Below are 40,828 nucleotides of genomic sequence, written 5' to 3'. Positions count from 1 at the left end.
AAGTAGAATGTGGGACTACTTGGTATTACAAGTGCCTCGTTATCATTCAATACTACCGAATGAAATTCGCCAACTGGGTGAAAAACGCCAACCGGGTTGCTGGGTGTAGGTGCTTCTACAAGCTCTCCACGTGCAATCATAAGACCTGTCCCGAACGGACGCAGGAGCGTGAGCAGATGTCCATCTTCGTGAGCGTCCATAATAGTGTCTCTAGTGTGTTTGGCCGGACGAGAGAAGTTTATCTGTAAATACGAGAAGTCTCTAATAGGAACCGGAACTTGATTACTTGATTGATAAATTGGGTCGAGGCGACACCTGATAGCAACGAGCAAGTCTTCGATGAAGGTGGCACAAGGGTTTAAAAGCTTGGTCATTGATCGATGAAGTGGACAACGAACAGCCCAATCTATGACTTCAGGTTTTCTTGCGTTACGAAACCAAACCGTAAATGCTTCTGAGAGGTCAGACCGCCCAGTATTTGGAGCCAATTCTGATCCAATCTCACGCCAACCTTCCAGTGTGTTAGGGCTAGAGAACTTCTCTTTTATCGTCTCAGGATTGGAGAAAAAGTTATAAGCTTCAACCAAAACTTCATTGCTAGCCCTAATGATGTCATCAGGAAGTTTTACACATGCGACACCCATATCAAAGAGATCGTTTACAGCTTCATTAGGAGTAAGAGCAGCTTTTAAATTGATCTGTTGCATTATCTAGACACCATCTCTAAAAAGCAAATAAACTCTTAATAGTCTGTCAATTTTAGAATAACGAGTTTAGACAAAAACGTTGGTCAAAACATCCAAAGAAAGATTCATTATTCGATGAAATCTTGATAGAAATTAATATCAGCAGCGCATTCAACATTGTTCTTGCCTTAATCAATCCAAGGATCTAAAGACCTAATCTGAACAAGTTTAGCTGGTGGAAATCCGTTGAAGTGGGTTGTCGAGGCGATGGTGTATGCCCCCATCATGCCCCATTCAATGAAGTCTCCTGTTTGAATTACATTAGGAAGGTAAACAGAGTTCGAGAGTCCGTCCAGACTATCGCATGTTGCTCCCCAAATCTGAAAAGGTTGCAGAGATGTCGTCAGTTTTGATATCGGTGTACCATCTGCCTTATAGGCACGAGCTGGAGGCATAAGAGCTACATATGAAGGCTCTCTGAAAGAACCATAAATACCATCGTTAATGTATAAACGGTTATCTCCATATCGTCTCAACGTCACACGGGTTAAAAGGCTAGCTGCTTCAGCAACGAAAAAACGACCAGGCTCACACATAAGCTCACAAAGATGTTCGATCCCGCCTAGTCTTATCTCTTTAAGATACTCAGAGATCGGAGGAGCATTGCTATCTGGATACGGACATGGGAAGCCTCCGCCAATGTTAAGCCGATGTATCTCTTGATGTTCTCCTTGAAAGGCAGACATCGAAATGTGGCGAGCGGTGTGCATCATTATCCGGTATGTTTCCGGTCGAAGATTTTGGGAACCACAATGAAAGGTAAGTCCTACATTAAATCCGAATTTTTTGCATTGGGCTAGTAGATCGACGGCTTCTTCTGGGGAAGCACCGAACTTAACGTTGAAATTGTAGTGGTCAGAACCTCTCACATTCTGGTCGTAGAAACGAATGAGCAAGGTAGCTGCCGAATATTTTGAGATATCGTTTGCTTTGATGACTTTAGAAATCTTGTTCACCTCATCAAAGCAGTCCACAACAAAGCTGCGAATGCCTATTTTCCAAGCATATTCAATATCTTCTGGTGACTTTACGGGATGGTTAAAGTGCAGAATTGCTTCGGGACAAACTGCCTGCACAGCATCAATTTCCTCTCTTGAGGCAACGTCAAAGTGCCTAATTCCCGCATTGACAACAGCTTTTAAAACTTGGTGGTGAGGGTTCGACTTCATGGCCCATGCTGTAATGCCAGGGAACTTCTCTTTAAAAATTTGGACGCGATCTTGAACAACATGGGGGCTGAAACAAAAAATAGGTGTTTCCGGCTTTTCTCGGACGATTAGATCCTGTACCGAATCAAAAATGGGTACAGCGTTAGTCATTGCTTCACGATAATGGAAATGGCAGATATCTTTCAAACAAACTCCTTGGAAGTTGTGAATATACGTATATCCTTCTCTTGAGTGCAAACCTGACACAGACGTTCAATACCGAACCCAAACCCGGCACTTTGTACTGGTACTTTTCCTTCGGAAAGTAGCTGGATCATGATCTGTTCTTCGGGACCAAACTGACCTTGCTTCTTGGCGCGCTCCCCTAAAAGGCCAAGGTCAGTTTCATCGGCGTAACCGTGGAAGACTTCAATACCGTTAATTTGAAACTCGAATCGATCTGCTACTCCTGCTGTCTCTTTACGTCGCATCGAGCGAAACTCTGCTACTAACGGAAAATCTACGACAATAAGACAACAGTCTTTAGACATCGGCTCTACATGGTCTATAATAAATTGGTCAAGACGCTTGAGAAAAGATGGATGATTATAACCGTAATTCTCCTGTAGATATGTGCTAAATTCAACTTCGGCATTTGGATCATCAAAAAAGTCGATGCCATATTGATCTCTGACAAATTCAGCAAAAGAAAGATACCCAATAGGTCCCTCATAAAACAACTGTAGAATATCTTGAGCGAGTTTTATAACATCCGCCATACAGTGATTGCGAGCGTAAAGGTCTAGCATTAAGAACTCACAAAGATGGGTGTTGTCAGGAGTATCTGAGCGAAAACAAGGCGCAATTTCAAAAATCTTGTCTGCGATACCAAGGTTGTAGCGTAACCCATATGCTGCTGAGTCTCGGAGATATCTATTATCCTTAAGTTGAAGTCGGCGAAAGAACTGATCACAGTCATTCTGTCGAATAATAGGTGTTGCCATTTCGATAAACTCTTTTTGGTGAAGAAACTCACGCACCTTCCAGATAAGTTCGGACTTGTATAGGAAAGGATGTTTCATAAGGTAAATGCACTTTAAATTGGTATAATAAACATCGATTACTCAATAAACGTTCCTAAATCTAGGAGTAGATAATAAATTAATCAAAAACTTCATTGCAAATGGAAATTTTTCTTCTGTAAGTAGTAAGACAAAATTAATAATCAAATAAAGACAAGGCTAATCCTCTCGAACCTCGTTCCCGTAACTAAGGATAGAAACGAAATGAGATAAGAGTTTAATTTTATTTTAGTGCCATTCCATCATAAACAATTTGTAGTCCAGAACCCTCATCAGCGATGTAAGCTAGATTACCTATTACTTCTACCCCCCAAGCCCTGCCAAAAGTGCTATATTTTTTCTTAAGAACGGGTAAAGAGGGATTAGAGATATCTATAATTTGTAGCCCTGAATAACTATCAGCAACGTAAGCTAAATCACCTGTTACTTTTACGGAGAATGCCAAACCAGGAGTATCATAACTTCCTTTTAAGACAGGGGAGGAGGAATTAGAGATATCTATAATTTGTAGTCCCGAAAGTTGATCAGCAACATAAGCTAAATTGCCTACTATTTTTACATCCCTAACTTCCGCAGGAGTTCTATAACTTCCTTTTAAGATAGGGGAGGAGGGATTAGAGATATTTATAATTTGTAGTCCCGAAATTTCATCAGCAACGTAAGCGAGATTTCCTACCACCTCTACATCTAATGCAAAGCCAGGAGTATCATAACTTCCTTTTAAGACAGGGGAGGAAGGATTGGAGATATCTATAATTTGTAGTCCAGAATAACCATCAGCAACATAAGCTAAGTTGTCTACTATTTTTACACCCCAAGCATAGTTAGGCGTATCATAATTTCCTTTTAAGACAGGGGAGGAAGGATTGGAGATATCTATAATTTGTAGCCCTAGATTCCAATCAGCAACGTAAGCGAGATTTCCTACCACTTCTACATCTAATACAAAGCCAGAAGTATCATAATTTCCTTTTAAGACAGGGGAGGAAGGATTGGAGATATCTATAATTTGTAGTCCTGAAATTTCATCAGCAACATAAGCAAAATTTCCCAGTATCTTTACGTTTATTGAAACACCAGGAGTATCATAACTCCCCACTAACATAGGAGTTTCTAAAATTGAAGGAGATTGTGCTAATTTTTGGGTAATAGAAGCAATATATTTGGGAATATCTTCCTCTAATATCATCTCTGACTTATATTTTTCCATTGACTTGATATTTCTGGTTTTTTTAACCGAATCGTTAATATTTACCTCCGTCATTTTATATGGTTTCGGAAGTAATTTTTCTGCTAAATCACCAGCAGCAACATTACACCCATACGAAAGTAAACACAGGCTAATTAAAAAAAACATTGCTCTAAATAATTGTTATAATTGTCTATGATACCTAAACTTATATCAATTAAGTATTATGAAAACATAGGAATCTATTTGAGTTTTGAAGAAGTTCAGTACATCTGAATGGTAGTAAAATCAAAGTTATAGGACTCATATTTTATTTTTGAAAAAACTCTGTAAACTCAAAAATCCGTATTTCCTACTCCCGACTTCCTACTCATACCTTACGCAATTTACTTCAAAAATCGAAACGGACTCCTATGAAGTATACTGTTGATGCTAACCACCTTGACGGGTGCAATCAAACCAAGAAGGTGCAGATTCTGGAAAACTTTGTGACTGGGGAACAATCAAATTTGGATTATCCAAAGTTCCTATTGTAATGGATATTTCCTCTGAACCATCATCTAACGCGCAGATGCCACTACCACAGATAGGGCAAAATCCTCTCTGAGTCGTTTTAGATGTGCGATTTAGGGTAGGATAACCCCCAGGTCCATCAAAAATTAATGATGCACGCGAAAAGTCAACCCAACCTACAATCGGAGCACCAGACCACCTTTGGCACATATGACAACTACAAGAGTGTGGAAAAATGGGTTCTCCTGTAAGTTTGTAACGAATATTTCCACATAAACAACCACCCGTATATTCATTCATACGCAATTAATCCCATGAGTTTTGAATTCAACTTCTCTCACTTATTTATATTCTAAATAGAATTTGAGAAATACTATCAAATCATGTCTATTATTTAGCTAAGAGTCAATGGTGAAGCTATCCCTGATTGGTTGTAATAGGAATTTTAAATTCTGATGCTTGAAGCTTATCAATTTTGTTTTCAACACTCTGTAAACTAGTCCACCACATTGTCATGGCCTGCATTCCCTGTAAAAAACCATCACAGATTTGAGGTAGTTTAAGTCCATATCTTTCATACTTGCAAATGAATCGAGCTATTCCACTTATGTGTCCTTGTTCAACACCATGATCAAGGTGCAAATCATAGTAAAACTTTAGGTTTGGTAAGTTTGCTTCTGTTTTCCCTCTAATGGCTGCGTATGCGTTTGTAATATCGCGCAGCAGTTTTGTCTCTCTGATAGCTACGCCTTCTGTGGCGTAGAAAGCTCCGCATATGATACTTGGAGAGTGAGAACGAGATAATAAATCAACAATCTGCACAAGCTCACTGGTGCAAGCAATTGGGTAATGCCCAATAATGTTGATATCTAAGTCTTTTAATAAAGCGGATGAGTAAAGCTCATAGTGGGCTGGAATTTCAACATTTCCACCTTCTTCTAGAAAATTACGGATGAACTCTGCTGCCATCTCAGGTACGGCATCCATTGAATGTGCAGCGGCAAACTTCAAAAACTGAGAATTATGTCGCGCAAATACACCAAGTTCATTTATGTAGTGAAGCAGAGCAGGAGCAGATAAACTTGAGGGGGAAACTTCTGTCTCAATTATGTCGAACGTATATTCTATCATTCGATCCATATAACGGACTAGTTCTTCACCATTTAAATTTTGAGGATTTCCACACATAATTCCTTTGAATACTTCCCATGAATCACTATTTTCATTAAAGAACTTTTCTATTTTGCTGACAAACATTTGTTTTAGTTCTCCCGTCAATTTTTAAAATTAGCTAGACAATTTCAAAACCTTTCGTCTGAGATATTTTTTTAACATGCTCAATAATACCTTCAAAATCATTTAAGGTCTTTTCATCCCCATCGTTTAAATGTTTAAACAGTCTAATCATCTCTTCAGAATAAGGTACACTAACACTGTGACCTCTTAAGAACACTTGAAAATTTACATTATCACAATTACGGCTTGACCAGCAAATTTTATAGGGTTTTTTTAAGCGTATTGTACTGTTAGCTTCTAAGGACATTGGTGAGACTATACCGATCTCTTGTCCGGCTTCATCAATAGAAATTTCCGAGAGATCGAATCCGCCATTACTAATTAGCCTAAACCAATAGTCATCTAGTATGATTGGTATTTGTGTTTGTGTCCACTCATTAAGAATATTTTCGACAACACTATTCGCAAATTCCTGTAAAGGATTAGTGCTAAATGTGAAATTTTGATGAGGTGAAGACCCTGTTTCATCAAATGGTATTTGTTCAATTAAATTAAAAAATATTTGCTTAATCAATCTTTTGATTGGATATGTATATAAAGGACACGCAATGCTAATGGAGAAATCTTCTTGTCTTCCCACATGAAATACTAAAGCAGGGAGATACAATATATCCCCTGGCTCCAGTATAAATTTTTCAGAATGAGAAAGTAAATATTCGTAGTTACCAAAAGTTGGTTCTAAAGATCCAGTGAGCTTTTTATACAATTGTTCTGACCAACAGTGAAACTCCTTTTTTCCTGGACCTAAGTGAATTAAAAAGGCATGCTCAAAACCACGATGTACACCGAAGGCTGTCCCAGCATAATTGCCAGCAAAAACAACCATCTCAGAACCACCAAGAGGTACACCCCTTTGAATAAACATAGATTGGAGAAACGTACCTACGCTTGCTGTGAGAGATTCACTCCAATCCTGAAGCCTATTTAATATAAGAGAAAATCTTTTTTCTCCAGTTATTCGTAATATATAGTCTGGTAATGATTCTTCTATAAAAAACTGTGATTCAACTACTTTATTTACAAGGTCATCCCGCCTTTCTTCTCCAATATAAATACGAACATGAGCTTTGTTAACATCGCGCATTTTTTGGATTAAACGGAATGTGTTGGTTATTTCTTCTGGTCCTGGAAATCCACTGGGAAGGATATTTTTAAAGAGATAGGGTTCAACCCCACCCCGTGTCGCTTCTGAGAACTCTCCTAGCCACCATTCAGGAAATAAAGTCCATTCTGGTGCTGTATCTTGCTGAAAAATTTGTTTCACTTGATTGTTTATCATGACAACTTATATGTAATTCATTACATCAAGTAGTCAAGGGCAGTTACCTGCCCCTGAGTTATCTTTATGCTGGGCTTTTTATGCGTCAGGACGAACTCCAACTTTTAAAGCATCAGGACGAACTCCAACTTTTAGAGCGTCAGGACGAACTCCAACTTTTAGAGCGTCAGGACGAACTCCAGCCTTCAACGCGTTAAGAGATTCTTGATTCATAGTTTTATCCTCGTATGTTTGGGAACAGAAATTTTAAATTCTGTTCTGTTGTATTTATTCAAGATTTATTCTTACGCAAATTAGTTAAAAATGTAAGGCATCAATGATAAAGTTAAACAATGATTTCCCTAGAATAAAAACTATATGATAAACAAGTCATTAATCGTTATTTATTCCTCTTGCGAAAGAATAAATTGGAACCTTTGATGGATGTAACCAGACCCAAAATTTGTCAGGGTCTGGAAGCATAAGCGAGGATTTTCGGGTCTGAAACCTTATTGTTGCGTTAATTAATTGTCAGCAAGTCCAAACTAACGGAAGCATAACTTGTCCTATTACGCAAAATGGAAGCATAAACCGTTCCGTAAGTGCAGATATTTTTTCTTAGTTCAGTAATGCTTATGTAGCTTTTTATGCTTAATAATAGTTGGGCAGAAAAACAAGATATATCAATACTTTCAGCAATTAGAGTCGAACAATTTTACGTAGTGCCTACTTCATCGACAATCGTCAAGCAAGTAATGCTTTAAGTGTAAAGGTTAAGAATAGATTATCAACAAAATAATGGGGCAACTTTAACAAAAATTAATTGTCTAATTTATAACTGAGGCTTACTAGTTATAACTGAAGAATTATTGGGAAATTCACCACTATTTTTGGCCAATTTAATCGACATTTCAATCAAAAAAGCAGCAAGGTTAGCTGTAGGACGACCTTGAGACGCAGCCCATACTTCTAAATCCTCTAAGACACTATCCGGCAACGTAACGTTAATTCTTTTGCTCACTCTAAATGCTACCAGTATGTATAAACTAAATGCTCTATGAGTTTAAGAGTAAGGTTAAATTTAGATAATTTACATCATATTTACATCACTATAGATATATAAAAGATACTAGAGTCTGTCAAGCCAAAGAATGTTTGTGTTGTGTAATGATGGGGTGCAACCATGATGACACACTATTAAAACCTTATTTAGATGAGCAATCAATCACAACTGGTAGACCAAAAGAACGGACATTAAGACGTTGGCTTCATAATTATTACCAAGCACAAGAGAAGTACGGTTATGGCTATCTTGGGCTAATATCCTTAAATCACCGTAAAGGCAATCATAATCGAAAGCTACCTCAACATATTATAGAAATTTTATCAAAATTTATTACTGAAGAATATGAGAACAAAAAGCAAAAAACTAAACAAGCTGTTTACGCTTCATTTGTTCACAGTTGTTCAAAAGCTGGGATTGGCGATGACCAAATTCCTAGCTATAAAACCTTCATAAACGAGATCAAAAAATACCCTAAACTTGAAGTCTTTCAAGTAATCAATGGTGGTTTACCAAACGTTAACCCTTACAGCAACTTGCAAGACATTGACTTAGCTGATACAGCCATTAAACAAAATAATCATCCCACAATACAGGAAAAAGAATCTATTAACCAAGAGAAACTAAAAGTATTTAAGAAATATTAAGCATTTATATATGGGAAATAACCAACAATTTTCATCTGAATATCATACAGCTTCAGCATCAGAAAGACTGGCTTATTATGACTCATATACAATGGCACATCCCTATTTGGATATTGCTTTTGAAACTCTCAAGCCAATTATAAATGATTGCGGAGATTCACGAATTATTTTTATTGTTGGCCCAACAGGAGTAGGTAAAACAAAATTACGTCTCCTCATTGAAAAATGGATCATTGAATCATCTTTATCTTTATTGGAAGTTAACAAAGGTTGTATTCCTGTTGCTAGTATTGAGGCACGTTTATTCTCAGGAGGGTTATTCAATTTCAAAGACCATCTTAAACGTTGTTTATATGCACTGGCAGAAGCACCAGAGCTAATTCAAAATAAGATAAATTATGGAACTTCGGGTGTGTATCATAATCCTAATGGTCAATTAATAATTAAACCAGCAATTTTAGAGACTGAATTAGGATGGGCACTAGAGCAAGCTTTGAAACAGAGAAGACCGAAAATATTTTTTATTGATGAAGCACATCATTTGTTAGCTGTAGCTAGTGGAAAAAAACTAACAGACGTACCTGAAGCAATTAAATCATTAGCTTCTCTCACTCAAGTTTTGCATGGATTAATTGGAACTTACGATTTACTGACCCTTCATGATATAGGCGACCAATTAAGTAGACGTAGTATTTATGTTCATCTGCCTCGTTACAATGCCGAATTTATAGAAGATAGAGAAATTTGGCACTCAGTAATTTGGAATTTTCAGTGTCAAATACCAACAAAAGAGCCACCAGATTTTCTATCGCATTGGGAATATTTGTATTCACGCAGCTTAGGATGTGTTGGTATCCTCAAAAATTGGTCAAGAAATGCCCTTGGAGAAGCATTAAATGAAGATGCTCCTACTGTTACGCTCAAACATTTAGAGAAAAGGGCTTTATCAGTTGGTCAATGTCGAAATATTCTCAAACATATTAAACAAGGAGAAGCTAGATATGCAGAAATTGAAGGAAAGATAGAAGAGTTATATCAAGACTTAGGTTTACGCTGTCCACCTATATCCAAACATCAAACAACCTCACAATCTGAAATCAAATCTCAAGATATTGAGCCGAAAAAACGAAAAAAATTAGTGGGAATTCGTAAGCCCAGACGAGATTCAATAGGGAGCGAAAATGCAGTTTGACAAATTAACCTTATATCGAAGTTATGATTTGCATACTCCAGATATCCCAGAACGTAGTGTTTTATATTTTTTAGAGCCAATTAATGTTGGAGCTATTGAATGTGAAAGTTTAATTAGTTATCTCATTCGTTTAGCTGAGGTTCATTGCGTTACCCCAGATAAATTAATCAAGCATAAAATCTACCCATTTTTTTGGGGGCATGATGACTTATCGGGATCTTGTAAGGGGATTGTTGGTAGGACTTTTACAAATCGTTCTCATATCAAGTTACTAAACTTTAGTGGTTGGTATACATCTAAATTAGTTGAATCTCTAGAAATTCTCACTTTACGTAGTGATTTAACCTGTCTAACTATGATGCATTGGCATGAATTAATAACTTATGTTTATTTACTTCGTGATTGCAAAGCTTGGTGCCCTTTATGCTACAGCTATTGGCATCAAAATAAATTACCTATATACGAACCATTACTTTGGTCTTTTGAGCCAGTTGCAGTATGCCCCCAACATCATTATCCTCTAATTACACAATGTCCTCATTGCAATCATAAATTACCTATCATAGCTCCTAACTCGCGGACTGGATATTGTAATCATTGTGGAGAATGGTTAGGAAATTTAGATAAATATCATATCAAATCAGATGAATTATATCACTCAGAAATCGCATTACAATCAGAGCTAATTAAGATTCTTGGTTCATTAATCGCTTTTAACACTAAAGTATTTGAGTCGGAAAATGGGTCAAACCATCCAATTTCAGTAGACCGAAAAGTTTTGCGATCGCAACCGCCTCTTCCACCCTCAAGTTTCCATGAAAAACTTTACACTCTGTAGCGAATGGCACTAAGATAAGGACAAATCCATTAGCTATAAGGCTTTTGGGTGTAGGGTATCGGGTGTAGGGTGTAGGGAATGAAGAATAAGTAACCTCTGTTTCACCTGGTGAGCTTGAATGTTTATTAACACTACACTCTACCCCCTACCCCCAACACCCTGCCCAGACGAAGTTTCACGTTTTCTTAGTGCCATTCCACTCTGTAGCAAATTTCAGGTGCATAATCATAATTAGTATTGATGATTTTGGTAGCCTTAAATTTTTAGGAATCTTGGTTTGAAAGAGACATCACAGAGAAAATACTAAACGAATATGCCGCTAACATTTTTAATAAGTAATTATGACTCGCCTTATATTCCTTTAGCTATGCAGTTACGTTATGAAGTTTTTATATTAGAGCAATCTGTTCCGCTCGAATTAGAACTCGATGGATTAGATAAAGAAGCAATACACATTTTTGCTATAGATAATAATAAGGTCTTTGGGACATTGAGAATGACTAAGTATTTAGATTCTTTAAAAATAGCCCGTGTCTGCGTAAGTAAGCAATGTAGAAATCAAGGTATAGGCATGAAAATGCTTGAAAAAGCTATAGAGTATGCCAAGGGAAAAGAGTATCATTATATAATTATTGAGTCCCAAATCTCTGTTATTAATTTTTATAAAAAGTTCGGCTTTCAAACTGAGGGAGAAATGTTTATGGATGCAGGGATTCCACATATTCAAATGATCAAAAGGATTCTGTAATACAGTTTACATTATGTTTATAAGTACAATATTAACAGTCTATATATCAGTCTTTAAATGCCTCTTTATATTTAAAGTTAGAGTATTCTAACTGGTATAAATAAGAACTAAAATTGTAAATTTTTATAAAAAAAATAGTTAATAAAATAGGTTCAAGTTTTTTAAAACTTATTTTTCTAGTGTTATGAACATCTTAAAAATCCCTTACAGGAGGCTTTATGTCCGATAATCATAATGTCAGGATTGCTAGAACAAAAAATATTTAGAAAATGATGGCATAAGTTAGCCATAAAAAAGGAAAGATTATCTGCGGAATGTCACTGCTATTTGATTTGTGTTCAGGCAATATTCGGTGATACCACGACTGTTTTGCACCACGAAAGTTGAACTGAATTTAAAAGCGCAGTTGTAATAATCGATTAATTGCTCATTCGCCAACTCCATTTTACTAGAAAATATAATTACAAAACTTATATGAATTTAATGTGGTTTGCTAGAGAAATAAATAAATATATTGTCCCATATAAATGGTTAGTAAGTCTTCTCATTGCTCGTGAAATTTTTGAGGCTGCTTTTGATTCTTCAATTAGAATGAGCTTAAAATTTATTATTGATGCAGCCATTATTCCTCAAAATTACAGTCTCTTAGTTTTAATTCTTCTACTGCTACTTGGAGGGGCAATTTTATTTATATTTATTGGATTATTAGGGGATTACTGGGCTATAGTATTTCAGATTTCAGTTATCAATAATATCCGCTATAGTATGTTCGCTCACTTACAAAACCTATCTTTAGAATTTTTTGAGCGACGTTCAACTGGAGATATTGCCAACTGTTTTTCAGGTGATACTGAAAAAGTAGAAAATAGCTTAATCTATGGACTAATTTTAGTTTTAGAACTAGGTAGCATCTTCTTTTCTGCTATTTTAATGTTTTTTCTCAATTGGCAGCTAGGGCTGATTAGTTGTATTGGTTTAACTTTTTGCACTATTGCTCCTGCTAAAATTGCTCAAAAGGCTATAGACAAAAGCTATCAGATAAGAGACAAACAAGGACAAATTGCTAATGTTGTTCAAGAAAATATTGTCTCCCAAGCAATGGTTAAACTATTTGGTTTACAATTCCAAACGATTAACAATTTTTTTCAGGATTTGCAGGCTCTAAAAAAAGTTTATGTTAAAGCCAAGTTTTACTCTTATTTAGTTCAGAGGATTCCCACTTTAGTATTTGTGTTTGTCCAGCTTGCTGTAATCAGTATTGGCGCAGTAATGGCATACAAAAACATAATTACAGTCGGAACTATCGTTTCTTTTCAAGTTTTATTAGTCGGGTTAAATCTAAATATCCTCAGTTTTACTTTTTCTCTCCCTTACTTAATTGACGGGATAGCTGCTATGCAGCGCATTTGTGTTCTATTAGCTGAAGTGCCACAAGTACAAGACGCATCAGATGCTATTGAGTTAGCCCATTTTTCCAGTGAAATTAGCTTTAATAACGTTACCTTTAACTATTCCTCGGAAAGAAAAGGAGTTAATAATTTATCTCTAAGAATTCATAAAGGTGATTTTCTAGTCTTTGTAGGACATTCTGGTGCGGGTAAAAGTACCATTGTTAATTTATTAACCCGACTTTATGACCCCGAACAAGGTCAAATTCTCTTTGATGGTGTTGATTTGCGTTCTTGTTCTCAAAAATCCTTACGGGAACAAATTGGATTGGTTTCTCAAGAGGTGATTTTGTTTAACACCTCAATACAAGAAAATATTCGTATGGGATATTTAGGAGCTACTGATGAGCAAATAGAGACTGCCGCAAAAGATGCAGAACTTCATGAGTTTATTCTCTCTTTACCCCAAGGTTACGATACCCCTGTCGGCAATAGAGGCGGACAATTATCGGGGGGGCAGCGACAAAGAATCGCCCTAGCAAGGGCGTTGCTAAGAAAACCGGCTATTCTAATTCTTGATGAAGCGACATCGGCATTAGACCCTATTACCGAAGCAGAAATTCTTGCTACAGTTGATAAAATTGCTAAAAATCGCACAGTGATTGTAATTACTCACCGCATTACTCAAGCGATACGTGCCAATGTAATTTTTGTGATGGAAAAAGGTTGTATTGTGGCAAGAGGTCACCATGCAGATTTAATAAAACAAGGAGGATTATATGCTACTCTCTGGCAGCAAGTTACAGCAGATTAGAACTCTTGCAAAAGTGTTTTGTGGTATAGTCAAAACTTTGGCAATTTGCGATTAGGACTTTGAGGAGCAGTGAAAATAGAGAAAGCTTGGCCTCGTCCTGATGCAGTAACCCTCCAAGAAAGAACAATTGAACAGGGGCACTTCCAGCCAAGCTGTGTCAACACAAATTGTTGCAAGTCGTGCAGTGGGTAAGGCTTAACTTGATGACACGAATTTGTCTTAACGCCATTTAATTTGTTACTGTACACTAACAAATAAAGGCATCTCTAATAAAACTTCACGTTTTTTTTGAAGTCAGCCTTGCATTTCGACTGCTTCTGTAGATATACTTGTTACAGAATCAATTAAAACAAAAAAAGCCAGAATTAAATAGCAACCCAAGCCGGGGACATGAGTCCCCGGTTTGTTTTTTAAGTAAAGAAAAATCCTCAATTTCATCAAATTGATTGAGGGTTGAAGCGCCATAAATACTTGTGACAAATATTTATGACACTTGTCAAATTAAAAATGCTTGCTTAGTTGTAAATACAAGGGATTCAGATGTTTTAATTCGCAATTAACTTTAGGTAAAAAAGGTAAATCACGTGGTGAGGGGGGCAGCATGAGTGCTCGACAACGTTCAAAACGTTAGTGGCCATTTCGCTGCTTAGATATTGATGAGTTGAAGTTTCATCCAGCCACTTTCGTTGGCGTAGATCGAAGGTTCGTGCCACCAAGTGGGCATCACCGTGCCAAAACGGGAAAATTGTACGCTAAGGCTAAAAGCGTTGCCCAGCAACCATCTTAGCCGCTTGCTTTTCTAAGCATCCGTGAGTGGCTGTTTACCCTCAGTTAATTGGTGCAGAGTATTAGTACTACTCTGCACCATCTTCCAAGACTAATTCGAGTCAAAAGTGATAAATACAGGTATGCCATTTCGCTCAAAACAACTTGTTTTCATAGCGTTGAGGTTAGCATCAATTCCTTAGCGTACAATTTTCCCGTTTCGGCACGGTGATGTCATGTCTGGGCGAAACTCTCCAACATTAATTAAGGCATACCCCAAGCCAAACTCGCGTTTCATCTGATGTATCTGCTTAAACGCCTTCGCCACAAAACTTGTATCAAGAAGCACTTGTGAGCAGAAGTCATTTTTGGGTAGCTCAACGAGTGGATTTGTGGCAGTAGCAGACACCGATCTTGATTGAGCTTGATCGGTTTTGAGGTGCGTCATCAGCTAGAGAGAAAATTCTTTATTTTGTCTGAGTTCTTGTTGCTGTTCTTCTGATATTATTTGTTGCAATACACGCTCTGCTTTTTGCCAAAGCTGAATATCTTCTCTTTCTACTGACCCAATATAAATCGGTGAATACTCAAGCTCACCCGACTGGTTTCGGCTGACTGCCACTCGAAAAATCTCACCTCGTTCATCATGGGTAAATACCAGTTCTCTACCCTGCTTCTCTAGAGTTGCACGTTTGAATCTCAGGCAATTTGAGCCACTTTCTCTTAATTGCCAGTTGATTAATTCAACAGCAATAGGCACAGCCATAGCTAAGAATTCCGACTCTTGACGCTGCTTTTCTGTGAGTGACTGTTCTGGTTCTGACTTTTGAGTTGCCAGTTGATTGCTAGCGATAAGTACCAATTCTCTAGCTTCATCTTGTGTCCATCCGGCTGGACTGGCTTGGAGAATTTCTTCAACATCTTGGGTTAGTTTATTATCTAATAGCGCCCGTATAGCAATTTCTTTATCTCGGTCAGTCACTAATAAGTTTTGCAAGTCGGCGCTGTAATACTCATATAAATCAGCTGAAAGATTATCTTTTAAATTTGGTTCATCTGTGGTTATAGTTGGAGTTTGATTAAGAGCAACTACATCCACTGGTTTTTGCGATCTATGGAGTTGATCCAAATAAACAATCGCTGCTTCCAGGTCGTCGAATATGGTTCTTCCGGCTGATAGCTGCTGCTGATTTTGAGAAAGCTGTTGCGTTAATTCTAATACTGTTTCAGTTAATGCTGATTCAACAGCCGATTGCTCAATATAATCAGAAATTGATGAAATGGCTCTTTTCTCTAGATATGATTGTAACTCAGCCGCAAGCTCTGCATCCAGGTCATTAAATGTAGCTTTAGCTGTAATGAGTTCCTCTTTGTATTGAGAAAGTTGTTGCGTTAATTCTAATACTGTTTGGGTTAATGCTGAAGAGATAGTCGATTGCTCAATATAATTAGAAATTGATGAAATTGCTTTTTCCTCTACATGGGATTGTAACTCTTGAGTAATCGCCGATGATAGCTCGTCGAATGTGGTTTTATTATTAGCTAACTGCTGGTGATATTGAGAGAGTTGTTCTGTTAATTGTGGTAACGTTTCACTTAAGGCATCATCAACTACTGACTGTTCAATAAAGTCAGAGATTGCATCCACAGTTCTTTGTGATAAGAGTTGTTCCTTAAGAGCAATCGCCGCTAATAGCTCGTCGTATGTGGTTCTTACGGCTGATAAATTCTGATGATACTCAGACAGTTGTTCTGTTAACTGTGGCAATGTTTCAATCAAGGTTGACTCAACTGCTGACTGTTCAAGAAAGTCAGCGATTGTATTTATGAGTTCTGAACTGGCTTGTTGTTCTACATCTGATTTAGCTGGGTTTGTCTGGTGTTTAGTTTCGGCTAAATTGTGAGCTGTTTTAGGTGATATGGTTGATTTTAGCTGTTGATTAACTAGGTTATTATCTACAACTTCTAAGAAATTATTTAAACGTTTAATTTCGCTATCGTCCCGTTTGGGGTCGTAGTTTATCCCCAATTCTGTCTGAAGCTTTGTAAATGAACACTTATATTTATTTAAATTACCTCCCTGTTTCCAAAGCAGTCGAGGGGAACCATCTTCATTAACTGAGCCGACATCAATACCGAACTTAATACCTCTTACCCCACCGTGACCGTAATAACTGACGATGGCTTTAACTTGATGTTCTCTCCATAACTGCTCAATAAATTGAGGCATTTTTGGTTTATTTTCCGCCACTTTTTCAATCGCTCGGCGCATTATTTCTTCACCTGGAAGCCCATCGCGCTCGACTCGTTCCAGTTGATTCCGAGTCATAGCTTTGTGTTTACTTTCCCAACTACTTTGGACTTGGGTTAGCTGAAATTCTCGCTCTAGTAGTCGGGCGGAGTATTCCGAGTAGGCGTAATTATTCCAGGTACGAATGGATTTACCATCTAGATTATTGACTCTAGATGCAACAATGTGAGTGTGGTCGTGTTCTTTGTCTGAGTGTCGCGCTATAAAGAAGTCATAGGCTGGCAGTTCTGTTTCTATAAATTCATCAACTAGCTGGTTTAGTTTGCTGTCTGATATCCTTTTCTCAGGTTGTTTAACTTGGGATTCATCACCTTTAAGCCGCGATAGTACAATGACCGATGCCAAGTGACGTTGAGACAGATTAGCTAATTCGTCATCATTTAGCGTTCTATCACTTTTCGGTACACTAAGCATTAAGTGGTAGCAGGGGTCTTTAAGTTGAGGGTTAAGGTGGGCTGATAGGGTAAACTGCTCGACCAGTTCATTGGTACTTTTACTATACATATTCCCACCAATAATCTTAGCTTTATCTTTCTCTAAGACGTATTTGGTAGTTCCCCGAAATGATTTATTAGCCTTGATTTTGGTAATCATCTCTCTGCCCCAACACCGAGATATTATTTGAGATAAATGTGAAAATATCCTGTGTATAATCAACGAAAGCTTTACTATTAACCTCTAATAGAGAGACACGGATATGCTCTTATAGTGTTGATTCTATCTGTGATATTTATTGGGAAGTAAGTCATTAATAGTAATAAGCATAGAACCAGCTTCGCCTGGAACTATTACTTTGGCATCTGGTGCATAATCCGCTATTAACTCTCGACACATACCGCAGGGCGATACAACCTGACCATCTCTGTTAACTGCTACAATCATTTCAATTTCTGTGTCTCCAGCAGTAGCAGCCATCCCAATAGCAATTGCTTCGGCACACACAGCAATTCTTCCCACAGTTGCCTCTATATGTACAGCAGAAAATACTTGACCAGAGCGGGTGAGTATAGCTGCTCCAATTTCGTGGTAATTAGGCTTGAATCGAGTTGCAATGAGCTGGCTGGCTACGTTGATTAGCTCAGTTTTTTTGTCATCGTTTTCTGGCATAAGTCAGCTACTCCCCAGCTACCTGCTTATCGAGCTTACCATTGTCATCACTCGATATAGGTTGGGTAATTTCTTGGCGAGTTTGTTCTAAGAGTTCCACCAGTTCTTTAATAGTTCTCAGATATTCTTTCACCTCCGTCGTCAACGGTTGACTACCAATTTTTACAGCTTCGTTAATAGCCCTAGTCTGTTGATTCAGGTTGTTACCAATCTTCTTTAGCTCGTAGATAGCCTGTCGGTTAATTTCGGGAATGACTAACTTAGGATGCGGTAGAGGGTAATCAAATAATCTCGCTCTTATATAGTCACTTTGCACCACTCCACTGCATCGCTGCTCTAGCCTCGCTTTCTCGGCATAGCTAGCCCTAAACGTGATGGTTACTTCTCGCTTTTCATCTGGTGCTACTGACCGATTACTTAATGTGTCAGCTAGTTGATTACTGAGATTGGTACGGGGGTCTGGCTGCATAACTAGTTAGGCGTTCAGCTATTTTTTTCTTTATTTTTAACCGGGTTATTCGCTGTAGCTGCGTTAGGCGCGGAGCGCCGAGCAGGTAGGCGGATAACCCGGAACTTCTTGTTGGCTTATCTTCCTCTTTAATAGACCAGTTAAAAGGGGGTTTGGGGGACACCCCCAACAAGCAAACACGACGCTTTACCGTAGGGAAAGGAGCGCCCTTGGCGCGTTACGGCGTATTGCTTGCCGTTTGGCCCCACGACAAGACTGGGGTAACAAGAGCCAGGGGGCACAACGAAAGGCTGGGGGAGTACTAGACTTTGGTGAACCACGAGTGGCTGTTTGCAATTACCTCGGTTACACCGAGGGCATGGTCTATTGGGCAATGCTGGCCATACTAGTGATACGAAGGATGTTGATTCATGGGTAACTGCTTTTTTAGACTAGTCTACCTCACGAGGATACAAACCTTTTTCTGTTGATATTCGTCACATCACGACAAGAAACTTAAACTTTTTCTGGACACGTTTTTTTTACAATGGAATAATTTATTACTAATCAAAATTAGGGTGTAGGGGGTAGGGTGTGGGGTGTAGTGAAAATCAAGAAAATTATCTTTTTATAAACTCTGCCTTATCACCTTCATGATTCAAGCTACAAGGGCTAATTCATGAAAATTCCCTACACCCTACACCCCACACCCCACACCCTTACTAAGATATGTCGCGCAAACCGAAAGCTGTTCCTTTATCAAAAATAGAAGATATTCAAACCAGTCTTAAACACTTTGCGGCGACTCCTAAAACTATCAGCCTGTCAGATTTAGTCCTCAGTTTGGCTAAACCTATTCAGGATATGTTAGACGCTGGCTACTCTTATGAAGATGTTTCTGATGTGTTTAAAGGTCATGGGGTAGAACTGGCGGCCAGTGGTCTGAAGAGTTTTCATAAAAAAGCTTCAACATCAACTGACTCCTATTCGCGCTGAACCCCTAACTAAATATGGAATGATGGGGTTAATTACGACAATATTTGCTTTGTCAATGTTCTTTTCAATCAATCAATTAATTCCGGTAAAAATCTCGGATGATTTCAATACCTATCTACGAGCTATCTGGCAGCGCACTGGTTATAGTAATGTCAAGCTACAACGGGTAGAAAAGCGTTTGGGGACTGACCGAAATCAAAGATGAAGGGCAATATATAGTGATTGGGGCAAACATGGTTAACGTAATGTTTGCCCCAATCATACAAAGAATTAGAGATAAGAATGCACAAGCTTACCTTGAGTTGACCACTTCTCATCTAGAAGACGACAAGCGACATAAACAACTTTTTGAGGGTTGCGCTTATGTCTGACAATCATATTCCAAGAACGGACAGTATAATCACCTTGATAACCTAAGACAAGGGCAAGCTCGTCGTAAGTTAACTGCCATTTTTTCTTAAACTCAATTGGGTGCATAAATTTAAATCCATTGCTAAGATTTTCGGCTTTTGATGTCTTGATGTCTTGGAACTAAGTGCTTTCTTAACGGCTTTTTGAGATTGCAGTAATATTAAAAAGCGGTAAAGCCTAACTTCTCGCTACCCTTCAATTGCTTGGATTCTATAAGTTGTGCAATCGCACCCCTTAAATACCGAACACTAGGTTTCTCTTCGCCCCACTTTCGGCTATTTCTAATCGCGGCAAAGCTGACTGGTGTTGCAACGGCTGAAGTAACGATGTTTAAAATTTGCGACAAGTCAGCCTCAGAAATGCTGACGAATTCTAGCTCTGCAATTTCAACGTCTTGGGTAGGCTTTGAAAAAATGGATTCTAGCTGATTAACTGCGTCATCTGGTGCAATTTTCTCGCCTCTGGGCATAACTGCTGGCTGGTGATGCTGCACCAGTTCCGGGAAGAATTTGAGTAATGTTCTAGCTGGATCTGGTTGACCATTTCCTGGGTGTAACTCTATCTTTAGCCAGTCTGGAATCATGCCGAGATTGCCACCGTTAACAGGTTCAGCAAAGTTATTAGGGTTGGCTTTGAAATATTCGCCACTGGCAACATTAATCTTTCGCAATCCACCAGCGCTTACAGACTGAGCTACACACCCAATAAAGTTAACCGATTGCTTAAAGGTGTCTGCTAGTCCTGCCGTAGCTTTACCTACCACGCTTGTCAGGTTAGAGCCATGCAATACGATAATTAATGTACCGCCACACTTGGCGAAGCGAGAAAGTAAATATTGAATAGCCCAAGTGCGATCGCTCTCATCAAGTAGGGACAGCAACCGCATCGCCTCATCAATGACTAACAGTAAGTTTTTATGGGAGTAAGGTTCACTTGCATCTAAGCCTTTAAGAAATTTAAGCAAGTCACGGGCGACTAGTTTATCTGCACCGTCCGCATCTTTTTCGGGGTATTTAAGAGCAGAAATCAGATTGCAACTAAAGGGGTAAACGTCCACCCCGGCTGTAAAGTATTGGGTGTTTAATCCCGAATCTAAAGCTAGAGATAATGTTGCCAAGATTGCTGCTAAGGTTCCCTTACCACCTCGCTGAGTGCCAGCGATCGCAATGACTTGGGAACTCATCATATCTTCTACTTGAAAACCATTTTTCGTTAAAGCCGCGATGAGTGCGTTTGCTCTGTTCGCTAGAGGGAGATTAATTATAGTCTGTGGTGCAAGCCCATTAGCTGATGGCTGTAACTCTGTAGGTCTAGAAAGAGAAGCAGCTTGATGGTTGTGCTGAATATCTACCTGTGGCGATTGAAACTGTTTGATATCTACGGTCGGTGGTAACTGGGTTTGAGCTTGTGCAATAGCACTTATCTCTGACAGATTCACCCGACTGTCAATCGTCACATCCTGTAAATGGAGAGCCATACTTTGATAAGTGGGTAGCTGACGACCCTTGAGCTTGCCAAACCAGCCAAACATCCAGCGATAAGCATAAAAACGTTTTCCTGGCTCAACTTGCGTTAAATACTGCCCAATATTTTCAAATTCAGCATGAAGAAAGGCGTACTCTTCTGCTGATTGTCGCTCTAGAAATTTAACAGTATTAGCAAGATGATCTGCTTGATAATTGCTCCGATTATCATAGTCACCAGCACGGGCAACCGCGTCTATAAAGTTGCCACGTACAAAGGGAAAAGGTGCAATTTCTTTAGTGCGGTTGGAGTGTTCGACAACAAACCATAGCCATGCAGCACCGCCAATTAAACCACCAACCAGTGCCATTGGATTGACAGCATAACAAACCGCTCCTATCCCAGAAGCCAGTAAGCCAAGTACACGGGTCATGTCTGCTTCGTTCTCAGATGCCCGTGCCATTTCAAATAATTGATCCTTGCGCTCTTGCAACCATTCAGAAACATTTCCTGCCTCCAAATGGGATAAGGCGGGATAAGAATCGCGTAAGTGTTCCGTTTCCTTAGTTGTAATTTTTGGGATATTATTGCAATGCATAAAACAAATGCCCTGTTGAATTAAGAAGCCGCTCAATGTAAAGAGTTTTTGAGCGGCACGAGCTTTAATCTTTGGTCAACCGCCAGATAGCGAACCCAATTTCACCCGCCATCATTGTCCCAATGTTGAATAAGGTGCAGCCCAATATCATCAACGGGGCTGTGTAGTCGAATGGGTTACGAGCTGCAAAGGTGGTGACAATATCGAACACCCAAACCGCAATCACAACCAGCCCTGCACTAGAGCGATCGCGTGTACCTGCGGTCTTGTAGTCCTTCCAAAGCTCACCAACGAGGTCAATCTTGCCACTAGGCTTGGTTTCAAGCTCATAAACCATGTGATCTTGAAGTTCCCGCCTAGCTGAATCTGGGTTTTTACCGCGTAAGGCATGGGCTTCAATTACCTGAACGCCTACAGAAACCATGAATGCCAAGTAAAACAAAGGGTTGAACAGTGCAAACGGCACATTTAGCCAATTCCAAGCCGTCTCAAACCAAGGACAAACCGGGGGCCCAGTAAAGATTAATTGCCAAGTTGAATCAGCACTAATTATGGAACCGCCGATAAATAAAATCCCACCTACCAACGCACGACCCGCACCACCGTTAGCAACAAACTGATTGACTATCGCGGCGGCTGCTCTAATCGGTAAGCCGACAATCATCACAACAGCCTTGGCGCAAAAATCTATGATTTCACCAAGCGTTCGCTTCTTACCTTTGGGTTTACCATCACTGTTACCAGTGCTATTACTTTCTGCACCAGATGTTCCTAACGCCATTACTTCCTCCTTACTGGTTTGGTATTTTGAACGCTTTTACAAATCTCTTTAGCTTTGTATTTCCATTTCCAAATCCCTTCTTCAATCCGACCTATGCAGCGCCCAGAAGCATCAAAGACATCAACAATCTCGTCATCTTGATAAAGGGTTGTGTCTGGTCTGGGGTTGCGTTTACTGCTGTCAAAATAATTCGTGATTCTTAGAGAACGAGTTGTGGGCATGACTCCCGCCTCATATAAGGCATCGCTGGTTTTAGCCCGTTCTTCTATGCGTTTACGCTCTAATCCTTCGGTGGCTTTTAATCTCTCAGCTTCTGCATAAGCCCCCAACTTGGGAATTAAGGGGATGATTACAGGCAAGAAGCAGACCCCGACTCCAGCCAAAGCTAGATACAGTTGTTTCTTGTACATGAGACTACTGTGCCATTGCGGTAATCAGTGCAAATTTTTCCCATTGCTTTAACTCATGCAGTCGTTTCAATACTGACTCCGCTTCGTTGCTAGGAGCGGTAGAAGAATCACACTCTAGCCATGCTTCATGAGCGATTTTTGCAATTAACCAGAGTGTGTCTGATTCGTTCATCTTTTCTAATCCTTCCCCCCATGTCTCACACATATCTTTAATCAGTGCGTTGTCGTGAGAGAGGGAGTAATATCCTACAGGGTGCGCCATTTTGATATCCTTGAATGTGTGTACTGATTTCATCCCTGATATAAGTCACAACTGGGCGAACGCTTTTCTTCTCCGGGCAAGCGTTCGCACAATTAATACTCATCAGAACTGTTAGCGAGTTGTACTTTTTCAATGCCATCTAAAACTTCAGAAATTGATTGAATGGCATCATTCAAAACCAAATCATTTGATGTAGTAAAATGCTCTGATGTTTGCAGTCTCCTATATTCGGGAGTAGCTTGAATCAACCTTAAAGTTTGCTCAACACCAGCCAGAACAATTACTATTTCTTCTGTGCTAACAATACTGTTCATCATATTATTCACCTCTTATTGCTTCCAAATCCCCTAAATTGATTTGATGATTGTTATTGACAGAGAATCTTTCCGAAACTACTTTCTCTAGAGCTTTTCTCAGCCAGTAAGCGGGGGTTGTCCCATCCATTTCTGCAAGCATTCTGATAGCTGGAGTCAAGTCTTGAGGGACGTTGTAATTAAGCCGCTTGGTTAACATCGGTCGTTTCTCCTAAGTAAAGTTTTTTCATTTCTGATAAAGCAACGGTTCCCGGATTTTCGGGAATCAACAAGTTACTTTCTGGAATGCTCCCTTTGAGTAATCTTTCTTTAATCAACATCTGCACGGGCGCGATCGCAAACGCACCGCCACACAAAGTTACTTTGCTGCGTCTGGCTTTCACGGATACGTCATCTAGGGCATAAGCCAAGGGAGAATCTTTCATCCATGAATGAATCGCGTTCTCTAACTCACTCCCAATATCTTCGCCATCAGGTGCAATCGCGCTTATGCCGTTATCGCCAACGGTTGCAGTTTCTAAAATCTCGCGCAGTTGGGAGGGGCGAATCATTTTAGAAGAATCGGTGTTGCTTAATGCTCTGGAGAATTCTTTGATGAGTGTGGCAACACCACCGCCACCATTCGGACTACAAGTTACCCGTTTTGGTAATAAGCCTTGATTACTGTATTCGCTGATTGTGGCTGTACCATACCCAATATCAAAAGTATGGAATTGTTTATCGTCAAAGCGTTCGCTTGCCCAAAGTGACGCGCCATATCCCTCTGGAAATCCCAGAAAGCCAAGTTTAGAGAAACACAAACGGTATCTAACACCATCTACTGCTATCCACTTGCATTGTTCAATGGCTTTTTTTAGTTCTAATGGGGAAGCTAGCGAGAGGGTTGATAAACGAATGTGCAAGGTTCTACGCTTGGCGCTTGTACCCGTGGACAACTCAAGTAGATTTGGCAAGGAGGCGATCGCGCCTAATGCCAGTAGCGGGAAGTAGTCTACTTTGTGATTCTCGGAATCACTCATCGCTATATATTCCTTACCTTGCAGTCTAGCTGAGGAGCCTACAACCCAATGCTCTACAACATCTTTGTTGTTTTCATCTTTGCCTCGGCTTAGGCTGAAAGCTCCTAATTCTCCAAAGGGCACTGATGGCACACAACACACCAAAGATTCGGTCTTCATTACTGGTGTTGTGCCAGTAGAGTTATTAACGAAAGCCTGATATTTAATACTGGAGCGCCCAGCATCTAGCATCAAATGAATTACCTTTTTTGATGGCATCGATGCTTTCTCTGTTATAGTTTCAGCCTCGTTTGTGTTAGGTGCGTCCGCGCTTATAGATGTTGGTTGTTTTTTAGGTCTTGACATATCGTAAAACTCTCAACTTTTTATCGTCACTGTCACAAGCAAAAGTAGTCGTTATTAACTAACGTTTCATGTTTCATGTTTCATGTTTCAGGCTCGTGTAAGTAGCGTTTCACGGTTGTTGTGAGGCTGAAACATTGATGCAACCGTTGAAACTGTTTCATGAAACGTTTCTGTGAAACACTACTGAGTATCTTGGCTCCCAGTAGCAGTAGTCTGTGCCAGCATCGAGTGAAAGCAAAATCTGGAGTAAAAGGAAGTTAACTACCTCCGCATGGTCATTAATGCCTAATTCCTGCGCTTTATTGCTGATAAATGGGTGTAGAGATTGCCTGATTGTTACTCGCATAAATTCTCCTCAAAATAAATTTGCAGGCTGAAGTCGCCAAGAATACGTGTATCTTGTCTGCCGTTGGCGTTTTTGCCTTGCTTATGAGTGCTATAGTAGATGATAGCTACTGAAGCTGTCAACTAAAATATTAAAGCTTCAACTCTGTTAAACTAAAAAAGCTTACAGAGTCAGAGTCTTAAAGGATATAGTTGAGTAAAGATTCAGTAAGCTGTTGAAGTGAGTAGAAATGGGAGTAACAAAAAAGGCTAAAGTAATGTTTACTTGCGAACATGAAACAAAATCGGATTTAGAAGCGTGGGCCAAATCCGAGCGAAGAACTGTCTCGAATTTAGTTGAAGGGGTAGTTGTTGCCGCCCTTGCCAACTGGAAAGAATCTGTGTCTACAGATGCGATCGCTAAAAACAAATCAAATGATTAACCCATCTGCCATTGATTTAAAATCACTCCCCTGGCTTCTCCCCGTTTTGACAGCTATCAGCGATCGCGATTGGGTACGGTTCAAGGAACTTGAAGTAAGTTTTGCAAACGCTCATGGGATCGAAACTTGGGCAGATGTTTTCAACTGGAGAATCATGCCCGCGCTAGAGCCAGAGGCTAAAAGATGGCTGTTAGTTCAGAAATGCAGCCAAGGTATTAAGTCAGTCAAAATCTTAGATTAATGTCTTTTTGAAGCAGCATCAACAAATTGAATTATTTTTAGTCCACTAATACTATTAATATAGTGAGGTATTTATCTGGTTTTTAATATTAATTGAAAGCTTGTAAAAGCTTTGCTGTGTCTTGGTTTGAAAAAATAAATAAATTGTTTTATTTTATAAAGCTGAGATATTTATTATTTTTTTTAGACTGAGATAATTTACTATGTAATAAGACTATACCCTTAGTTCATCTTTTCTAAGTGTCATGTCACCAGATATACATAAGAAAAGAATGCCTCCCCAAGACTCAACTTGCTTGTAACAAGTTGTTTAACAGTCCTAGAAGACACCTAGTCATTTTTATCTCTATTAAATTTCTTTATAACCTAATGTTATCAGTTCCTAGTACTTCTTACAACTTCCTACAACAGGTTATAGAGAAATTTAATTAAAACTTTGGTGAATCTTCGGGGGAGGTAAAGCCCACACAATTTACCTCACAAGGATTTCACAATGGTAGCCACCTTTAACGGTTCTAGTACTACTGCTACAAATGACGTTCGTGGACATCTAGATCAACTGACTCTAACCCCACTATTATCTGAACCCAGGAATCAGGCGACACAGCCCAATAGTGTTGAGCAAATCTGGACTAACGAGAGCGTTAAACAGCATTGGATTTCATTTGGCGCTTTCAAAGATTTTATTAAGCAGAAGTTTGGGCGTGACCGACTTTGTGCAGAACAGTTTGACGCGATGATTGAGTTTACAGACTCACCGCACCGGATAGCCGAGGCTTTAAGGTGGAAAAAACCATATTCCGGCGTTGTGTATGCTGCGCTGATGCTGAATGCAGATGGTAGCGTCTGGCATTCAATTTTGAGTCTACCAAACGATGATGGCACAAAGCCTTACAAACGGCTAGCTCCATCTAAGAACGGAGATCAGTGCTTCTATCCTCGCGTCGTCCCCACTATTAGAAGGCTCGTTGAGCAACAGCTAGGACTTGAGAAAGGCAGTATCCCTGATGATGTAGATTTCTATGAATGGTTAGCCAATTCTGAGTTACCTGTAATTACGACCGAAGGTGGCGAAAAACTGTTTAGTCTAATATGTCTTGGATATCCCGCCACCACCAACTACGGCGCGACCTGTGGGGTAGATAAAAAGACCAAGCGATTCAAGCCCAGCTTACAGCGAATCATGAATCGCCCTAGAACCTTATTAGTTGCCTATGACATGGATTCTAAGCCCTCGGTCGTAGCATCTGTAAACAAGGGGATTGATGCGCTGTCTTATGCGGCGCAAAAAGTAGGCTCCTCCGTATCGCGCCCCACCTGGGACGAGTCACTAGGCAAAGGGATTGATGACTTGTTGCTGACACCAAACGGTGAAACGCTTTGGGCCCAAAGCTATAACTGGGCACTATGTCTTGGCATAGTCACCAAAATGCTGGGCATTGGGGCGGTAGACGAGGTAAATAGTTTTGAACAACTCGAACAACTTTCTCAACTCTACGGCACGATTGTAGAGTTAAATATTTTGAAAACTCGCATGAGTGCGGATAATCTAATCGCGGCACTAAATCAGCAAATCAGAGAATTGACCCACGGCAAAGATGCCGTTGAGTCCAAGTCTCATCAGTCAAAGTCTTATCAGTCGAAGTCGAAAATTATCCCGGCTGATATGTTGGCATTTGAACTGGTCGAAGATTACCGAGAACGCCTCAAGTACTGCAACGAATACAAGGAATGGAAGTACTATCTAGGTGATGATTCAGGATTGTGGAAATCCCAGGATGACCACATGATCGAAACAAGGATTCAAGGAATATTAGATGCCCGTTCCATTGTTGGCTATGGCACTGATAGCTATATAGTCAATATTCGCAAATTCATGGCGCGACGGCTAACTGTTGAAACGTGGCCCCAAAGAACAGGCATCGTTCCATTCCTAGATGGCGTACTGGTGCTGGCTACTGGAAAGTTTGAGAAACACTCACCCGGTAATTATTTAACCTGGACACTACCCCATCGCTTTGATAATCCCAAGATTAGAGATTGGCCAACAATTCGCGGTTGGTTCCAGGAAGTAACGGAGGGGGACTCCCAAAAAATACAAACCCTCATCTGTTTTGCAGCTGCCACACTTCGCGGTATGTCTCATCTCCAAAAAATTCTTTACCTCTGGGGCAATGGCGGCAATGGTAAAGGCATTTACTCGGATATCCTGACGGCGTTAGTCGGCTCAGAGAATACTTGGAGTGGCAAAATTGAAAACTTGGATAATCCTAATTTCCTGGTAGACATCAACAATAAACGCTCAGTCATTTTTGAGGATCAAGATAAGGTCAATGGCGGTTTGCAAACTTTCAAAACCCTCACGGGGGGAGGAAGCACCAAAGCCAAGGAAGTTTATAAAAAAGCTTGTGATGTTAGATTGTCCGCCACAGTTTTAATTACTTCCAATTATGCGGCACTCCAAGGCTCTGGTGTCGGCAGATGGCTCAAAAGGCGGTTGATTGTAATAAACATGAATTACTGTCCACCAATTGTAGATACTCACCTTAGAGAGAAGCTCTACCCAGAGATCGGAGCCTTCACCCAGTACCTACTTACCATTCCAGAGAGTGAAATAATTAACACTCTCAATGGAAAAAACTCTACTGGCTATGATCTCGCTTACTGGGAAATGGCACAAATGACTGACTCCATCGCGGCTTGGGTGGAACGGCATATCGTGCGAGATCCAAAAGGAGTGGTCAAAGTCGGCTCCAACAAAAACGAATGGCAAAGCAGCAGCTACCGCCCCGAAATCAGCACACTGTTTGGCTCCTACCATCACTACTGCCAAAATTCCGGGCAACAGGGCAAGAGCTTACCCAATTTCACCCCAGACTTACTGCAAGTCTTAAATCATGTGCTGGGATGGTCTGATGTTAAGCAGGAAAAAACCAGAACTGGCAGTCATTTTTACGGTATCCGGTTAAGAGGCGCTTTCGATGAGGCTCCGTTCCCTTCCGAATCTTCAATCACTTCCAATCAGGCTGGTGATGGAGGTGTGACGGACAAGGTTATGGATATGGTGATGGACTCAAAGCCTTATGGTGACGGATGTGATGGACATTTACAGAAAAATCTTTTTGTAAACGAGGTAAATAATCATCCATCTAATTTTTTGAAGAGTGAAAGTTTGGGCGATGAGAAAACGGATTTTGTAGAAAGTTTGGGCAAAACTCTATCACCTCCGTCACAACCATTACCTGAGATAGCTATAACCCCTACTCCACAAGCATTATCATCCATCGAGCCAAACCATCACCAATCCGTCACCAATCCGTCACCGGCTCCATCAGCATCCGTCACCACCCGCGAACCCGTTAAAGGAGATCGTGTAAAGCTACTTTCAAGCGGCGAAGAATATAAAATCTCTTGGGTTTCCTGTGGTAGTGATAAAGTTCTTTTGGTTTCTGCCCTCACTGGAGAGCCGCTCACTGCACCTTCACCGTTGCGTCCTGGCGCTGCGGCTGGTGGATTAAATCTCATTGATGTTAGTGAACTGAAGTTTTTGGATACTTAGGGCAACTAATAATAGGAGCTTCGTGTCGAGGCTTGTTGGTTCAGATCCATCGCTTGTAGACAATTAAGATTGAATTAGACGGCGATTTCTCTCCTATTAACAATAATCATGGCATCTGCTGAATTTACCTCGCTTGAGTCAACCCAAGCAGTACCGACAGTTGAAACTCCATCGGATGAAGAGCAAGTAAATGTTGATACGCCAACAGAAACAGAAATTGAATCGGTTGATACGCCAACAGAAACAGAAATTGAATCGACAGCAGCAATATTTCAAGCTGTTGGGGTAATTACTGGGTCGGTCAACTTTACTACTGATGGACAAAGCACTGTTACTATCGGTAGCTATGAATACCCACTTTACTACTCGAAGCGACAATGGGATGTATTAAACGCTCTCAAGAAGGAAATAGAAAATACTGGCAACCAGAATCAGCGTTTGGTTGTTTATCCAAAGGCAATTCACTTTCCACGCAAAGAGCAACCACATCGCATCGCTTTTCAGTTAGTGGGCTTTGACAGAGGGCGAAAACTAGATGCAGTTTCAGGAGAGTTAGAAGACCTGGAGTTTAAATTATCAGGATTATGGCAGTTCATTCCTGTCTGCTCTACTCCCTGTATCTCCGTGTTCCGAAATTTCTCTGATGAAAGACTCGAATTTATTAAGCAGGCCGAACCTGCCCGCAAGGTGAAATTCATGAAGGCTAGTCATATACCCTTGTTATGGAAAGATGCACCCGTCCGACCCTTCAGATTTAATCCCAAGGTGGCTAAAGAGGAGCAAGGACGCGCAGTCTTTGTCACAATCAAGGCCAAATTTCTGCCGGGGCGTGATGTTTTCGGTTTTGTTGCACTGACTGCGCTACCACAAGAAGCTGCACCCAGATTTCTCAAAGCGTCTAAGGAGGATAAAGCCACAGTGCAGTCAGCAGCTAAGAAAGCGCAAAGAGCAGCAGCACCACCTGCACCAAAGAAAGGTAAGTCAAAAGCGACTAGTCAGGATAATGCCTCTGTGCCGCGTACCAAACCATTACCAAAACCAAAACCAAAGTTAAAAACGGGTGAGTAAAACCGCTTTAAAGTTTTATCATGCGATCGCCATCATGGGATTCTATCTGTTGTGTGGCCCCCTGAATAAATAAGTATTTGCAATAGGGGAGTCAGCCCTGACTGGCGCTCACGTCAAATTAAGGTTTTGGGGCGGTTAGGCGAACTTATTGATAGTTTAAAACCTGGCGATCGCAATACTGAAAGTGGCTTATCATGCTCATTTCGCACCATTTCCGAGTTAGCAATCCTCACTATGTAATAATTAACACCTTTAGATGCTAAACTTTGAAAAGTAAAATTTTTTGACAGAGGAAGTAAATTCTTTTGTGTCAGACTATAACGATTTTGATGATTATGAAGATACTAATCAGCATTTAGTTGATGTTGTAGAGTTAAAAGCCAGAGATACTGTAAGAGATTTTTTTGACAATAACCAAGAAGGTATTTTCTATTCACGTCAGATTGAAATTTTTCATGAAGATAAATATTTTCATTGGATTACGAATAGAGCTATAAGAGACCTTATTGAAGAAGGAGTGATTAAACAGGAAGTTAGAACACTCAGTTCCAAAGGAGATATTAAACTTCTTTGGCACAAAAACTATCGTTACTATAAACGGAGCGCAAAGGACTTGATTGAGTTGGTTGAAAGCTATTCAAATCCTGAATTTACACGTTCAGTAGGCCATTATGGTGAGTTAATGGTTTTGGATGCCTTTGCTCGTATAGAAAGTGTCATGAAAGGACGCGATGTAAAACACTTCAAAGAAAAGTGTTGGACAAAAAGCGATAAAAATATGGATTTTATCTTTGAAATAGATTCAGTCCCCTATGGTATTGAAGTAAAGAATACTCTTGGTTATATGGATTACAAAGAGTTAAAAGAAAAGACAAAAATTTGCCATCATATAGGAGTTATACCTGTTTTTGTCGTTCGTATGATGCCTAAAATATGGATTCATGAAGTAATACAAAATGAAGGATTTGTATTACCTCTTAAGTATCAACTTTATCCTTTGTCTCATAGTGAACTAGCTAAAAATATATCCAAAAAATTGAAACTACCTGTAGATTCTCCAAAAGCTATTCAAGACGGAACTATAGGAAAATTTAAACGATGGCACGATTCAAAAAATAAAATCTGAATGCGATTTATAAATCAAAATCACATATCTGTTCTAAGAAAGTACGCAATAATAAGCCTTTCAGCCATTTTTGCTTCTACCCCCATGAATACGTAGTGTCTACTCACTCGCACTCGCACTCGGCTGAAACAAAAACTTTTTTCACCTCACCGAGAGATTGAATTTAATCTATGTTATGTACTTAGCTTTCTTGAGTTTTTAAGCATAGTTGAAATAATTTGTAGGGCATATTCAATAAATCAATCGCCCGTTTCTGATCTGCTTCCCCTCTTTGGTCATACCTACTCGTGGTACTGGGTCACGCTATTATCCCAGCGTTAACACCCTAGACGGCATATCCACCACCAACCGTCGAGTTTTTAACCACTGGCGACCAAGTAAAACTTCTGATACTCCTTCACCCACATGAACGGGAATATCAAATTCCTTGCCATCAATTCGCACTCTTCCTAAATATATGTCAAATTCCGCTTCTCCTTGGGCTGTGAGCATTGTTTGCTGTTCTAGATAAATCCAATCAAGTGCTTCTAAATCCTGGTTATTAATTGCCAGCCACCAAGAAAAACCTGTATCAAAAAGTGCTTCTACTGGTAGTGCAAAGGAGTTAGCAGCTATCAACTCTATCTCAAAAAATAATTCATCCTCATCACCAAAGTTGCCAGAAATCATATCGTGCCGCACACCCCAGTTTCATTTATGCGGAAAACGTGCAGCCGGAAGTTCGGGTATTTTTCATGTGCCATCTGGCTAACTGCTAATGCATCCTCGTTAATAAAATATTCTCCGCTTTCTGGTTCAACTGCTACATACCAGTTGTAGTGAGTCTTAATTAAAGAAGGCTGCAATTTTTGAAAGATTTGTTCGCAACGCTGCTTAAATTCTGCTTTTTCAGCTTTCCATTGAGCTTTCTTCTCTGATGACCACTGGATTTCGGGGAATATTCTTCCTCGCCGCACTGTACGAGTAGACTTGGCTTCAGTCATGGTTGGTTCTGCTTCACTGCAATATCTATATTGAACTGCACATCCAGACCACTTGGGGTTTATGGTTGGTTTGTTTGGTCTGGAGAATTATACTTTAACTAAAATGCAATTTTACTTTTGTACAAAAGTAAAATTGCACTATAGTACAATTCTACAAAAGTATATTAGTATATTTGTTACATTGTACTTTAGTATTTTTATGTAATTGTTTTATGCCAATTCCGCCAACAGTCGTCTCCTTGGGCTTGGCTGGGGGTCAGGGAAAGTCTACGGTAGCCTTGATGCTGGGCAGGTATTTGGGTCGCTTAGGGATTCCCGTTTTGTTTGTGGATTGCGACCCTCAATCTAGCTTGACCAGTTTCTTAGGGGTACAAGTGCAGCCTGATACCCCAACCTTACTGGAAGTTCTGACACAACCAGAAGAAAAAACAAAAATTCTTGATGCCATTGCGTCTGTACCTGACGTTAAACTGGGCGACCGTACCATTAACAATACCAATCTGTTCTTAATTCCTTCCGATGATGGGTTGGAGAGTGCTAACTATAAATTGGCCTCCAGTGGCTTAAGTCTGTTTATTCTTAGGAACCGCCTGCAACCAATTGTGAGTAATTTCGGCGTGGCAATTGTAGATCCACCCCCAGAACGTTCACATTTAGCGCAGACTTCCTTGGGTGCTGGCGATAGATGGGTGATTCCAGCAGAGTCAAATGTCAAGGGAGTGCAATCGCTGTTGCGGACTATGGAATTAATTAAAGAATTTAAAACAGCCCTACCTTACGGTGAACTACTGGGTGTAGTGCCGTTTCGCGCACGCTGGACTGGAAGGCATCCAACAAACGCTACTAAAACAAGTATCGATACTATACGCCAGTTGGTAGGGTCAGAGTTGATGTTGCCGCATATTTTGGAATCGGATGTATTCAAAAATGCCATCAATCAACGGGTTGCGCCAACAGACTTGGGGCAGCCAAATCTGGAATATGCGATTCACGTCTTAGCTCAACGACTCAAGCCAGCTTTGCCAGAAGAATATGCCAAATTAATTCCATCAAAACCAGTGTAATAAATTTTACTATTAGGTGAAAATATGAATATCCTAGACGAAATCAGAAATAGAGCTACTCAACCAACAGTTGCACCACGAGAAGATGTGTTAGCTCAACAGCAGGATTCACCTACAAGCGATGTTGATATGCCATCGACTGCTGATAGCTCCGTTTCAGAACTCACTTTATTAGAAGAGCAACTACAAAACTTCCCGGAAATTGCGCCTAGAGTACCTATACGTTTGGATCTGTCAATCAAGCAAGAACTCGATGATCTATGCAACCAAGAAAAAATAACAGTTGAAACGCTCTTGGAAGCTTTTTATGTTACCTGCAAAGATAAAGATACAGTCATGAAACAAGTACTAAAAGAAGCCAAAAAACGGCTCAAGAGTCGCAAAGAAGCAGGTAATATTCGCTCTAGCATTACTCGTTTAGCTAACTTGGCCAAGAAACTAAAGTAGCTTGAGGGTCGATAGCATCCACCCAGCGCAAGTTTAACAATGTTCAGACACAAATCTCTGCACAGAGGGACTTTTAGCCCAAATAGGTGTAGAGAATAAACATTCTCGCAATTCTTAAGGGCTGGGAGGTATACAGGAAGCCAGAATTGAGGGAGGATTGATTCTAAAGCTTTTGATTGACTGCCGTGAATACCCGTGCGATCGCCAATTTTAACTTCAACCCAGAATCGCTGGCGTTAACTGAACCAGTTCCGCTAACTTTACACCCAGCTGAAGTTTACCTTAACAGTCTTGGGTCTGGTTCGCGGCGCACAATGCGAGAGGCGTTGAATGCGATCGCCCGATTGCTGACCAATGAAACTTGTGATGCAAGTACTTTAGACTGGTCAAAGTTGCGCTATCAGCACACCGCAGCAGTTAGGTCGGTGCTGATGGAAAAATACAGTCCGGCGATGGCGAACAAAATGCTATGTGCATTACGGCGGACGCTCAAGGAAGCATGGCGGTTAGGGTTAATGTCCACGGATGAGTATGGACGAGCGGCTGATATTGAGTCCGTGCGTGGTAAGAGTTTGCTGAAAGGGCGAGAAATCGATGAAGCAGAAATCTCTGCACTATGGTCAGATTGTATTCAAGATGACTCAACATTGGGCCGGAGGGATGCCGCACTGTTGGCAGTTTTGACGGTAGGGTTGCGTCGCAGTGAGGTTACTTACCTTGATTTGAGTGATCTTAAGCTGCGTAGTCGGTCACTAACAATACGTGAAGCGAAGGGAAGACGGGAAAGAATTGTGTATTTACCTGAAGCTGGTGTGCAAGCTGTTCAAGATTGGCTGCTGATTCGGGGTAAAGTACCAGGGCCGCTTTTTTATCCCTTAAATAAGGCAAAGAAAATCATACCGAGACGGATGAGCGAGCAGGGGGTATTGCGAGCATTGCAGCGACGGGGGGAAAAAGCAGATGTGGATGCGTTTACACCCCATGATTTTAGAAGAACTTTTATCGGTAATTTATTGGATGCGGGGGCAGATATCGTCACGATAGCGAAATTAGCAGGTCATGCGTCGCCAAGTACTACAAGTAAGTATGACAGGCGTGGGGAAGCGGCTCAGAAACGGGCGATTGATTTGCTGAATGTGCCTTACAGTAGGCAGAATAAGTGAAACTTTTAGTTGGAAAAAGCCAAATTTGACATATTTATTTAGTCATTGTCACTTCCACTCAAGTTGGCATTTGGCATCGTTCAGGATGGGGTTTTTTGTACGTCCCCTCGAAAAGGGGGAATAGCAAAAACGAGGTTTGGCATTATTACCTTCAAATCCTTGTCAGCAAAGCTTTTCCCCCAATGTGTCTCAGAAACTATACTTTTTGATTCACTCCTGTATTGTGTCTCTTTTTATGTCTCAAAATACAATTCTTAGATCCTCTAAGGACTAATGATACTCTCCCAAACCTATAGCTCTATGAAGGTTTGCGCTTTCTTTTAAGGTAAAGCACCATTCAAGATTAAATTCCTTAATCCCCCTTTTCGAGGGTTTGTACAAAAAACCCCTAATGGAGATTTAGTAACTTATATTATTTATTTTTAGCTGTTCAAATTTTTAACTATATTTATCTTAATAATTAAAATACCGAAAAATTATAAATATTTTAAATCAATTTATCCTTTTATAAAAAGTTAGATAAGCATATAGGTGCTATCTGGTATTTTATTAATCATTATAATTATTGTTGTATCACCTAATTTTATTATAAATACATATTTACCACTCCCAATAATTAATTTTCGTTCCTACTTTCCGTATCCTTGGTAAAGCTATTCACTTTAACTTAACTGTATTGTGATCTAGCTAATTAAGAAACAAAAAACTAATTATATACAAAATAATTGCTTGGACAATTCTTGCTGTTCCAGTTAACGTAAATACTAGTGAAGCTATTGGTTGTTGGGCATGGCAATTGCTCAAAAGACTGTTACGTGCTATAACGCTGATCATTCCACGCAGTAGAAGTCCTAGACCTATGGAGAGCCAGAGTACGAGGATGGTACTGCTAAAAGTGTAGTAAAGATAAAGGCCCATGACTCCATATACCATGTGTAACAAGTAACTACGATTTATTTGCTTTTTTGAAAGTAAGCTGCCTGTTAGAGAAAGCCCTGCTCCAATCACTTGAATAATAGCAAAAACTATCGGAACTTTTGCGTAATCTTTGGCAGCGTGATACTGCAATAACCAAGAAAAAGAATTTAATATACCCATTATAAAACCATAAAATAAAATAGTGTTTAATTTATCACCTTTGAAAATCCATTCAACTATTAATTTTAAATTCAAATAATATTTAGTAGCTAAATTACTAGGAATATCTGGTAGTTGTAAACAAATGAAGAAGCCAATTAAATATAAACACATACTTAAATAGCAGGTGATAGCTGGATATTCAAGTAAAAGACAGCCTATTAGGGCACTTGCGAACTGACTAAGCCAAAAGACGAACTGATTTTTATTTTCAGAATATTTATCTTTTGAACAAATATGCTTTAACCATTTAGAATCACTACCATAGATTGTTGGAAATGATATTCCAACAATAAACTCTATAACGAGCAGTTGCTCAAAACTTGAACACTCAGGAAGAAGATAAACTGATAATGCCTGTAGAAGTGCAGCAGTAAGGATTATTTTTTTTGGACCAAAAAAATCAGCAAATAAGCTGCTGAAAATATCACCTACAAGCATACAGATTGTTCCAAATGAAATTGCATTAACAATTTCGTTACTGCTGAGACCATTATCTAGAAGTAGCTTAAAAAATGTTATTAGGTAGATATTTGAGCAAAGTAGGAATTTGAGCAGGTAAATTTTATGAGTGCTACTGAACATTTAATTCAATCACCTCAATTAAACCGTGGGAAATATTCAAATCACTAGGGAGGAAATAATTGGTCTGTGCCTTTTCTAAACAAGCAAGTACAACACAGTTAGATGCGACCGCTCCTCGCATCCATTTAGATCCAAAGGGCGATACTCTTTCTAAAGATTGAAGATCAAAATTAGAGATCCTCTCAGCAAAATCATAAAAATCAGTTTTTAGGCAAGTATGATCTGCTTGTAAAGGAACTCCAAAATGCTTTAGGTAAGTCGCTTCTCCTCCAGTGTAGCCAAACAAAGCAGTAGTTTCGGGTAAATGCTTCTTAATCCACGCAATACATTCCTCTATTTTTCGGTGTCCTACTGCTTCTAATAAGTAAAATCTATCATTGAGATCACTAATCCCAAAATTTAAAAGAACAGCTTTAGAAGCTTCTTTCAGAATAATCTGTATGCTGCCACCACCAACATTAATTATGTCATATTTATCTGTAATATTTGCTTTGCGTGCTGCTTCTTTGATCAGTTGAGCTTCATATTCTTGGCTGATAGTTGTGTACAAAATACCAAGAGAGTGACAAACCGAAGACACTATATTTTCTAATTTTTTATCACGTCGCATAGCTTCAGTACCAACGGCATGAATCCTATGTATTTCATTAAAATTGATAGGCTTGAGTAGTTCTATTAAGGAATTATTAATGCTTTCTTTTGAACTTTTTCCCTCTATTACTTCCCAATTAACATTGTTAATGTTTTTAACTTCATTATCAAGTATATAGAGCTTTGCTGTTCTACTACCTAAATCCAGAATTAAATTTTTAAGTTGCATATCTTATCCTCCTCTCCGCAATACTTCTGTTATAGCTTTGCAGCATGTTTAATTAACTAAGAAATCTTTAGTTAAATGTGAACAGGGCAAGTTTTATAATCTCCTAGGTAGTTTTTCCTAGAAATTAATGTTAAACCTGCCCAAATTGGGGGCATCTAGGTAGATTTTAAAAGCTTTTATTGAGTAACTATATCAGCTTATTCAAATCCTCTCCAATTTGGAAAAACTTGAATAAACCTTCGACAATAAACAGAGATATTGGGATCTATTACCTCTTCTAACGTTAAAATTTGGAGTCCAAGCGCTATAGCGTATCCAAGTTCAAGTACGGCTGCATTCCCTAAATAGCCATTTTTATTCAATATTACGTGGAAGGAAGATTGCCGCATTTTTCCAAAAATTGAATCTTGAAGAATCCTTGGATCTTTTAGAGGATCGCTATCAAGAATGATGAATTCATCATCAACGTTTATAGCAGTGCAACTTACAGGTGCAAGAACTTCAATACCTTCAGTTATTAGAAAGTCCTTCAAGAGGGATATTTCCCGCAAGTGCTTCCTATAAGAGCCACTGATTACCGTTTTTAGCCCGCTAGCTTTTATCACCTTGCGCTGTTGAGTTTGTGGAATTATACTAGACATTTATCTTTCCTTAAATAACTGGTCTTAATTTGAACTGGACAGGGCTTACACCTGATTGACTGACAAATCCTTACCCTCTGTTCTGAGGTACTGTTACCGATGTTATTTCGGCTGGATCAATGACGGACAAAAACTATGTTTCAGAGTTTTTTGCATACGAACATCGATGCTACGAAAAGCGAGTTCACAAGTGTGCTGCTTGAGTAGTAATGAACGTTTTATTCTGGCATCAAGCAGAAATTTGCAAAGTTCTAATAACTAGGGCGTGTTTTAAAACTATAGCCAAAGAATGATATAGGAATCCTATTTGAGTTTTGAACAAGCTCCGTACATCTGAAGAGTGGCAAAATCAAAAGTAGTGTGTCGAATAAACCACTCAAACATCCACTTCAAATGCGAGTATGTTGGTATCAACGCACAAAAACGTCGAACCCATGTTTTGGCTTGTAACCAAATATCCTCGATCGGATTTTGTTCAGGAGAATTAGGCGCTTTAGCGTTCGCAGTGTATTTTCCATTCATCAGATGGTAAATTCTGATTAACCTCTTCCAAGAAAGCTCGAATGTCTTTGGAGCGGTGATAAGTAGCGCCATCCCACAAAATTAGCAATTGCTGGTCAGGAGAGTCATCTAGCAGATATTGAAGGTAATCAATAGTATTTTCTGAGTTGCCCTTGTGATAAGCTTTCAGCAGTAATTGTCCTTCGAGATAGTCAACAGCCCCGTAATATGTCTGTTTTTCTCACTCATTTACGACTGGAACTGTTATTTCTTGGTCAGTTTTCCCCCACACATAGCCAATGGCATCTCCCCACATTAAATGACACTCATCAATCAGGAATACTCTCAACTTTCCTGTCTCGATTTCAACGCGGTGGTTTGCCAACAATGTTTCAATCTCTTTTTTTTTCTGCAACAGCATCTGGATTAGCTTTGGGATTTAGCTTTGTGGTTTTCTTCCAACTTATCGAACCTGCGTCGAACAGGTCGTAGTAACTTTGTTTTGACTCATAAACTACGTCATAATCGAAGGCTAGTTTATACTCTAGTTCCCCAAGCTCCCAACAGTACGAGAGTTTGCAGCCAACTCAATACTTCTTCTCGTTGTCTCTGACTCAGGTAACTCAACATCCTTTGTAATTCAGTCGCAATCCATCAATTCCATCTTGCTCATAAGCTTGTTTCCAACCCGTTATTGCTCCTCGCGATGCATCTAGAATTGTTTGAATTTCATCATACAAGTAGCCTTGATAAACCAACTTGACTGCCAACGCTTTCCTAACCTCACGTGCATCTGGACGCATATCTATAAAATCTTGTAGTGAGCGCGATCGCATCAAGTGCAGTTTTCTCTGTTGACTGTTGCCGCGATGCTTGGGCTGCGAGTCTCGCAGTTTCTAAATGCTGACTAAGCATTGTTTCCTATTAAACTTATGCATTCGCCCGTATTATCTCGTAGTTTTGTTCAAAAATCAAATAGGAATCCTATAGGTGAATGCTAAACTCACTAATCTTTAGTATTTTCAACCATTTTATCAACTTTTAAAACACGCCCTAAATTTTAGAAAAATTTTTAAGGTTTGAGGCTAAATACGGCATGACAAAGTTAGATATAACCCTGCTGTCTTTCCCTACCAGTTGCGATCGCTCTGAAGTCCACCCAGAAGAAAAGTTCTTGAAAGGTAGATTACAAGCTAATTTCGGCGGATTGTATTCCCAAGCAGAAATCAAGGACTGGTAAGGCTTCTGGAAAACTTTTCGGTCTACTGAATTTTTATATTCCTGACTCACCCTGATTTCTATTTTTTCTCTGCCTAGAGTGACAAAATAGGGCTATAGTTAGCTTTGACAAACAGCATTAAAACATGAACGTTTGGGAGATTTTCGGTTGACCATACTGACCGGACATATAGTCGATCACATCGTGGATGCTGATACCTTCATTTAAGGGTGTACGGTACCATGCGCTCAAAGGCTGCGTTGGTGAGGGATTCACAAAGAAAACCATTGATTGTCGAACTGTTTGACCGTGGTTGGCAACCCCGTGAAAAAGGGGGGGTATCAATCCTCCAGTT

43 protein-coding genes and 1 pseudogene are annotated in these 40,828 nt (G+C 39.7%); 16 read left to right on the top strand and 28 right to left on the bottom strand.

Going from position 1 to position 40,828, the window contains the following annotated elements; all coding sequences use genetic code 11:
* The 9 genes from CDC33_RS36840 to CDC33_RS36800 all read right to left on the bottom strand — a co-directional run.
* Positions 1-707: hypothetical protein (locus tag CDC33_RS36840; protein ID WP_146195941.1), on the bottom strand; the 707-nt coding region annotated here is incomplete at its 3' end.
* Between the two features lie 167 nt (positions 708-874).
* Entirely contained in the window at positions 875-2,065 is a 1,191-nt protein-coding gene (locus tag CDC33_RS36835; protein WP_109013483.1) for a type III PLP-dependent enzyme domain-containing protein, read from the bottom strand.
* 32 nt (positions 2,066-2,097) lie between these two features.
* Positions 2,098-2,976, bottom strand: a complete 879-nt coding sequence (locus CDC33_RS36830; protein WP_109013482.1) for an amino acid--tRNA ligase-related protein — start codon at positions 2,974-2,976, stop codon at positions 2,098-2,100.
* Between the two features lie 223 nt (positions 2,977-3,199).
* Positions 3,200-4,333, bottom strand: coding sequence for an LVIVD repeat-containing protein (locus CDC33_RS36825; protein WP_109013481.1), 1,134 nt, complete (start codon positions 4,331-4,333; stop codon positions 3,200-3,202).
* A gap of 264 nt (positions 4,334-4,597) precedes the next feature.
* A complete protein-coding gene (locus tag CDC33_RS36820) occupies positions 4,598-4,978 on the bottom strand; it encodes a GFA family protein (protein ID WP_109013480.1) in 381 nt (126 codons plus the stop codon).
* Positions 4,979-5,095: 117 nt separating this feature from the next.
* Positions 5,096-5,935: a DUF3865 domain-containing protein gene (locus tag CDC33_RS36815; protein ID WP_109013479.1), complete on the bottom strand. Its 840-nt coding sequence runs from the start codon at positions 5,933-5,935 to the stop codon at positions 5,096-5,098.
* Positions 5,936-5,969: 34 nt separating this feature from the next.
* The gene (locus tag CDC33_RS36810) at positions 5,970-7,238 is read right to left on the bottom strand and encodes a JmjC domain-containing protein (RefSeq protein ID WP_219930156.1); all 1,269 of its coding nucleotides are present in this window, start codon (positions 7,236-7,238) and stop codon (positions 5,970-5,972) included.
* Between the two features lie 93 nt (positions 7,239-7,331).
* Complete coding sequence (locus CDC33_RS41500; RefSeq protein ID WP_280524482.1) at positions 7,332-7,466, bottom strand: hypothetical protein; 135 nt, start codon at positions 7,464-7,466, stop codon at positions 7,332-7,334.
* A 598-nt stretch (positions 7,467-8,064) separates the two neighbouring features.
* Positions 8,065-8,253: a ribbon-helix-helix domain-containing protein gene (locus CDC33_RS36800; protein ID WP_109013477.1), complete on the bottom strand. Its 189-nt coding sequence runs from the start codon at positions 8,251-8,253 to the stop codon at positions 8,065-8,067.
* 146 nt (positions 8,254-8,399) lie between these two features.
* Here CDC33_RS36800 and CDC33_RS36795 point away from each other — a divergent pair, with 146 nt between their 5' ends.
* The 5 genes from CDC33_RS36795 to CDC33_RS36775 all read left to right on the top strand — a co-directional run bounded on the left by CDC33_RS36795 (position 8,400) and on the right by CDC33_RS36775 (position 13,922).
* Positions 8,400-8,942, top strand: coding sequence for a hypothetical protein (locus CDC33_RS36795; protein ID WP_146195939.1), 543 nt, complete (start codon positions 8,400-8,402; stop codon positions 8,940-8,942).
* 10 nt (positions 8,943-8,952) lie between these two features.
* Complete coding sequence (locus CDC33_RS36790) at positions 8,953-10,134, top strand: AAA family ATPase (RefSeq protein ID WP_109013475.1); 1,182 nt, start codon at positions 8,953-8,955, stop codon at positions 10,132-10,134.
* A complete protein-coding gene (locus tag CDC33_RS36785) occupies positions 10,124-10,972 on the top strand; it encodes a TniQ family protein (RefSeq protein ID WP_244919585.1) in 849 nt (282 codons plus the stop codon). The genes CDC33_RS36790 and CDC33_RS36785 overlap by 11 nt, the downstream gene beginning before the upstream one ends.
* 313 nt (positions 10,973-11,285) lie before the next feature.
* Positions 11,286-11,720, top strand: a complete 435-nt coding sequence (locus CDC33_RS36780) for a GNAT family N-acetyltransferase (protein ID WP_109013474.1) — start codon at positions 11,286-11,288, stop codon at positions 11,718-11,720.
* A 474-nt stretch (positions 11,721-12,194) separates the two neighbouring features.
* A complete protein-coding gene (locus CDC33_RS36775) occupies positions 12,195-13,922 on the top strand; it encodes an ABC transporter ATP-binding protein (RefSeq protein ID WP_109013473.1) in 1,728 nt (575 codons plus the stop codon).
* 964 nt (positions 13,923-14,886) lie between these two features.
* Here the strand turns inward: CDC33_RS36775 and CDC33_RS36770 are convergent.
* The 4 genes from CDC33_RS36770 to CDC33_RS36755 form a co-directional block, all read right to left on the bottom strand.
* Positions 14,887-15,135, bottom strand: a complete 249-nt coding sequence (locus tag CDC33_RS36770) for a hypothetical protein (RefSeq protein ID WP_109013472.1) — start codon at positions 15,133-15,135, stop codon at positions 14,887-14,889.
* A gap of 3 nt (positions 15,136-15,138) precedes the next feature.
* Positions 15,139-17,592, bottom strand: coding sequence for a relaxase/mobilization nuclease domain-containing protein (locus tag CDC33_RS36765; RefSeq protein WP_109013471.1), 2,454 nt, complete (start codon positions 17,590-17,592; stop codon positions 15,139-15,141).
* A 123-nt stretch (positions 17,593-17,715) separates the two neighbouring features.
* Positions 17,716-18,105 carry a cytidine deaminase gene (locus CDC33_RS36760; protein ID WP_109013470.1) on the bottom strand — a complete coding sequence of 130 codons (390 nt, stop codon included), beginning with the start codon at positions 18,103-18,105 and terminating at the stop codon, positions 17,716-17,718.
* Between the two features lie 7 nt (positions 18,106-18,112).
* On the bottom strand, positions 18,113-18,574 hold the full coding sequence (locus tag CDC33_RS36755; protein ID WP_109013469.1) for a plasmid mobilization protein: 462 nt from the start codon (positions 18,572-18,574) through the stop codon (positions 18,113-18,115).
* Positions 18,575-19,282: 708 nt separating this feature from the next.
* On the opposite strand from CDC33_RS36755, the gene CDC33_RS36750 reads away from it, so the two are divergent.
* Positions 19,283-19,549: a hypothetical protein gene (locus CDC33_RS36750; RefSeq protein ID WP_244919584.1), complete on the top strand. Its 267-nt coding sequence runs from the start codon at positions 19,283-19,285 to the stop codon at positions 19,547-19,549.
* Positions 19,550-19,568: 19 nt separating this feature from the next.
* On the top strand, positions 19,569-19,754 hold the full coding sequence (locus CDC33_RS36745) for a hypothetical protein (RefSeq protein ID WP_219930155.1): 186 nt from the start codon (positions 19,569-19,571) through the stop codon (positions 19,752-19,754).
* 65 nt (positions 19,755-19,819) lie between these two features.
* Here CDC33_RS36745 and CDC33_RS36740 read toward each other — a convergent pair whose 3' ends face one another.
* The 9 genes from CDC33_RS36740 to CDC33_RS36700 all read right to left on the bottom strand — a co-directional run bounded on the left by CDC33_RS36740 (position 19,820) and on the right by CDC33_RS36700 (position 25,499).
* Positions 19,820-20,026 carry a hypothetical protein gene (locus CDC33_RS36740; protein WP_109013468.1) on the bottom strand — a complete coding sequence of 69 codons (207 nt, stop codon included), beginning with the start codon at positions 20,024-20,026 and terminating at the stop codon, positions 19,820-19,822.
* A gap of 94 nt (positions 20,027-20,120) precedes the next feature.
* The gene (locus tag CDC33_RS36735; protein ID WP_109013467.1) at positions 20,121-22,022 is read right to left on the bottom strand and encodes a hypothetical protein; all 1,902 of its coding nucleotides are present in this window, start codon (positions 22,020-22,022) and stop codon (positions 20,121-20,123) included.
* A 64-nt stretch (positions 22,023-22,086) separates the two neighbouring features.
* The gene (locus CDC33_RS36730; RefSeq protein WP_109013466.1) at positions 22,087-22,803 is read right to left on the bottom strand and encodes a hypothetical protein; all 717 of its coding nucleotides are present in this window, start codon (positions 22,801-22,803) and stop codon (positions 22,087-22,089) included.
* The gene (locus CDC33_RS36725) at positions 22,803-23,213 is read right to left on the bottom strand and encodes a hypothetical protein (RefSeq protein WP_109013465.1); all 411 of its coding nucleotides are present in this window, start codon (positions 23,211-23,213) and stop codon (positions 22,803-22,805) included. The genes CDC33_RS36730 and CDC33_RS36725 overlap by 1 nt, the downstream gene beginning before the upstream one ends.
* A gap of 4 nt (positions 23,214-23,217) precedes the next feature.
* Positions 23,218-23,475 (bottom strand): hypothetical protein, encoded by a 258-nt coding sequence (locus tag CDC33_RS36720; RefSeq protein ID WP_146195938.1) that lies wholly within the window; start codon positions 23,473-23,475, stop codon positions 23,218-23,220.
* A 92-nt stretch (positions 23,476-23,567) separates the two neighbouring features.
* Positions 23,568-23,792 (bottom strand): hypothetical protein, encoded by a 225-nt coding sequence (locus CDC33_RS36715; protein WP_244919583.1) that lies wholly within the window; start codon positions 23,790-23,792, stop codon positions 23,568-23,570.
* A gap of 1 nt (position 23,793) precedes the next feature.
* Positions 23,794-23,988 carry a hypothetical protein gene (locus CDC33_RS36710; protein ID WP_094346748.1) on the bottom strand — a complete coding sequence of 65 codons (195 nt, stop codon included), beginning with the start codon at positions 23,986-23,988 and terminating at the stop codon, positions 23,794-23,796.
* A complete protein-coding gene (locus tag CDC33_RS36705) occupies positions 23,969-25,153 on the bottom strand; it encodes a ParM/StbA family protein (RefSeq protein ID WP_146195937.1) in 1,185 nt (394 codons plus the stop codon). The genes CDC33_RS36710 and CDC33_RS36705 overlap by 20 nt, the downstream gene beginning before the upstream one ends.
* Before the next feature lie 157 nt (positions 25,154-25,310).
* A complete protein-coding gene (locus CDC33_RS36700; RefSeq protein WP_109013462.1) occupies positions 25,311-25,499 on the bottom strand; it encodes a hypothetical protein in 189 nt (62 codons plus the stop codon).
* A 229-nt stretch (positions 25,500-25,728) separates the two neighbouring features.
* Between CDC33_RS36700 and CDC33_RS36695 the strand changes: the two genes are divergently transcribed.
* The 5 genes from CDC33_RS36695 (at position 25,729) to CDC33_RS36675 (ending at position 31,913) form a co-directional block, all read left to right on the top strand.
* A complete protein-coding gene (locus CDC33_RS36695; protein WP_094346746.1) occupies positions 25,729-25,920 on the top strand; it encodes a hypothetical protein in 192 nt (63 codons plus the stop codon).
* Positions 25,913-26,161, top strand: coding sequence for a hypothetical protein (locus CDC33_RS36690; protein WP_109013461.1), 249 nt, complete (start codon positions 25,913-25,915; stop codon positions 26,159-26,161). Before CDC33_RS36695 ends, CDC33_RS36690 begins: the two co-directional genes overlap by 8 nt.
* A 492-nt stretch (positions 26,162-26,653) precedes the next feature.
* Positions 26,654-29,719, top strand: a complete 3,066-nt coding sequence (locus CDC33_RS36685; RefSeq protein ID WP_109013460.1) for a DUF3854 domain-containing protein — start codon at positions 26,654-26,656, stop codon at positions 29,717-29,719.
* Between the two features lie 108 nt (positions 29,720-29,827).
* Entirely contained in the window at positions 29,828-30,787 is a 960-nt protein-coding gene (locus CDC33_RS36680) for a hypothetical protein (protein ID WP_109013459.1), read from the top strand.
* A gap of 283 nt (positions 30,788-31,070) precedes the next feature.
* Positions 31,071-31,913, top strand: coding sequence for a hypothetical protein (locus CDC33_RS36675; protein WP_109013458.1), 843 nt, complete (start codon positions 31,071-31,073; stop codon positions 31,911-31,913).
* Between the two features lie 306 nt (positions 31,914-32,219).
* On the opposite strand, the gene CDC33_RS36670 is transcribed toward CDC33_RS36675, so the two are convergent.
* Complete coding sequence (locus CDC33_RS36670) at positions 32,220-32,582, bottom strand: aspartyl protease (RefSeq protein WP_109013457.1); 363 nt, start codon at positions 32,580-32,582, stop codon at positions 32,220-32,222.
* On the bottom strand, positions 32,579-32,896 hold the full coding sequence (locus tag CDC33_RS36665; protein WP_109013456.1) for a hypothetical protein: 318 nt from the start codon (positions 32,894-32,896) through the stop codon (positions 32,579-32,581). The genes CDC33_RS36670 and CDC33_RS36665 overlap by 4 nt, the downstream gene beginning before the upstream one ends.
* Positions 32,897-33,108: 212 nt before the next feature.
* Between CDC33_RS36665 and CDC33_RS36660 the strand changes: the two genes are divergently transcribed.
* The 3 genes from CDC33_RS36660 (at position 33,109) to CDC33_RS36650 (ending at position 35,570) form a co-directional block, all read left to right on the top strand.
* The gene (locus CDC33_RS36660; protein WP_109013455.1) at positions 33,109-33,960 is read left to right on the top strand and encodes a ParA family protein; all 852 of its coding nucleotides are present in this window, start codon (positions 33,109-33,111) and stop codon (positions 33,958-33,960) included.
* Positions 33,961-33,984: 24 nt separating this feature from the next.
* Positions 33,985-34,407 carry a carboxysome distribution maintenance protein McdB gene (locus tag CDC33_RS36655; protein WP_109013454.1) on the top strand — a complete coding sequence of 141 codons (423 nt, stop codon included), beginning with the start codon at positions 33,985-33,987 and terminating at the stop codon, positions 34,405-34,407.
* A gap of 185 nt (positions 34,408-34,592) precedes the next feature.
* Complete coding sequence (locus CDC33_RS36650) at positions 34,593-35,570, top strand: tyrosine-type recombinase/integrase (RefSeq protein WP_109013453.1); 978 nt, start codon at positions 34,593-34,595, stop codon at positions 35,568-35,570.
* 687 nt (positions 35,571-36,257) lie between these two features.
* On the opposite strand, the gene CDC33_RS36640 is transcribed toward CDC33_RS36650, so the two are convergent.
* From CDC33_RS36640 to CDC33_RS36625, 4 genes and pseudogenes are all read right to left on the bottom strand, one after another.
* Entirely contained in the window at positions 36,258-37,292 is a 1,035-nt protein-coding gene (locus tag CDC33_RS36640) for an MFS transporter (RefSeq protein WP_109013452.1), read from the bottom strand.
* Positions 37,282-38,112 (bottom strand): Ppx/GppA phosphatase family protein, encoded by an 831-nt coding sequence (locus CDC33_RS36635; protein ID WP_109013451.1) that lies wholly within the window; start codon positions 38,110-38,112, stop codon positions 37,282-37,284. Before CDC33_RS36635 ends, CDC33_RS36640 begins: the two co-directional genes overlap by 11 nt.
* Before the next feature lie 197 nt (positions 38,113-38,309).
* The gene (locus CDC33_RS36630; protein WP_109013450.1) at positions 38,310-38,753 is read right to left on the bottom strand and encodes a hypothetical protein; all 444 of its coding nucleotides are present in this window, start codon (positions 38,751-38,753) and stop codon (positions 38,310-38,312) included.
* Positions 38,754-39,056: 303 nt separating this feature from the next.
* Positions 39,057-40,169, bottom strand: a pseudogene (locus CDC33_RS36625) (IS630 family transposase).
* Positions 40,170-40,350: 181 nt separating this feature from the next.
* On the opposite strand from CDC33_RS36625, the gene CDC33_RS39685 reads away from it, so the two are divergent.
* Positions 40,351-40,494, top strand: a complete 144-nt coding sequence (locus tag CDC33_RS39685; protein WP_181374381.1) for a hypothetical protein — start codon at positions 40,351-40,353, stop codon at positions 40,492-40,494.
* Positions 40,495-40,828: the final 334 nt, after the last annotated feature.

The sequence above is a fragment of the Nostoc commune NIES-4072 genome, assembly GCF_003113895.1.
In the GTDB taxonomy this organism is placed as follows: Bacteria; Cyanobacteriota; Cyanobacteriia; order Cyanobacteriales; family Nostocaceae; genus Nostoc; species Nostoc commune.
The sequence above is the reverse complement of the archived record's forward strand: the minus strand, read 5'-3'. Positions and strand labels throughout refer to the sequence as shown.

What these genes read in the sequence shown, in the direction of transcription:
- CDC33_RS36780 (WP_109013474.1), top strand. Translation starts at nt 11,286, where the DNA reads ATGCCGCTAACATTTTTAATAAGTAATTATGACTCGCCTTATATTCCT.
- CDC33_RS36630 (WP_109013450.1), bottom strand. Translation starts at nt 38,753, where the DNA reads ATGTCTAGTATAATTCCACAAACTCAACAGCGCAAGGTGATAAAAGCT.
- CDC33_RS36735 (WP_109013467.1), bottom strand. Translation starts at nt 22,022, where the DNA reads ATGCATTGCAATAATATCCCAAAAATTACAACTAAGGAAACGGAACAC.
- CDC33_RS36665 (WP_109013456.1), bottom strand. Translation starts at nt 32,896, where the DNA reads ATGACTGAAGCCAAGTCTACTCGTACAGTGCGGCGAGGAAGAATATTC.
- CDC33_RS36720 (WP_146195938.1), bottom strand. Translation starts at nt 23,475, where the DNA reads ATGGCGCACCCTGTAGGATATTACTCCCTCTCTCACGACAACGCACTG.
- CDC33_RS36705 (WP_146195937.1), bottom strand. Translation starts at nt 25,153, where the DNA reads ATGTCAAGACCTAAAAAACAACCAACATCTATAAGCGCGGACGCACCT.
- CDC33_RS36725 (WP_109013465.1), bottom strand. Translation starts at nt 23,213, where the DNA reads ATGTACAAGAAACAACTGTATCTAGCTTTGGCTGGAGTCGGGGTCTGC.
- CDC33_RS36635 (WP_109013451.1), bottom strand. Translation starts at nt 38,112, where the DNA reads ATGCAACTTAAAAATTTAATTCTGGATTTAGGTAGTAGAACAGCAAAG.
- CDC33_RS36715 (WP_244919583.1), bottom strand. Translation starts at nt 23,792, where the DNA reads ATGATGAACAGTATTGTTAGCACAGAAGAAATAGTAATTGTTCTGGCT.
- CDC33_RS36765 (WP_109013471.1), bottom strand. Translation starts at nt 17,592, where the DNA reads ATGATTACCAAAATCAAGGCTAATAAATCATTTCGGGGAACTACCAAA.
- CDC33_RS36730 (WP_109013466.1), bottom strand. Translation starts at nt 22,803, where the DNA reads ATGGCGTTAGGAACATCTGGTGCAGAAAGTAATAGCACTGGTAACAGT.
- CDC33_RS39685 (WP_181374381.1), top strand. Translation starts at nt 40,351, where the DNA reads ATGACAAAGTTAGATATAACCCTGCTGTCTTTCCCTACCAGTTGCGAT.
- CDC33_RS36760 (WP_109013470.1), bottom strand. Translation starts at nt 18,105, where the DNA reads ATGCCAGAAAACGATGACAAAAAAACTGAGCTAATCAACGTAGCCAGC.
- CDC33_RS36790 (WP_109013475.1), top strand. Translation starts at nt 8,953, where the DNA reads ATGGGAAATAACCAACAATTTTCATCTGAATATCATACAGCTTCAGCA.
- CDC33_RS36745 (WP_219930155.1), top strand. Translation starts at nt 19,569, where the DNA reads ATGATGGGGTTAATTACGACAATATTTGCTTTGTCAATGTTCTTTTCA.
- CDC33_RS36695 (WP_094346746.1), top strand. Translation starts at nt 25,729, where the DNA reads ATGGGAGTAACAAAAAAGGCTAAAGTAATGTTTACTTGCGAACATGAA.
- CDC33_RS36640 (WP_109013452.1), bottom strand. Translation starts at nt 37,292, where the DNA reads ATGTTCAGTAGCACTCATAAAATTTACCTGCTCAAATTCCTACTTTGC.
- CDC33_RS36655 (WP_109013454.1), top strand. Translation starts at nt 33,985, where the DNA reads ATGAATATCCTAGACGAAATCAGAAATAGAGCTACTCAACCAACAGTT.
- CDC33_RS36785 (WP_244919585.1), top strand. Translation starts at nt 10,124, where the DNA reads ATGCAGTTTGACAAATTAACCTTATATCGAAGTTATGATTTGCATACT.
- CDC33_RS36815 (WP_109013479.1), bottom strand. Translation starts at nt 5,935, where the DNA reads ATGTTTGTCAGCAAAATAGAAAAGTTCTTTAATGAAAATAGTGATTCA.
- CDC33_RS36835 (WP_109013483.1), bottom strand. Translation starts at nt 2,065, where the DNA reads ATGACTAACGCTGTACCCATTTTTGATTCGGTACAGGATCTAATCGTC.
- CDC33_RS41500 (WP_280524482.1), bottom strand. Translation starts at nt 7,466, where the DNA reads ATGAATCAAGAATCTCTTAACGCGTTGAAGGCTGGAGTTCGTCCTGAC.
- CDC33_RS36700 (WP_109013462.1), bottom strand. Translation starts at nt 25,499, where the DNA reads ATGCGAGTAACAATCAGGCAATCTCTACACCCATTTATCAGCAATAAA.
- CDC33_RS36660 (WP_109013455.1), top strand. Translation starts at nt 33,109, where the DNA reads ATGCCAATTCCGCCAACAGTCGTCTCCTTGGGCTTGGCTGGGGGTCAG.
- CDC33_RS36755 (WP_109013469.1), bottom strand. Translation starts at nt 18,574, where the DNA reads ATGCAGCCAGACCCCCGTACCAATCTCAGTAATCAACTAGCTGACACA.
- CDC33_RS36820 (WP_109013480.1), bottom strand. Translation starts at nt 4,978, where the DNA reads ATGAATGAATATACGGGTGGTTGTTTATGTGGAAATATTCGTTACAAA.
- CDC33_RS36685 (WP_109013460.1), top strand. Translation starts at nt 26,654, where the DNA reads ATGGTAGCCACCTTTAACGGTTCTAGTACTACTGCTACAAATGACGTT.
- CDC33_RS36690 (WP_109013461.1), top strand. Translation starts at nt 25,913, where the DNA reads ATGATTAACCCATCTGCCATTGATTTAAAATCACTCCCCTGGCTTCTC.
- CDC33_RS36775 (WP_109013473.1), top strand. Translation starts at nt 12,195, where the DNA reads ATGAATTTAATGTGGTTTGCTAGAGAAATAAATAAATATATTGTCCCA.
- CDC33_RS36825 (WP_109013481.1), bottom strand. Translation starts at nt 4,333, where the DNA reads ATGTTTTTTTTAATTAGCCTGTGTTTACTTTCGTATGGGTGTAATGTT.
- CDC33_RS36710 (WP_094346748.1), bottom strand. Translation starts at nt 23,988, where the DNA reads ATGTTAACCAAGCGGCTTAATTACAACGTCCCTCAAGACTTGACTCCA.
- CDC33_RS36770 (WP_109013472.1), bottom strand. Translation starts at nt 15,135, where the DNA reads ATGACGCACCTCAAAACCGATCAAGCTCAATCAAGATCGGTGTCTGCT.
- CDC33_RS36830 (WP_109013482.1), bottom strand. Translation starts at nt 2,976, where the DNA reads ATGAAACATCCTTTCCTATACAAGTCCGAACTTATCTGGAAGGTGCGT.
- CDC33_RS36795 (WP_146195939.1), top strand. Translation starts at nt 8,400, where the DNA reads ATGATGGGGTGCAACCATGATGACACACTATTAAAACCTTATTTAGAT.
- CDC33_RS36750 (WP_244919584.1), top strand. Translation starts at nt 19,283, where the DNA reads ATGTCGCGCAAACCGAAAGCTGTTCCTTTATCAAAAATAGAAGATATT.
- CDC33_RS36740 (WP_109013468.1), bottom strand. Translation starts at nt 20,026, where the DNA reads ATGCACCCAATTGAGTTTAAGAAAAAATGGCAGTTAACTTACGACGAG.
- CDC33_RS36670 (WP_109013457.1), bottom strand. Translation starts at nt 32,582, where the DNA reads ATGATTTCTGGCAACTTTGGTGATGAGGATGAATTATTTTTTGAGATA.
- CDC33_RS36680 (WP_109013459.1), top strand. Translation starts at nt 29,828, where the DNA reads ATGGCATCTGCTGAATTTACCTCGCTTGAGTCAACCCAAGCAGTACCG.